Origin of the sequence: Curtobacterium sp. MCLR17_051 (genome assembly GCF_003234395.1) — a bacterium.
GTDB lineage: Bacteria > Actinomycetota > Actinomycetes > Actinomycetales > Microbacteriaceae > Curtobacterium > Curtobacterium flaccumfaciens.
In genome coordinates this window covers 56464-112736 of record NZ_QKTA01000007.1, presented here as the reverse complement: position 1 = coordinate 112736, position 56273 = coordinate 56464, and the positions used below count along the sequence as shown (strand labels likewise).

Genomic DNA, 56273 nt, shown 5'->3' with positions numbered 1-56273 from the left:
GGACGAGTGCCGGCAGGTGGTCGGTTCGGTCGCGGGTGCTGCGGTCGCGTACACGGCCGTCGTCGCCGGAGGCACGGATCGCCACGGTTCGGTCGAGGCCGGCCTGGCCGTCCTGCCGGACTCCGTCACCACGGTGCTCGTGCACGACGCGGCGCGGTGCCTCACGCCCGCGGCACAGTTCTCGCGGGTGTTCGGCGCCGTCGCCGCCGGTGACGGTGCGGGCGTCGTGCCGGCGCTCCCCGTCACGGACACGGTCAAGCGGGTCGACGGTGACGTCGTCGTCGAGACCGTCGACCGTGCGGCGCTCGTCGGGGTGCAGACGCCGCAGGGCTTCCCGCTCGCGGCACTGCGGCAGGCCTACGCGGTGTCGTCGCAGTCCGAGACGGACGACGCCGGGGTGTTCCAGGCCGTCGGGGGCACCGTGCGGTTCGTGCCGGGTGACGCCGACGCCTTCAAGATCACGACGCCGTGGGACCTCGGCCGGGCTGAGTCGATCGTGCGGGCGCGGACAGAAGCTGGTGCTGGTGCTGGTGCTGGTGCTGGTGCGGCGGGTGCGAGCCAGGCCGACGCCGTCGTCGCGGTCCGACTCGGGCTCGGGGTCGACGTGCACGCCTTCGACGACGCCTCGCCCTGCCGCGTGGGGCTGCTCGACTTCCCCGGCGAACCCGGTCTCTCCGGGCACAGCGACGGTGACGCGGTGGCGCACGCGGTGTGCGACGCCCTGCTCTCCGCCGGGGGCCTCGGCGACATCGGCGGACGCTTCGGCACCGCCGACCCGCAGTACGCCGGCGCCACGGGCGACGTGTTCGTGCGCGGCGCGGTCGCGCTGCTCGCCGACGCCGGGCTCGTGCCGGTGTCCGTCACCGTGCAGGTCATCGGCAACCGGCCGCGCATCGGTCGTCGCCGCGACGAGATGCAGGACGCCCTGTCCGCGGTCGTCGGTGCGCCCGTCGCCGTGTCCGGCACGACGACCGACGGGCTCGGGTTCACCGGCCGTGGCGAAGGGCTCGCGGCGATCGCCACGGCACTCGTGCGTCCCTCCTGAAACCGCGGCCCCGTGCCGATTAGGGTTGAGGCGTGACCGTTCGCCTCTACGACTCCCGCGCCGCAGCCGTCGTCGACCTCGTGCCCCTGGTCGACGGACACGTGAGCGTCTACGTCTGTGGCCCGACGGTGCAGTCGTCGCCGCACATCGGGCACCTGCGGTCCGCGCTCGTCTACGACATCTGGCGTCGGTGGCTCACCCACCGTGGGTACCGGGTGACCCTGGTGCGCAACGTCACCGACATCGACGACAAGGTCCTCGACCTGGCTGCAGGCACGGACGAGGAGTGGTTCGCCCGCGCCTACCGGGTCGAGCTCGAGTTCACGGCCGCGTACAACGCCCTCGGCATCCTGCCCCCGACCTACGAGCCCCGCGCCACCGCGAGCGTGCCGCAGATGCACGAGATCATCCAGCGCCTCATCGACCGCGGGCACGCCTACGCCGCCGACGACGGCTCGGGTGACGTCTACTTCGACACCGGCAGCTGGGCCGACTACGGGGTGCTCACCCGGCAGCGGCGCGAGGACATGGTCGAGGCCGCCGACGCCGATCCGCGTGGCAAGCGCGACGCCCGTGACTTCGCGCTCTGGAAGGGTGCGAAGCCCGGCGAGCCGTCGACGGCCAACTGGGACTCCCCGTGGGGCGCCGGCCGTCCGGGCTGGCACATCGAGTGCTCGGCGATGTCGCGCCGGTACCTCGGCCCGGCGTTCGACATCCACGGCGGCGGGCTCGACCTGCGCTTCCCGCACCACGAGAACGAGCTGGCGCAGTCCACGGCCGCCGGGGACCCGTTCGCGTCCTACTGGCTGCACAACGGCCTGGTGACCGTCGAGGGCCAGAAGATGTCGAAGTCGCTCGGCAACTCGATCTTCGCGGCGGACTTCCTCGGATCCGCCCGTCCCGCCGTCGTGCGCTACTTCCTCGGTGCCGCCCACTACCGCTCGTCGATCGACCACCACGAGGGGTCCCTGACCGAGGCCGAGGCGGCGTACGACCGCATCGCCGGGTTCCTCGAGCGCGCCGAGACCCGGCTCGAGGGTGTCCACCTCGCCGACGCCCCGGCCGTGCCCGAGGCCTTCGCCGCGGCCATGGACGACGACCTCTCCGTGCCCCAGGCCCTGGCCGTGCTGCACGAGACCGTGCGCACCGGCAACGCCGCCCTGGACGCCGACGATGCGGAAACGCTCGGGACCGCGTACCATCAGGTGGCTGCGATGGTGGAGGTGCTCGGCATCGACCCGCGAGCCGCCCACTGGTCGGGCGGCGGCCACGACACCTCGGCAGGCCCGCTCGCCGCCCTCGTCGAACGCCTCGTGCAGGAGCGCGCGGACGCCAGGGCAGCACGGGACTTCACCGCGGCCGACCGCGTGCGCGACGACCTCGCCGCCGCGGGCATCACGATCGAGGACACGCCGTCCGGAACACGCTGGAGCATCGCCTGAACACGGCAGTGCCGAACAGGAGCTACGCATGAAGAACGTCTCGGGAAGCAAGAAGGGTCGGCCCGGCGCCGTCCGCACCGGTCGCAAGGGCAACAAGCAGGTCGGCTCCGGCGGACAGGGCGCCCAGGCGCTCGAGGGTCGCAAGCCGACCCCGAAGGCCGAGGACCGCCCGTACCACCCCGCCGGCAAGCGCAAGGCCGCGAAGGACCGCTTCGAGGCGGCCAAGGGCCGTCACGGTTCCTCGAGCACCCCGCAGGGTCGCACGGGCCGTCCGCCGGCACGCAAGACCGACGACTCCGAGCTGGTGACCGGGCGCAACTCCGTGCTCGAGGCCCTGCGCACGAAGACCCCGTCGTCGACGCTCTACATCGCGTCGCGCATCGAGGTCGACGACCGCGTGAAGGAGATCCTCGCGCTCGCCAACCACCGTGGCGTGCCGATCATCGAGCTCATGCGTCCCGAGCTCGACCGCATCACCGGACACGACAGCGTGCACCAGGGCGTCGCCCTGAAGGTCCCGGCGTACCAGTACGCCGTGTCCGAGGACATCGTCGAGCAGGCGTTCTCGCGCGACCAGGTCCCGCTGCTCGTCGCGCTCGACGGCATCACGGACCCCCGCAACCTCGGCGCGATCATCCGCTCGACCGCGGCGTTCGGCGGACACGGTGTCATCGTGCCGCAGCGTCGTTCGGTCGGCGTGACGGCATCGGCGTGGAAGACCTCGGCCGGTGCCGCGGCACGCACCCCCGTCGCGATGGCCCCGAACCTCACGCAGACCCTGAAGTCGCTCAAGTCGATGGGCCTGTTCGTCCTCGGCTTGGACGGCGACGGTGACGTGGAGCTCGACGGCCTCGAGCTCGCGGACCGCCCGATCGTGATCGTCGTCGGTTCCGAGGGCAAGGGCCTGTCGCGCCTGGTCACCGAGACCTGCGACGCCATCGTGTCGATCCCGATCTCGAGCGCCACCGAGTCCCTGAACGCCGGCATCGCCGCGAGCGTCACCCTGTGGGAGGTCGCGCGGCGCCGTCGCACCGCGTAGCCCCAGCACTTCGTGAGCAGGAATGGTCGCCTCCCCGAGCGGGAGGCGACCATTCCTGCTCACGGTGGCAGGCGGGGTCGGGCGTGACGGCCTGGAGGGCCGGTGCCGGTCTCCGGGACCCGCGCCGGGCCTCCAGGCGGTCGCGTTGCCGACCCCCGAACGGTCAGGACACGTCGGCTGGTGCCCGCCGTGTGGTCACGAGTCGTCGCTGCGCGACGCCGCAGACGACGGTCTGCGACCGGTCGGCGCCCACCCGGCGGGGTGTCGTGACCGAGCGGAGACCGCGTCAGACCGTGGCGCGCCAGTCGTCGACGTCGTCGGACTCGTCGGACTCGTCGGCGTCGTCGTCGTCCAGCACCGGGATCGGCACGGTGATCGACGAGGTCGGCGGATTGATGAGCAGGCGCTCGTCGCGACGGTGTCGGAGCACGTCGTTGATGTAGGCGGTCGTGGCCTCGGGCAGCGAGACGGAACGCTCCTCTTGCTGGGACATGAACCAGCGGTGCTCGAGCAGCTCGTGGAACACCTCGGCGGGTTCGAGCCGACCGCGCAGGTCACGGGGGATCGAGCGGACGACGGGCTCGAAGACCCGCGAGACCCACTCGTGTGCCACCATCTCCTCGTCGAGTTCGTCACGGCCGTTGCGGGCACGGTACGAGTCGAGGTCGTTGAGCAGGCGCCGGGCCTGGTTCTCGCCGGCGTCGAGCCCGGTGAGGCGCAGCAGTCGGCGCTGGTGGTGCCCGGCGTCGACGACCTTCGGCTGGATCCGGACCTGCGAGCCGCCCTCGGTCGTGTGGATCGAGAGTTCCTCGATGTCGAAGCCGAGCTCGTTCAGGCGCTCCACGCGGTCGTTGATGCGCCAGCGTTCCTTGATGTCGAACTGCTCGGTGCCGGTGAGCTCGGTCCAGAGCGTCCGGTACTGGGCGACGATGCGGTTCGACACGTCCACGGGGTCGGCGTTCTCGTCGAGTCGCCCGCCGGCCTCGAGGTCGAGCAGCTCGCCGGCGATGTTCACGCGGGCGACCTCGAGGTCGTTCTCGCGCTGACCGTTCGACAGCCCGCCGGGGTAGAGCTTGCCGGTCTCGGCGTCGACCAGGTACGCGGCGAAGGCGCCGGCGTCGCGACGGAACAGCGTGTTCGACAGGGACACGTCGCCCCAGTAGAACCCGATGACGTGCAGGCGGACGAGCAGCAGCGCGAGGGCGTCGACCAGACGGGTGGCGGTCTCCGGGCGCAGCGTCTGCGAGTACAGCGCGCGGTAGGGCAGTGAGAACCGCAGGTGGCGGGTCACGAGCACGGGGTGCAGGGGTTCACCGTCGGCGTCGACGCGGTTCGTGATGACCGCGACCGGGTCCACGCACGGCACGTCCATCCGCTGCAGGGTCCGGAGCATCTCGTACTCGGACCGGGCGACCTCTTCGCCGGTCTCCTTCACCGCGGCGACGTACCCGCTCAGGTGCACGAACCGCACGAGGTGCCGCGAGATGCCCTTCGGCAGCGCGACGATCGTGTCGTCGGGCCAGTCGGCGAGCGGCAGGTCCCACGGCAGGTCGAGCAGGCCGGGGTCGACGGTGGCGGCGGTGATGGACATCGAGTCGGGCACGGTGGTTCCTCTGGTGTCGGGGACAGCCGAGAGCCCGCGTCCGCCCTTGTGAGGCGGGCGCGGGCTCTCGGGGGAGTGCGCTGGTTACGCGCTGACGACGGCCTTGTCGTCGAGGCGGTCGCCCGACTCGGTGTCGAAGGCGTGGACGTGGCCCTGCTTCGGCGTGATGACGATCGTGTCACCGATCGACGGGTGCGCACGACCGTCGACACGGGCGACGATGTCGGCGCGCTGGCCGTTCACGTCGGCGTGACCGTAGAGGTAGCCGTCGGCGCCGAGCTCCTCGACGACGTCGACCGTGACGGGCAGGCCCTCGCCGGTCTGCGACACGATGACGTCCTCGGGCCGGATGCCGACCGTGATCTGTGCGGCACGGGCGTTCGACAGGGTGTCGCGGTCGATCGCGTGGTTGAGCGTGCCGAACTTGATGCCGCCCTCGATGACGTCGGCGGGCAGCAGGTTCATGGCCGGCGAACCGATGAAGCCGGCGACGAACACGTTGTTCGGCTTCTCGTACAGGTCGCGCGGGGTGCCGACCTGCTGCAGGATGCCGTCCTTGAGCACCGCGATGCGGTCACCCATGGTGAGGGCCTCGGTCTGGTCGTGCGTGACGTAGACCGTGGTGACGCCGAGACGACGCTGCAGCGACGCGATCTGCGTGCGGGTCTGGACGCGGAGCTTGGCGTCGAGGTTCGACAGCGGCTCGTCCATGAGGAACACCTGCGGCTGACGGACGATCGCACGGCCCATCGCGACGCGCTGACGCTGACCACCGGAGAGCGCCTTCGGCTTGCGCCCCAGGTAGTCCTCGAGGTCGAGGAGCTTGGCGGCTTCCTGCACGCGGGTGGCGCGCTCTTCCTTGCCGACGCCGGCGATCTTGAGCGCGAAGCCCATGTTCTCGGCGACGGTCATGTGCGGGTACAGCGCGTAGTTCTGGAACACCATCGCGATGTCGCGGTCCTTCGGCGGGACGTCCGTGACGTCGCGGTCGCCGATGCGGATCTGACCGGAGTTGACCTCTTCGAGGCCGGCCAGCATGCGGAGCGAGGTGGACTTGCCGCAGCCCGAGGGGCCGACGAGGACGAGGAACTCGCCGTCGGCGACGTCCAGGTCGAGGGAGTCGACCGCGGGACGGTTGCCTCCGGGGTAGAGACGGGTTGCCTTGTCATAGGTGACGGACGCCATGAGCGTTCGGTCCTTCCTTCACCGGCAGGTACGTGCCGGACGATCCGAGTGAAGCGGTGTGCCCGTACGGGCCCCGGACAGTCGCCGTCGACTGTCGAGGTTCATACAACACGAGTTCACCCGGGTGCGCCAGTGTTTTCCCCCTTGGTCGGCGGCTTCCCAGAGCGCCCCACTACAATCGCCGGGTCCGTCCGCCGAGCAGGGGAACGCCGAGCGGACACCGATCAGGAGGACGACGCACCGATGAACAACCGCCCCGAGGGTGCCGCCCGCGCCGCGCGGAACGAGCGCCGTGAAGCCGCCCGCCAGCGAGCCCAGCGTGCCCGGACCCAGCAGAAGCGACGCCAGCGGGGTGTCCGGCTCGGCCTGCAGATCGGGCTTGGGGTCGTGCTCCTCGCCGCCGCGACGATCGTCACGCTCGTGCTGGTCGACTCCGTGAAGCCCGCCGGCCCCGGCCCGTCGACCATGTCGCAGGGCGGCATCACCATCGGGCAGGACCTGAAGCCCGTCGCGGCGTCGGCGTCCGGATCGGCTTCCGCTTCGCCGAGCAGCGCCGCGACCGACGGCGCCGGCACCGTCCGGATCACCCTGTACGTCGACTACCTCTGCCCGGGCTGCGGCCAGTTCGAGCGGGCGAACGGCGACTACATCAAGGACCTCGTCGACTCCGGTGCGGCCACGGTCGACATCCACCCGGTCGCGGTCCTGTCGAACCGCTCGCAGGGCACGAAGTACTCCCTCCGTGCCGCGAACGCCGCCGCCTGCGTCGCCGAGCACTCCCCGAACCAGTTCTACGCGGTGAACCAGGCGCTCTTCGCGAAGCAGCCGGACGAGGGCACCCCTGGTCTGACCGACGCGGAGCTCACCGACGTCGTCACGGGCGTGCAGGGGCTGCAGGAACGGAGCGCCGTCCGGAGCTGCATCGCCGACCAGGACTACGCCAAGTGGGTGGACGAGCAGACGACGGCGGTGTCCGACGGCACGATCCCCGGGTCGACGCTCAAGGAGTTCCCCGGCACGCCGCTCGTGCTCGTGAACGGGCAGCGCTACGAGCTGACCTCCCCGGTCACGAACGACGACTTCCGCACCTTCGTGGTGACGGCCGCCGGGGCGACCGACGCCACCCCGACGCCCACGCCGAGCGCGACCCCGACGCCCACGCCGACCAAGCGCTGACGGCCGGACGAGCGCTGACGTCTGAACGAGCGCTGACGCGCTGCCCACGGACGGGAGGCCCGGTGCCAGCTGGCACCGGGCCTCCCGTGGTTCGACGGTGCGGCTACAGGGCCGAACCCGGGATGCTCAGGGTGTCGCAGCTCGTCGCGCCCTGCTGGTAGCCCCGCAGGAACCAGCGCTGGCGCTGCTCGCTCGACCCGTGCGTGAACGAGTCCGGGTCGACGCGGCCGGTCGCGCGCTCTTGGATGCTGTCGTCGCCCACGGCGCTCGCCGCCGACAGGGCGTCGGTGATCTGGGAGCGGGTGATCGGTTCGAAGAAGGTCTCGCCGTTCGCGTCCTTCGTCGTGGCGGCGTCGCCGACCCAGGCCCCGGCGTAGCAGTCCGCCTGCAGCTCGACGCGGACACTCCCCGACGACGCACCCGTGCCGGAGCGGTCGGTGTTCGCGAACGACCCCTGCAGCTGCTGGATGTGGTGGCCCCACTCGTGTGCGACGACGTACATCTGCGCGAGCGGACCGCCGGACGAGCCGTACTGCGACTGCAGGTCGTCGTAGAACGCGGTGTCCAGGAAGACCGCACGGTCCGGCGGGCAGTAGAACGGGCCGGTCGCGGCCGAGGCCTGCCCGCACGAGGTGTCGGTGGAGTCCTGGAACAGGAAGAACTCCGGTGCCGTGTACGAGATGCCGAGCGATCGCGCCTCGGATGTCCAGTAGGCGTCGAGCGACTCGGCCGCGCCCTCCATCCGGCACTCGACGCGCAGGTTGGCGTCGCGCCCGGTCCGGCACTCGGCGGCGGCGTCGACGGATTCGCCCTCCTGCTGGATCGTCGTCAGGCCGTTGCCGCCGCCGACGATCCCGCTCAGGTCGAAGCCGGTGAACTGCGCGATCAGGAACACCACGATGGCGCCGACGCCCACGGCGCCTCCGCCGATCGCCGTGGTGCGACCCCGCCGCTTGACCTTGCCGCCCCGGAGTTGGGAGTCGTCGTTGAACGTCATGATCCCGAACCTACCGATCAGCACCTCCCGATCAGCGGCCCCGCGTACCGTCGGCGGCGTCGGCCACCCCGACACCTGTCGTACACCTGTCGGACAACCGGAAGGAGCCGCACGATGGCCACTCCCATCAGCACCGTGATGAGCCCCGCCCGCTACGTCCAGGGCAAGGACGCGATCACCCGCGTCGGCGAGTTCATCGCCCCGATCGGCAAGCGGCCCCTGATCGTCGCCGACGACGTGGTCTGGGGCATCGTCGAGACCGCCGTCTCCGAGAGCTTCCGGTCCGCCGACCTGGCCGTGGAGCGTGTCGGGTTCGGCCGCTTCGCCACCCCCGAGGCCGTCGACGAGCTCGTCGAGCAGATCCGCGCGAAGGACGCCGACGTCATCGTGGGGCTCGGCGGTGGCTCCGCGATCGACGCCGCGAAGGCCGCCGGGCACCTCGCCGGCATCCGGTGGGCCAGCGTGCCGACGGCTGCGTCCACCGACGCCCCGACCTCGGCGCTCGCCGTCATCTACACCGCCGAGGGCGAGTTCATCGAGTACCGCTTCTTCCCGCACAACCCGGATCTGGTGCTCATCGACACCCGGCTCGTCGCCAACGCGCCGGTGCAGTTCCTGGTCGCGGGCATCGGGGACGCGCTGGCGACCTGGGTCGAGGCCCGTGCCGCGAAGCGCGCCAACGCCGACACCATGGCCGGCGGCCTGCAGACCCAGACCGGCGTCGCGCTCGCCGAGCTGTCGTGGAAGCTCCTGCACGAGAACGCCCTGCAGGCCATCGAGGCCGTCAAGGCCAAGGTCGTCACCCCGGCGCTCGAGAAGGTCGTCGAGGCGAACACGCTGCTGTCCGGCCTGGGCTTCGAGTCCGGTGGGCTCGCCGCCGCCCACGCGATCCACAACGGGCTGACTGCGGCGCCGCAGGCGCACGGCCTGGCCCACGGGCAGAAGGTGAACATCGGGACGATCGCGCAGCTGGTGCTCGAGGGCGCCCCGGCCGAGGAGATCGAGGACTTCGTCGTCTTCACCACGAAGGTCGGCCTGCCGAACACCCTGACCGAGATCGGCCTGACGGTGGACGACCGTGACGTGCTGCGCGCCGTGGCCGAGGCCGCGACGGTGGAGGGCGAGACCATCCACAACATGCCGTTCCCGGTGACGCCCGAGCTCGTGGTCGACGCCCTGGTCGCCATCGAGGGCATCGCACGCAGCGTCCGCGCCGAGCACGGTCTGCCGGAGCCCGTGCTGTACGAGCACCACTGACGTTCGAGCAGCACTGACGTTCGAGCAGCACTGACGGGCGAGGGATCAGGTGCGGATCAGCGGCTCCATCGTCGCCAGATCCGCACCGATCCCGACGTCGACGAGTTCGATCCGGCCGGCGAGGGTGGCGGCGGGTCCGGTCAACAGGCCGGCCTTCACGCCGCCGAAGGTGACGGTGACGTCGGCGTGCAGGACGTGGTCGTCCGCGACGCCGCCGGTGTCCACGTCGATGCCGCTCGGCACGTCCACCGCGACCACGAACGGCGCACGCTGGTCGCGGGCGAGCTCACGGATGGCGTCCACGACCTCCCGCGCGGGGGACCGAAGTGCGTTCGCGCCGTGCACCCCGATGCCGAGGATGCCGTCGAGCACCAGGTCTGTCTCGAGCGCCGCCTCGGTCGCGACGTCCGCCAGGCGTTCGCCGTCGCTCCGGCCGGCGGCCCGCAGGATGTCCGCCGCCCCGCCCGCGTTCGGTCCCGAGGCGCCGGACGGGCCGTCCAGCAGACGCGCGCCGGCGTCCAGCGCCGCTGCCAGGCCGGCCTCGTGGACACGGGAGCCGACGCGCAGGACCGCCACGTGCCTCCCGGCCGCTGCCAGGCGCGCGCCCGCGAACAGGGCGTCACCGCCGTTGTCGCCGCTGCCGGCGAGCACGAGGACGGATCCCGGCCCGTCGACCGGCCGCACGGCCGGGTCGTCCAGCAGGTCGCCCACGATGCGCGCGAGCCCGTCGGCGGCCCGTTGCATCAGGGGTTCCCCCGCGTCGAGGTGGGGGCGTTCCGCCGCCCGGATCTGATCGCCGCCGTAGCCGTCCATGGCCACCACACTGCCCCGATACGCTTGAGAGGACATGTCACTCGTCCCCGAAGCGCCCCGCCCCCGGTTCGTGATGTCGCCCGACGGGCTGCGACTCGCGACCTACGACTTCGGCGACCCCGACGCCCCGGCCGTCATCGCGGTGCACGGCTTCGCCTCCGGTGCGGTGCTCAACTGGCACGCCTCGGGCTGGACGCGGCACCTGGTCCGTGCCGGGTACCGGGTCGTGGCACTCGACCAGCGCGGGCACGGCGCGAGCGCGAAGCCGCACGACCCGGGTGCCTACTCGATGGACCTGCTCGTCGCCGACGTCACCACGGTCATCGACACGTACCTGCTCGACGACGTCGCGTACCTCGGGTACTCGCTCGGCGCCCGCGTCGGCTGGCACACCGCCGAACGCCTGCCCGGCCGGATCTCGCGCGCGGTGTTCGGCGGGATCCCGGACGCCGACCCCATGCGTCGCGTCCGCGTCGACCAGGCGAAGGCGTACATCGCCGACGGCACCCCCATCGAGGACCGCGTCACCAACGGCTACCTGACGATGGCGGGCAACGTCGAGGGCAACGACCTCGGCGCGCTCGTGGCCATGGTCGAGGGGATGCGGAACAGCATCGAGCCGACCCCGGAGAACGCCCCGGCGCAGCCGCTCCTGATCGCCGCGGGCAGCGAGGACGGCATCCGCGACAGCGCGGTCCGGCTCGCCGAGGCCGCGCCGGACGCCACCTTCTTCGAGATCCCGGGGCGCAACCACTTCAACGCCCCGACCTCGCGGCCGTTCCGCGAAGCAGCGCTGCGGTTCCTGTCCGCCCCGCGCTGAGGGGTACTCGTGGGTCCCCTCGGTCGGGCGGCACCGGGCGTACCGTCCCCGCCATGGACTACAGACTCCTCGGCAACAGCGGGACATCGGTGTCGACGCTGACCCTCGGCACCATGACGTTCGGCAGCGAAGCCGACGAACCCACCTCACACGCCATCCTCGACGCCTTCGTGGCCGCCGGTGGCACGCTCGTCGACACGGCGGACGTCTACTCCGGCAACGAGTCCGAGCGGATCATCGGCCGCTGGCTCGCAGCACACCCCACCGAGGCCGCACAGGTCGTCCTCGCCACCAAGGGCCGGTTCCCGCAGGGCGACGGCCCGAACGACCTCGGCCTGTCCCGACGACACCTGCGCGTGGCCCTCGACGCCTCGCTCGAGCGGCTCGGCGTCGACCACATCGACCTGTACCAGATGCACGCGTGGGACGCCCTGACCCCCATCGACGAGACCCTGCGGTTCCTCGACGACGCCGTGTCCGCCGGCAAGATCGGCTCCTACGGGTTCTCGAACTACCTCGGCTACCAGGTCACCAAGGCCGTCTACGAGGCGAAGGCCCACGGCTGGGCACCGCCCGTCACCCTGCAGCCGCAGTACAACCTGCTCGTCCGCGACATCGAGCACGAGGTCGTGCCCGCCTGCCTCGACGCCGGCATCGGCCTGCTGCCCTGGTCGCCCCTGGCCGGCGGCTGGCTCTCCGGCAAGTACCAGCGCGACGAGGCCCCGTCCGGCGCCACCCGCCTGGGCGAGAACCCGCAGCGCGGCATGGAGGCGTGGGAAGCCCGCAACGGTGACGAGCGCACGTGGGAGGTGCTCGACGCCGTCTCCGAGGTGGCCGACGCCCACGACGCGTCGAAGTCGCAGGTCGCGCTCGCCTGGCTGCTGGCCCGCCCCGCGGTCACGAGCGTGATCCTCGGTGTCCGCACCCTGTCGCAGCTCGAGGACAACCTCGGTGCCGCGGACCTGGTGCTCACCGACGACGAACTCGCCCGACTGACCGACGCCAGCGCTCCCCGCATCGACGACTACCCCTACGGCACGGCCGGCGTCGCGCAGCGGGAGCGGAAGATCACCGGCGGGCGCTGAGCGGACAGGACCCCGGCGCGTTCGTGCACATCGTGCGGATTTCCGCGGATGTGGGGTCAGGGTGTGGACGCGCGGGTCGGTGAGGTGTCATCCTCGTCGCACGACCGGCTGGTTACCGCGTCCAGCGCCCGGAACGCCCCCTGATCCGCGTTCCGTGTGCCGATGCCCCGGGCGAGACTTCGCCCGGGGCATCGCTTCGTCTGGGGCCGGCAGCGGGACTTGAACCCGCAACCCCCGTATTACAAGTACGGTGCGCTACCAATTGCGCCATGCCGGCTGACGCCGCTCATCCTACCGGTGAGGGCGTCCGGGGCTCACTCGCCCGACTTCTCCGAGAAGTTCAGGGAGATCGAGTTCATGCAGTACCGGTCACCCGTGGGGGTGCCGAACCCGTCCGGGAACACGTGGCCCAGGTGCGAACCGCAGTTCGCGCACCGGACCTCGGTGCGGGCCATGCCGAGGGAGTTGTCCTCGATGAGCTGCACGGCGTCCGGGTTCACCGACTCGTAGAACGACGGCCAGCCACAGCCGGAGTCGAACTTCGTGCCGCTCTTGAACAGCTCCGCGTTGCAGGCCGCACAGGTGTAGACGCCGGCACGCTCCTCGTCGAGGAGTTCACCGGTCCACGGTCGTTCGGTCCCCGCCTGGCGGAGGACGGCGTACTGGTCTGGGGAGAGCTCCTCGCGCCACTGGGCGTCGGACTTGTCGACGTTGTATGCCATTGGTTCCTCCTGCTTCCGGCCGGGCTCTTCCGGGCACTCCCGACCACTTCACTAAACTCGCCACGATGTCCGAGCATTCCGTGCACCACGCCCGCTGGACCCGTCTGACGACGGACGAACTGTACGGCATCGTGGTTCTGCGCAACCGCGTGTTCGCGCTCGAGCAGCGGGTCACCGCCGAGGACTTCGACGGCCGTGACCGCGAGCCCGACACCGAGCACTGGTGGTTCGGCACGGACACCGATGCGGTTGGGTACCTGCGGCTCATCCGCCCGGCGGCCGACGAGGTCCACCCCGACGGCGCGGCGCCGCCGGCGTGGGTGATCGGCCGCGTCGCGACCGACCCGGAGCACCGTGGACAGGGGATCGCCGGTCGGCTCGTCGCCGCCGTCCTCGACCAACACGGGCACGACCCGTTCGTCCTGCACGCCCAGGAGTACGTCGCCGCCCTGTACGAGCGGTACGGCTTCGTGCGGTTCGGGGAGCCGTACGACGAGGCCGGCATCCGACACGTCGGCATGCACCGGCCCGGACGCTGATGGACACCCGCGCCCGGTACGACGCGTACGCCGACCGCATCCAGGCGGTCTCGCCGTCGTACGCGGCCTGGGCACGGTCGCTCGACGACTCCCTCGTCGCGCTCCTCGCCGAGGTCCCCGAGCAGCAGCGGCAGCCGGAACTGTTCTTCGCGGTCGCGCGGCAGCTGGGCGCGGACCCGTCGGACCCGGGTGCGCTGCGCGCGCTCGGCATGGAGGCCCGCCCCGCGCTGGTCACGGCCCTCGCCTCCGCCACGGTGCAGGCCAACGACCCGCAGCGGCTCGCCCCGGTCGTTCCGCTGTTCGCGGCGCTCGCCGAACGGTCCGCGCGTCCGCTCGGCCTGGTCGACGCCGGGGCCGCCGCCGGACTGTGCTCGATCCCGGACCGGGTGACCCTGGACTACCGCGTCGGTTCCGGGGCCGCAGTCCTCCGGATGCACACGGCGGTCGCCGAGCCCTCGGTCCGGCTCGTCGCGGACGCAACCGGGGCCGTCCCCACTCCCGCGACCGTCCCGATCAGGGTCGGCGCCCGGGTGGCCCTCGACCCGAACCCGATCGACCTGTCGGTCCCCGGTGCGTTCGACCGGCTGGTCGAGGCCGTCCCGCCCGAGGCGTCGGACCGGACCGCCCTGATGCGGGCGGCGGCGTCCGCGACGCTCACCGTGCCTCCAGTCCGGATCCGGGGCGCGCTGCCCGGCGACCTCGACCGTGCACTGGACGCCCTGCCGGACGACGTCGAACCGGTCGTCCTGACCACCGGGACCCTGGTCTACGTGCCGGGCGCGGACCGGCAGCGGTTCGTCGACGGGATCCGAGCGCGAGGCGTGCACTGGATCGCCCTCGAACGCACCGGGATCCTGCGCGGGGTGGCGGCGACGCTGCCCGACGACGTCGATGCGGCGGATCCGGACTCGTTCGCGACGGTCTCGCTCGACGGGGTCGCGGTGGCCCTCTCCGACCCGTTCGGTCGGCGTGTGCGCTGGTTCCGCGCGCCGAACCTGTGACCGGTGTTCGCGACAGTCCAGCGCCGTGCCAGGGTCCGGATCGACTCCACCCCTACGATGTGCGAGACCCGTTACCCGACCGTGATCGGAACCGCAGTGACCAGCCCCACCGACGAACGCAGCGTCGACGAGCTCAGTGCTGACGAGCTGCGTGCTGACCAGCTCGGTGCTGACCAGCTCAGTGAGCTCGCGAAGCACGTGCTGACGTTCGAGCAGGACCGGGCACGGCACGACCGCACGAAGGAAGCGGAGATCCGGGTGGAGTTCGAGATGTCGGCGGCGCGCTACTACCAGGTGCTGAACCGCGTGATCGACTCGCCCGCGGCACTCGCGTACGACCCGCAGCTCGTCAGCCGGCTGCAGCGGCTCCGTCACGCGCGCACCAGCGCCCGGGCGACGCGCAGCTTCGTCGCGCCCGGTGCGGCTCCCGAAGGACGTGAAGAGGAACGATGAGCACGAGATTCCCCCGAGACCGGTTCGACGACGTCGCCGACGGCCCGCGGGTCGGTGCGCACCGCGGTGCCCAGCGTCGCGGCCGTGGCTGGATCGCCTTCGCCTGGGCGGCGCTCGCCACCGGTGTGCTCGTCGGCATCGGGGTGCTCGTCCTCGCGCTGCTGAACGGCAGCTACTCCTTCAACAGCTCGGATTCCCCCTCGGCCTCCACGTCGGCGTCCGCCACCGCGAAGCCCTCGGCGACGTCCAAGCCGTCCGCGTCCTCGTCGGCTGGTTCGGGCTCCGCAGGGTCGGGGTCGGGCAGCGCTGCGGCCGCGACGCCGGCGCAGCAGGGCACCACCACCGTCGTCGTCCTGAACGGCACGACCACCACGGGCCTCGCCAGCCGGGCGAGTGCGGCGCTGACCGGCGCCGGCTGGCAGGTCGCCTCCACCGGTGACGCCGGCACGACGGGCTCCACGTCGACGATCGTCTACTACCAGCAGGCGTCGCAGGCGGCGGTCGCGCAGGGCATCGCGAAGCAGCTCGGCGTCACGGCCGTGCAGCAGTCGGCAGCGTTCCCGAACGCCGACGTGAGCGTCGTCCTCGGCGCCGACTACACCGGCTGATCGGTCGTTCTGCGGGCCGTCGCGCCGCGTTTTCCGCGCATTGTGTGACGGCCGTGTTTCGAGCACGTTGATTTCTGACGGAATCGACGTGAAACAACGTCACACCTCTTGCCTCATCGGACGGGTTCGGTCAGAGTCCCATGCAGACGACGATCACGTCGTTCCGCACTGCAGTACCAGGGAGCAAGAGATCATGGCCAACGGAACCGTGAAGTGGTTCAACGCTGAAAAGGGCTTCGGCTTCATCACCGTGGATGGAGGGGGCCAGGACGTGTTCGTGCACTACTCGGCCATCGACATGTCGGGTTACAAGGTCCTCGAGGAGGGCCAGGCCGTCGTCTTCGACGTCGGCACCGGGTCGAAGGGCCCGCAGGCAGAGTCCGTCCGCCCCGCCTGAGCAGCACCACTTCCAGAACGCGCCGTCCCGTCAGGGGCGGCGCGTTCGTCGTGTGCGGGGACGGTGACCGGCGCGGGGAGCGCGACCGCGGCGGTGGTGCGGGGTCCACCGGACGCGACGTGTCCTGGGAAGTCGTCACGAGCCTCCCGACTGTGTTGCACTCACACCCGGCGAGTGCCAGAATCGGCGTTGGCACTCGCTCACGCTGAGTGCCAGCACGACCCCCAAGACGACGTCCGGGAGGGACGAAAAACCACATGGCTAAGATCATTGCTTTCGACGAGGAGGCCCGCCGTGGCCTCGAGCGCGGCCTGAACCAGCTGGCCGACGCCGTGAAGGTGACGCTCGGCCCGCGCGGCCGCAACGTCGTCCTCGAGAAGAAGTGGGGCGCCCCCACGATCACGAACGACGGTGTCTCCATCGCCAAGGAGATCGAGCTCGACGACCCGTACGAGAAGATCGGTGCGGAGCTCGTCAAGGAGGTCGCCAAGAAGACCGACGACGTCGCCGGTGACGGTACGACCACCGCGACCGTCCTCGCCCAGGCGCTCGTCCGCGAAGGCCTCCGCAACGTCGCCGCCGGTGCCGACCCCGTGTCGCTCAAGCGCGGCATCGAGAAGGCCGTCGCCGCCGTCTCCGACCAGCTCCTCGCCAACGCGAAGGACATCGAGACCAAGGACCAGATCGCCGCGACCGCGTCGATCTCGGCCGCTGACCCGACCATCGGCGCGCTCATCGCCGAGGCCATCGACAAGGTCGGCAAGGAAGGTGTCGTCACCGTCGAGGAGTCGAACACCTTCGGCACCGAGCTCGAGCTCACCGAGGGCATGCGCTTCGACAAGGGCTACCTGTCGCAGTACTTCGTCACCGACCCCGAGCGTCAGGAAGCCGTCTTCGAGGACGCCTACATCCTGATCGTCAACTCGAAGATCTCGAACATCAAGGACCTCCTGCCGGTCGTCGACAAGGTGATCCAGGCGGGCAAGCAGCTCCTGATCATCGCCGAGGACGTCGACGGCGAGGCCCTGGCCACGCTCGTCGTGAACAAGATCCGCGGCATCTTCAAGTCCGTCGCCGTCAAGGCCCCGGGCTTCGGCGACCGCCGCAAGGCCATGCTGCAGGACATCGCGATCCTCACCGGTGGCCAGGTCATCTCGGAAGAGGTCGGCCTCAAGCTCGAGAACGCGACGCTCGACCTGCTCGGTCGTGCCCGCAAGGTCGTCATCACCAAGGACGAGACCACGATCGTCGAGGGTGCCGGCGACGCCGAGCAGATCGCCGGCCGTGTCCGCCAGATCCGTGCCGAGATCGAGGCGACCGACTCCGACTACGACCGCGAGAAGCTCCAGGAGCGCCTCGCGAAGCTCGCCGGTGGCGTCGCCGTCATCAAGGCGGGTGCCGCGACCGAGGTCGAGCTCAAGGAGCGCAAGCACCGCATCGAGGACGCCGTCCGCAACGCGAAGGCTGCCGTCGAAGAGGGCATCGTCGCCGGTGGTGGCGTCGCCCTCATCCAGGCCGGTGCCGTCGCACTCGAGGCCCTCGAGCTCGAGGGTGACGAGGCGACCGGTGCGAACATCGTCCGCGTGGCCATCGACGCGCCGCTCAAGCAGATCGCGCTGAACGCCGGTCTCGAGCCGGGCGTCGTCGCCGCCAAGGTCCGCGAGCTCGAGTCGGGTTGGGGCCTCAACGCCGCGACCGGCGAGTACGTCGACCTGATCGCCGCCGGCATCATCGACCCCGCCAAGGTCACGCGTTCGGCGCTGCAGAACGCTGCGTCGATCGCCGGTCTGTTCCTGACCACCGAGGTCGTCGTCGCCGAGAAGCCCGAGCGCACCCCCGCTGCTCCGGCTGGCGACCCGACGGGTGGCATGGACTTCTAAGTCCGCCTGACGGAAGGGCCCCGCACGCTGAGCGTGTGGGGCCCTTTTGTGTGTGCGGGTCGGGCCGGTTGGGCCGAGATCGCACGATCTGCCGCTTCGCGGAGGCCGTCCCGGCAGTTTGTGCGACCACGGCGTGCTGGAGACGGCATGTTGCGCGATCAGCATGAAGCGCACAGGAGGCCCGGCACCGGTCGTTCTCCACAGATGCGCTCCCGAGGGGGTCGCGTGGGCAGCCGGGTCGCGACACTCGGGACATGCCGAAGCCTCGTCCGCTCCCTGAGACGCTCGACTCCGCCGGCTTCCTGGTCCGTGACGCCATCGGGTTCGGCGTCGATCCGGGTCGTCTCCGTCGACGTGATCTCGTCCGTCCCGTGCATGGCGTCCGGTCGACCGACGCCACGATGTCGATCGTCGCGGCAGTCGGCCTGGTGCTCCGTCCGGACCAGTACCTGAGCCACACGACGGCCGCCGCGCTGTGGGGAGCACCGCTCCCGCACGGTGCCGAAGTCCCCGTCCACGTCACGACCGACGGAACCGGCCCGGTGATGCGACGTCCACAGGTCAAAGGACACCGTCGCCGGTCCGGAGCTACCAGCTGCGAGCGGCAGGGGATGCGGCTCAGCACTCCAGAGCTTGCGTGGCGGGAGTGCGCCGGTCTGCTCAGCGTGCAGCAACTCGTCGCGGTGGGCGATTTCCTGGTGGGCAAGAGCGGACTCTGCACGATCGACACGCTCGCCAAGAGCATCGTGCCCGGATCTCGGTGGATCGCGGTCGCTCGTGCCGCGATCGCGCGGGTGCGCGTCGGTGCCGAGTCACCGATGGAGACCTGGCTTCGGCTCGCCGTGGTGGACGCGGGCTTCCCCGAGCCGGAACTGCAGGTCGAGGTGACGGATCACCACGGCCGGTTCCTCGGACGCGTGGACATGGCCTGGCCGGAACGTCGGATCGCGTTGGAGTACGACGGCGATCACCACCGCGAGCAGGATGTCTTCCAGTACGACCAGCGGCGTGACAACGGTATGGCGGTCAACGGCTGGCTCGTCCTGCATGCGACGCGGGCTGATGCCGCTCGCCCTGCTGTGCTGTTCGAGCGTCTGCGCCAGGCCTTCGTCTCGCGCTCGTCGTGACGTCGGCGGGTTGTCCCTCCGAAGGGTCCGACGCTTGCTTGCGGCGGTCGCACAACACGCCGTGCGTTCGTCACCCAGGTCGCACGTTGCGCCGTGAGAGCGCGGGATGGGCGGCAGTTAGCGCTACCTCGAGCAGCGGCCCGCGCGGGTCAGGCGGCGAAGTCGCGGGGGAGCAGGGGGAGCCAGACGCGGAAGGTGGCGCCGCCGCCCTCGGTGTCGAAGACCTCGACGGAGCCGTGGTGCGCCGCGACGATGCCGGACACGATGGCGAGCCCGAGGCCCGAACCGCCGGTGTCACGGGCGCGGGAGGTGTCCGCACGCCAGAAGCGCTGGAAGATCTTCTCGCGCAGCTGCGGCGGGATGCCCTCACCGTGGTCGATCACGTCGAGGTGTGCCATGCCGCGCTCGTCGTCCACGCCGATGCCGATCTCGATCGGGTCGTCGTTCGCCGTGAACCGCATGGCGTTGCCCATCAGGTTCGTGACGATCTGGCGGATCTTGTTCTCTTCCGCCAGGACGATCGGCGGGCGCTTCGGCAGCACGACCGTGGGCAGCGGGGTGGTCTCGTCGGTCGGTGCGGCACCGGCGTCGATGTTCATGGCGCGGGTCCGACGGGCCCGCAGACGCGCGATGGTCTGGCGCGAGAACGCGATCGGCCCGGTGGTGTTCGCAGAGGTGGGCGACACAGGCGGTGCTTCGCCGGAGTCCGGAGAGCCGATGGACGACGACGACGCCGATGGGCGCACGGCCTGGGGCACGCTCTCGCCGGTCAGGGAGTCCTCGACGAGGACCTGGATCTCGCGGTCGGGGTTGGAGGCCATCGTGTCGAGCGCCGAGTCACGGGCGATGGCGACGAGGTCGACCGGGCCGAGCTCGAGCGGCTTCGACTCGTCGATGCGGGCGAGTTGCAGCAGGTCCTGCACGAGCAGGCCCATCCGCTGCGCTTCCTTCTCGATGCGCTCCATCGCCTGGGCGACGTCCTCTTCCTTGCGCAGGGCACCCATCCGGTACAGCTCGGCGTACCCGCGCAGGGACACCAGTGGCGTGCGGAGCTCGTGCGAGGCGTCCCCGACGAACCGGCGCATCTGGGCGATGGTGCGCTCGCGGTCCTCGAACGCGGAGTCGATCCGCTCGAGCATGACGTTGAGGGAGCGGTTGAGGCGGCCGACCTCGGTGTTCGGGGTGTCGGCCTCGAGGCGCTGGTTGAAGTCGCCCGCGGCGAACCGTGCGGCGGTGTCCTCGACGTCGCGCAGCGGGTCGAAGGTCGCGGTGACGAGCAGCCGGGTGAGCATGGCGCCGAGCAGGATGACCGAGGCACCGAACCCGAGGAAGATCGCGGTGAACTTGCCGATCGTCTCGTCGGTACCGGCACTGGAGACCGCGATGAGCACGTAGCCGGTCTCGGTGGTGCCGTCGGACTGGTTCTGCAGCGACGCCGGGATGATCTGCGCACGCCACTCGTGGTTGTGCTGGCTGTCGTAGAGCGAGATGCGCTGGTTCGCCTGCGAGGCCTCGACCAGGGTGGCTTCGCGGACGTCGGGCCGGCTCGACGCCTTCGTCTGGCAGATCCGGTCACCGTCGGCGTCGTACGCGGCGACGTAGGCGCTCTGCGACACCACGACGGACAGCTTGCAGTACTGCTCGCCGTCGCTGATGTTCTGGCCCTCGAGCTGCTCGGTCGTCTGCTTGACCGTGTTGTCGAGCTGCTGCATGAGGTAGGTGGACAGCACCGTCATCGTGCCGAGTCCGGCGACGAGCAATCCGAGCGCGACGAGCAGCACCGTGATCCCGGTGATCTTGGTGCGCAGGGAGATCCCGTCCCACCAGTGGTTCATTCGCGTGTGCATGCTGCCCCAACGATAGACAGCGGCCGCCCGGTGAAACCGGACGACCGCCGTGAAGTCGAGCCCCGTGGGACTCCTGCTCCTACGAAGCCTTGGACGCCTTCAGCATGTACCCGAAGCCGCGCTTGGTCTGGATGATCGGCTCGGCGGAGTACTGGTCGAGCTTGCGGCGCAGGTACGAGATGTAGCTCTCGACGATGCCCGCGTCACCGTTGAAGTCGTACTCCCACACGTGGTCGAGGATCTGCGCCTTCGACAGCACGCGGTTCGGGTTGAGCATCAGGTAGCGGAGCAGCTTGAACTCGGTGGGCGAGAGCTCGATCTGGGCGTCGCCGATCGTGACCTCGTGCGTGTCCTGGTCCATCGTGAGCTCGCCGGCGCGGATGATCGCGTCTTCCTCGTCGTTCATGGTGCGACGGAGGATGGCCTTGATGCGGGCGACGATCTCGTCGAGCGAGAACGGCTTGGTGACGTAGTCGTCGCCGCCGACGGTGAGGCCGGTGATCTTGTCCTCGGTGTCGTCCTTCGCCGTCAGGAACAGGATCGGCGAGGTGTAGCCCGAGGAACGCAGGCGCTTGGTCACGCCGAAGCCGTTCATGTCGGGCAGCATCACGTCGAGGATGATGAGGTCTGGCTCTTCTTCCAGCACGGCGGAGATCGCCTGTGCTCCGTTGCCCACCGCACGCACGGCGAAGCCGGCGAAGCGCAACGAGGTCGTCAGGAGGTCGCGGATGTTCGGCTCGTCGTCGACGATCAGGATCTTGGGGCCATCGCTCATGGTCTTATCTTCTGACTGTTCCCTCGGGGTTTCCTGAGAGCGGTTCGTACGTCAGCCCACGGGCGTCTGGACCTGGTCGGCGTCGAGGATCGTGTACGAGTACCCCTGCTCCGCCAGGAACCGCTGCCGGTTCTGCGCGAAGTCCTGGTCGACGGTGTCCCGGGCCACGAGCGTGTAGAACGACGCGGGCAGGCCGTCCTTGTTCGGGCGGAGGAGCCGGCCGAGCCGCTGCGCCTCTTCCTGCCGGGACCCGAACGAGCCGGAGACCTGGATGGCGACGGTCGCGTCGGGCAGGTCGATCGAGAAGTTCGCGACCTTCGAGACGACGAGCACGTCGACCTCGCCGGACCGGAACGCGTCGTACAGCCGCTCCCGTTCGTCGACCGGGGTCGCCCCCGTGATCTCCGCGGCGTCGAGCGACGCGGCGAGTTCGTCGAGCTGGTCGATGTACTGCCCGATCACCAGGATCTGCTCACCGCGGTGCTTCTCGATGAGTTCCCGCACCACGGGGGTCTTGGCCGGGGACGTCGCGGCGAGCCGGTAGCGCTCGTCGTCGCTCGACGCTGCGTACTCCAGGCGGTCCTGGTGCGGCAGGTCGATGCGGACCTCGTAGCAGGAGGCCGGGGAGATGTACCCCTGCGCCTCGATCTCCTTCCACGGGGCGTCGTACCGCTTCGGCCCGATGAGCGAGAAGACGTCGCCCTCGCGGCCGTCCTCGCGCACGAGCGTCGCGGTGAGGCCCAGGCGTCGGCGGGCCTGCAGGTCGGCGGTCAGCTTGAACACCGGCGCGGGCAGCAGGTGCACCTCGTCGTAGACGATGAGCCCCCAGTCGAGGGCGTCGAGGAGCGACAGGTGCGTGTACTCGCCCTTCCGGCGGGCGGTGAGGATCTGGTAGGTCGCGATCGTGACCGGCCGGATCTCCTTGACGCTGCCCGAGTACTCGCCGATGTCCTCCGGCGTCAGGGTCGTGCGCTTGAGGAGCTCGGTGCGCCACTGCCGCGCGGACACGGTGTTCGTCACGAGGATGAGCGTGGTCGCCTTGACCGTCGCCATCGCGCCCGCGCCGACGAGCGTCTTGCCCGCGCCACAGGGCAGCACGACGACGCCGGAGCCCTGGGCGAAGAACGTGTCGACGGCCTGCTCCTGGTACGGCCGCATGTGCCACTCGGCGGTGTCCAGGTCGATCGGGTGCGGCTGGCCCGGGGTGTAGCCCGCCAGGTCCTCCGCCGGCCAGCCGAGCTTCACGAGCTCCTGCTTGATCTGCCCCCGCGCCCACGGCTGCAGCTCGACCTCGGTCGAGGACCGCATGTCACCGAGCAACGGCTTGATGCGCTTCGACCGGATGACCTCGGCCAGCACCGACGGGTCCTCGGCGGTGAGGAGCAGGAGCGGCAGCCGCTCGAGTTCCTCGGTCGGGGAGTTCGCGATCACGGGCGCGTCGGGTCGTTCCTCGCGACGGATCACGAGCCGTCCGTAGCGCGAGACCGTGTCGCGGATGTCGACCGTGACGCTCTGCGGCACGGGGAACTTCGCGAAGCGTTCCAGGGTGTCGATCATCGCCTCGGCGTCGTGGCCCGCGGCGCGCGCGTTCCAGAGTCCGAGGCGGGTGATCCGGTAGGTGTGCACGTGCTCGGGAGCGCGTTCGAGCTCGGCGAAGGCCGCGAGCTCGTGGCGTGCGTCCTCGGCGTCGGGGTGCGCGACCTCGAGGAGCACGGTGCGGTCGCTCTGCACGATCAGCGGTCCGTTCATGACCTGCCAGCCTAGCCGTCGGCACCTGCGTGCGGGTGACCGCGCGGCTCAGGCGTCGCTCTCGACCGACACCACGAGTGACAGCGGCAGGGTGCGCTCGACGTCGACGGCCGTGTCCCGCCCGCGGACGCGTCCGGCCGCGACCGAGGTCGGCACGATCGAGAACGGCCGCTCCGAGCCGTCCGGCATCCGGACGGTCACACGGATCGGCGTGCGTCCGCGCACGGCCAGGTCGATCTGCCGACCGAGCCACTCCTGCTCCGGCTCCGCGTCGCCGCGCTGCGTCGTCAGGCGGAGCCGTTCGACGAGTGCGTGCGCCGACTGCTCCGGCGAGCGTCCGGTGGGGCTGCGCCGGCCGGGAGGCCCGTGGTGCGCCTCGGGGCGGGCTGCGGTCGTCAGGACGGCCGGGTAGCGCTGGTCCTCGAGCGCGGTGTGCACGACGTGCGGCGGGTAGCGCGTGGTCAGCGTCGTCAGGTCGGGCCGCTCCCACGCGAGCTGCCGGAGCTCGGCGTCCACCCCGACGAGGTCGAGCTGGTCGGCGGTGCCGCGGACCTCGGTCCCGACGCCGCCCGGCCCCCGGTCGACGACGATGCTGCCGTCGCGTCCGGCCACCTGGTCGATCAGGTAGGCGAGGGGCTGCGGAATCCCGGTCGCCGACAGTCGTCCGAGCAGGGACAGCAGGTCGTCGCGGGAGTGTCCGGCCCGGAACGCCGCGCGCAGGGTGTCCTCGGAGATGCGGTAGCGCGCCGCGAGGCCCGGTGCCTCGAGCACGGCGACGGTGCGCAGGGCGTCGTCGTCCACCGGCGCGAGCGGCCCCGGTGCGATGACGGTGAGGTCGTGCTGCAGGTAGACCCGCTCGACGGTGCCCGGCAGGTCGTCGGCGGCCTGCTCGGCGTCGCCGTCGAGGAGCGCCCGACCGGTGCTCGTCACGATGCCGTCGACCGCCAAGCCGAGCGACGCAGCGGTGCCGGCGACGTCGAGCAGCAGGGCGTCGAGCCAGCGGGACCCCGCCGGGTACGCCCAGCGCCCGAGCGGTACGAGGTCACGCAGGTCCCCGTCGGCCAGGTCGAGCACCTGGTGCACGGCGGGCGGAAGCGTGTCCGACCACGCGGCCACCAGCGACACCCAGCGCTCCGGCCAGCCGGCGAGCAACCAGGCGTGCCCGGCGTCGGTGACGATCCAGCGTCCGGTGTCGGGGTCGGCGAACCCGATGCCGTCGAGCAGTGCCAGGCGACCGGCGACGAGTTCGGCGTCGGTGCCGATGCGCTCGGCGAGGGTGCGGGCGAGCGGCATGCCGATCCCGCCCTTGACGAGTTCGCGGACCGCGCCGGCGTCGACCGCCCGCAGCAGTTCGGCGAGCACGGTCATCGTCGCGAACGCCTGCTCCGCGCCGGTGGTGCGCGCACGCTCGAGCGCCGCGGCGTCGAGGGCGGGAGCAGCGGGGCGGACCTGCTCCGGGCCTCCAGGATGCTCGTCGAGCGAGGTGAGGTCGGGGTGGGCGGCCACGCGAGCGGCGACCGCGTCGTCGACCGCGCCGTCCTCGTCGGCGAGGCCGAGATCGATCGCGGGGCCGAGCGCGTCGACGGCTCCGCCGTCGCGAAGCGCCAGGATCGTGGCGCGCGGCAGGTGCTCGACGGCGGCGTCCACGGCGTCGTCGCTGCGGAGCGCCTCGGCGAGGTCGAAGAAGTCGGTGATGCGCTGCGGGCCGGTCTCGGCGAGTGCAGCGGTGGGGAGTCGCCTCGCCGCGACGAGGCGCTCGAGCGCCTCGTCCGGCATCGCCCGGAGTCGGGCGGCGAGGTCGGCGGTGGTCGTCATCGTCCGGTGCCAGCGTCCGGGGCGGACGTCAGCGAGCCGTCCGGTTCGCTCGTGCGCGACGTGTCCAGGTGATGCCGAGGAGCGTGAAGACCAGCACCATGGCGATCGGGAAGCCGTAGAGCGGGATCGCCATGACCACCGGCCACGGCATCGCACCCTGGGCGCTGGGCGCGGTGAGCCACATGATGATCATCGCGACGAAGCAGAGCAGGCCGAGGATGATGATCCCACCGATCATGAACGCCAGAGCGCGTTCGGTACGATTGAACGTCACCGGGGGTTCTGCGGAGTCCTGCGGGTTCCCGGTTGATCGGGTCGGCTTGGCCATCGACCCAGGATATCCGACGCACCACGGCCGTACCACGACCTCGAGGAGTCCACGCATGCCCACCGGCAAGGTCAAGTTCTACGACGACGACAAGGGCTTCGGCTTCATCACCGGAGACGACGGCGACCAGGTGTTCCTGCACGCGTCCTCGCTGCCCGACGGCGTCGTGACCGTCAAGGCCGGCACGCGGCTCGAGTACGGCGTCGTCCAGGGCAAGAAGGGGTCGCAGGCGTTGTCCGTGCGGCTGCTCGAGCCCCAGCCGTCGTTGTCGCGGATGACCCGTCGGTCCGCGGACGACATGGCCGTGATCGTCGAGGACCTGGTGAAGGAACTCGACCGGATCAGCGGAGACCTCCGCCACGGCCGCTACCCGAAGAACGGCGATCGCATCGCCGCCATCCTGCGGCACGTCGCAGACCAGTTGGAGGCGTGACCCCATGACCGAGTCCGAGACAGCAGGGGCCGAGACGGCTCCCGACGCAGCGTCGACCGACGTAGTGTCCGTTGACGCAGCGTCCATCAACTACACCGACCTGGCGCGCGAGGCGTTGCTCGAGGTCACCCCGGAGTCGACCGTCGGCGCACCCGTCGGCACCGTGGACGAAGGGGACGGCGTCGTGTCCGTCCTGTTCGCCAACCGCCTGCCCGGGTACCCCGGGTGGCGCTGGACCGTCAGCGTTGCGAAGATCGGCGACGACGAACCCACCGTGCTCGAGGTCGAGCTGATGCCCGGGGACGGCTCGCTCGTCGCGCCCGAGTGGGTGCCGTGGTCCGAGCGACTGGCCGAGTACCGGGCCGCGCAGGAGCACGAGGGCGAGGACGCGGCGGACGAGGACTCGGACGACGAGGACTACGACGACGAGTCGGATGAGGACGACGACGAGGACTCGGACGAGGACGACGACTACGACGACTCGGATGACGACGAGGACGACGACGAGTCGGACGACGACGATGACGACGAGTTCGACGCCGACGAGGACGACCTCGACGAGTCGGACGACGACGACATCGAGGGTGTGGACGTCGATGCGCTCGCCGATGTGAGCGACACCGACACCGAGGACGAGGCCCCGCAGCCGCCCCGTCGTCGCCGTGCCCGCCGCGTGCAGCCGTTCGAGCCCGACGCCGATCTCGAGGTCGACCAGCTCGACGCCGGCGAGGCCGACCCGGGCTTCCACCGCGCCTGACCCACCCGGACCGACGAACGGGCCCGGCACCACCGATCCGGTGGTGCCGGGCCCGTCCTCGTTCCGGCGGGTGTCCCCGCGGTCAGCGCAGGGCGTCGATCGTGAAGTCGATCGCGCGCACGAGCTTCGCGACGTCGTCCGGGTCGATCGCGGTGAACGTCGCGACGCGCAGCTGGTTGCGGCCGAGCTTCCGGTACGGCTCGGTGTCGACGATGCCGTTCGCGCGCAGGGTCGCGGCCACGGCCTTGGCGTCGATCGAGTCGTCGAGGTCGATCGTGGCGACGACCTGGGACCGAGCGGCGGGGTCGGTGACGAACGGGGTCGCGGAGTCGCTGGCCTCGGCCCAGTCGTAGATCGTCGACGACGAGGTCTTCGTTCGGAGGTCTGCCCACGCCAGGCCGCCGGACTCGTTCATCCACCGCACCTGCTCGTCGAGGAGCAGCAGCGTGGAGATCGCCGGGGTGTTCAGGGTCTGGTTCAGGCGCGAGTTGTCGACGGCGTTCTTGAGCGACAGGAACTCCGGGATGTACCGGTCGGAGGCGGCGATGCGCTCGATCCGCTCGATCGCGGCGGGGGAGAGCAGCGCGAGCCACAGGCCGCCGTCCGAGGCGAAGTTCTTCTGCGGGGCGAAGTAGTAGACGTCGGTGGCGCTGACGTCGAACAGGGCACCACCGGCGGCGCTGGTCGCGTCGACGACGGTGAGGGCGCCGGCGTCACCGGTCGCGCGGACGACCGGGGCCATGACGCCCGTCGAGGTCTCGTTGTGCGGGTAGGCGTAGACGTCCACGCCCTCCACCGGCTCAAGGGCAGCGAGGGAGCCACCCGGCGCCTCGACGACGTGCGGCGCCTCGAGCCACGGGGCCGCTGCGGCCTTGGCGAACTTCGACCCGAACTCGCCGAAGGACAGGTTCTCGGCACGGCGCTCGATGAGGCCGAAGGCAGCGGCGTCCCAGAACGCGGTCGAGCCGCCGTTGCCGAGGACGACCTCGTAGCCCTCGGGGATCTGGAACAGGTCTGCGAGGCCGGAGCGGACGCTGCCGACCAGGTCCTTCACGGGCTTCTGGCGGTGCGAGGTGCCGAGGATCGTGGCGCCGCGCGTCACGAGGGACTCGAGCTGGGCGCCGCGGATCTTCGACGGACCGCAGCCGAAGCGACCGTCGGTGGGGAGGAGTTCGGCCGGGATGACGATGTCTGCCATGCACCGATCCTACCGACGCCGATCCGCCTGCCCGAGCCCGTGTACCGGCCGGACGGGGAGGGTTCGACCCACCTGTCCACCGCGTCGGATGACCCTTTCTCACGTGCACCCGGGCGCCGGTCGGTGTTCGTCGGTGCGAACAAGTAGTGTGGTCGGCGCTGGGCCCAGACATGAGAGGCGGACCGTGACCGATCTCGTCGACACCACGGAGATGTACCTTCGCACCATCCTCGACCTCGAGGAAGAGGCGATCGTGCCGCTGCGCGCGCGCATCTCCGAGCGCCTCGGACACTCGGGCCCGACGGTCTCGCAGACCATCGCCCGCATGGAGCGCGACGGCCTGGTCGTCGTCTCCGGCGACCGGCACCTGGAGCTCACCGACGAGGGTCGTTCCCGCGCCACGCACGTGATGCGCAAGCACCGTCTGGCCGAACGCCTGCTGGCCGACGTCATCGGACTCGACTGGGCCTTCGTGCACGACGAGGCCTGCCGGTGGGAGCACGTCATGAGCGAGCAGGTCGAGGTCCGCCTGCTCGAGATGCTCGGCAACCCGACGGAGTCGCCGTACGGCAACCCGATCCCGGGGCTGGCCGAGATCGGTGGCCCCGCGGCCGCCGGGTTCCTCGACGGCGTCCAGAACATCGTCGCCGCGACCGAGGGCACCGACGCCGTCACGACCGGGGTCGTCCGACGCCTGGGCGAGCCCGTGCAGTTCGAACCGGAACTCCTGCACCAGCTCCGCACCGCCGGCGTCATGCCCGGGCGCGTGGCGAGCGTGCAGCGCGCTGGTGCCTACGTCGCGGTCCGCGTCGAGGGCGAGGACTCGGGCATCGAGCTGCCGATCGAGGTCGCGCAGCACGTCTACATCGAACGCGGCTGACCGTTCCTGGTCGTTCCTGAGAGTCTTTACCGTTTCGTTACCTGCGGGGCGTTTGGTCTCGACTCGGTAACGACGCTTCCGTACACTCGTCCGAGTCGCCGCGCTGCCCCTGAGCCGGAGACCCGTGGCAGGACGTCTCGAACCCGTCTCCTGCCTCGATCGGAAACGATGACGAACGGATGGGGTTGCACACCGCCGGACACCCACGGCGGCGTGATGACGAGACGTTGGAGACACACCTCTTGACGCAGACCGGTACCGCCGCGGACGACCAGACGCCCGCGAACCCGACGAACACCGAGAACGCCACCACCGCCCCGCTCACCCGGCGGGCCGTGCGCGAGACCGAGGGCCGCCCGGTCCGCAAGGTCGTGCCGGTGCGCTCCGCCCCGCTGCCCGGTGGTCGTCGTGCCGCGCAGGCCGCGGCAGCCGCGAGCACCGCGAAGGCCAGCTCCTCGTCGCGCAAGCGCAAGTTCCTCGCGCCGGTCGTCCTCACCGTGGCCGCCGGCATGTTCGGCACCGTCGCGGTCGCCCCGGCCTTCGCGGCGACGACCTCGAGCAACTCGACCGCCGCCGCCGACGCCCAGCGTCAGGTCCGGGCCACGCAGAGCCAGGAACTGTCGGTCTCCGACGCCGTGGCGCTCGCCGACACGAGCCGTGACGGCTTCGGCGCGACGTCCACCGCGACGCTCGACGCCGAGAAGGCCGCGAAGCAGGCCGCCGCCGACCAGGCCGCCGCAGCGAAGGAAGCCGCAGAGCAGGCCGAGCAGACCCAGACCGCCCGTGCCGCGACCGCGAAACAGTACTCCTCGTACACCGGGCCCACCGCCGCCGAGTACGCGGCCAGCTCGTCCGCCGCCGACACCCCGTTCTCGCTGCCGGCCGTGGTCGCCACGGGCAAGCAGTACATCGGCACCCCGTACGTCTTCGGTGGCGCGGACCCGTCGGGCTTCGACTGCTCCGGCTTCATCATGTTCGTGTACGCCCAGTACGGCATCAACCTCGCGCACTCCGTGCCGCTGCAGGACCAGGCTGGCACCACGATCCCCGAGTCCGAGGCGCAGCCCGGTGACGTCGTCATCTTCAACAACGAGGCGCACGACGGCTTCTACATGGGGAACGGCATGATCATGGACGCCCCGAAGCCCGGTGGCACCGTGCAGATCCGCCCGATCTGGACCAGCGACTACCACATCGTCCGTTTCGGCATCTAGCGACCACTGCCCCTCCGGCGTGTGAACTTCACCGGAACCGGCCCGCGCACCCTCGTGCCGGGCCGGTTTCTGGGTTAACCTGACGCTGCACCGGTCCGCACCGGCGCGAACAGGAGACCCTCATGTCGATGTTCCGCACGACCCGCACCATGGGTCGGCGCGCGCGTGTCGACATATGGTCGAGCACAGCCTGCGTGCACGAGCACGCCCCTGCATGACGAGAGCACTGCCCATCCGGGTGGTGCTCTTCGTGGTTCCAGGGGTGTGAACAGGTCGTCCTCACCCGTTCGCGTCGTCGGTCCGACGCACCCGCAGCGCCTGGAAGCCGTCCAGGCACGTCGGAAGGGAACCCATGCGCACTCTCGTCCTCAACGCCGGTTACGAGCCCCTCGCGGTGATCTCGTTCCGACGAGCCCTCGTGCTGGTCATGAACCAGAAGGCCGCCATCGTCGCCGCCGACGTCGAACACCCGGTCACCGGGTCGACGTCGAGCTACGACCGTCCGTCCGTCATCATCCTCACCCGCTACGTGCGCATCCCGCACTCCAGGCTCGTGCCGGTGTCCCGTCGCGGTGTGCTGCGTCGGGACGGCAACCACTGTGCCTACTGCGGCCGGCACGCCACCACGATCGACCACGTGCAGCCGCGGTCGCGCGGTGGGCAGGACTCGTGGGAGAACCTCGTCGCCTGCTGCCTGGCCTGCAACAACACCAAGGGCGACCGCACCCCGCAGGAGATGGGGTGGCGCCTCCGGTTCCCGCCGAAGGTGCCGCACGGGTCCTCGTGGGTCGTGCGCGGCATCGAGCGTCCGCAGGCGGAGTGGGACGAGTACCTCGTGGCCGCGTAGCGGCCGTCGGTCCGCACCACCAGACGGACTGGAGGCCCGTGGCGACGCCGCCACGGGCCTCCAGTCCGTCGCCCGGCGCGATCAGTGCCCGACCCGCCCTCGGCAGGTCGCGCCGCGTCCGCCATCCTGGGCTCGACGCCAGCGGCGTCGGTCGGAGCCCCGACCGACGGTCCGGCGGCACGAGGGAAGAGCAACGATGCGCAGCGAGATCTCCGGAACGACCATGCCCGTCCTGACGCTCGCGCTCGACGCGGGTGAACGCATCGTGGCCGAGGGCGGTGACGTGGCCTGGCTGACCCCCGGGTTCGGCATGGACACCTCGACCGCGCACGGGGGCAGCGGCGGGTTCCTCGGCGGGCTGAAGCGTGCGCTCGGCGGTGGGCAGCTGTTCCTCACCGAGTACACGGCGCCGGCCGCGGGTGGACGGGTCACCTTCGCCGCGAGCCTCCCGGGCACGATCCGCGAGATCACGGTGGACCCGGCGGACCAGTTCCTGGTGCAGTCGGGTTCGTACATGGCGAGCACCGCCGACGTCGACGTGTCCGTCGGGTTCCAGAAGCGGCTGGGAGCGGGGATCTTCGGCGGCGCGGGCGTGGTGTTCCAGGCGCTGTCGGGCTCGGGGACGGCCTGGGTGCAGCTCGCCGGCGAACTGACCGAGGTCGAGCTCGCCGCGGGGGAGTCGCTGCTGGTCCACCCGGGGCACCTGGCGATGTACCGCGCGGGCACGTCGGTCGAGTTCGCCACGGTGAAGGGCATCAAGAACAAGGTGTTCGGGGACTCGATGTTCCTCGCCGAGGTGCACGGTCCGGGTCGGATCTGGCTGCAGTCGATGACGCCGGCGGCCCTCGCGGCGGCCATCCAGCCGTACCTGCCGAAGCCGCAGGGCAGCGACCGCGACTGAGCCTGCCACGCCCGGCCGCAGTCGGTCTGGCCGGAGAACGCGGCATCCGGGCATACTTCCCCTGAGACCTGAGGGGGCTTCATGCTCTGGCCGGTGTCTCCCTGACGACGGACAGCCCCGCCCCGCAGCGACACCGACTCGAGAGCAGGACCCGTGACCGACATCCGCAGCACCCGGACCATCCCGCGAGCTATCTGGGTCGGCCTGCTCCTCACCCGGCAGGCTGGTTGGACAGCCGAGGCGTGGACCGCGCCCTCACCGTTCACGGAACGTCGTCGGTGGTGGATGCTCGCCGTCCCGATCGTCCTGGCAGCGAAGCCCGGATCGGCGGATGTCGCATGACGCTCCGGGAAGACACCACGCGGCGTCGACACCGGTGGGTTCCCGCCGATCAACGGTGGTGGGGATTGGACCGGCGGACGGTCCTGCCCGCGGTGATCGTGCTGGCGACCGCCGCGATCATGCACTGGGGTGTGCCCTGGCTGAACGACCAGGTGTCGTTCAGCGAGACGGTCCCGGCGGGCAGCACGATGTCGCTGAAGCAGGACGTCGAGTTCACACCGCCAGCCGGGTGGGGCATCAGTGACGGCGTCCTCACCGGTGATGCCGAGGCGGGCGGCACCTACCCGGCATCTGCGACCGTGTTCGACGGCACGACGTCGATCACGTTCCGGACCGGCACCTTCGAGGGCACGCCGCGCGCACTGCTGCGGCAGATCGAGTCCACCAACGCGGCCACGGGTACCCAGGCCCTCCGATCGACGGTGACCCCGGTCACGACGGCGTCCGGGGTGCGCGGGGTGATCAGCGAGTTCCGTGACGTCCGGAACGACGGTGCCATCGCCGCGTTCGTCGCGGACGGGGTCGGTGTCGAAGTCGTCATCAGCACACCGAACAGCACACCGTCGAGGACGGCCACCGTGATCGGACAGACCCTGTCGTCGATCACCGTCGAAGGAGCCGGATCATGAGGCTGAACCTGTTCCGACGGGATCCCGAGCGCACCACCGGGACGGTCACGGCCTCGTCGGTGCCGACCGAGCTGGAGCAAGCGCGGACGGCGGTCTTCGAACGGTCCGGATGGGGCCTGCGGATGCAGGTGTTCCAACCGCGGAACGCCGCGTTCTGGGTGTTCTGGGCGCTGGTGATCGCCGGCACCTGGAACGCGGTGAAGTTCGTGCAGCCGGCCGCGGCACCGTTCGCCTCGGCGGTCACGACGAACAGCCTGGTCCTGGTCCTGTACGCGGCCCTGTTCTGGTGGGCGACCCGTGCGATGGACCGGTACTCGACCCTGCCGATCAGCCTCGTGGTCCACGCGTTCCTGTGGGGTGCCACCGCGGCGACGTTCTTCATGGCGATCTACGCCAACGACGCGATCCTCGGCCTGTACGGCAAGACCTTCGGGCAACGCTGGGCCGCCGACTGGGCAGCCGGGCTCACCGCGCCGTTCACCGAAGAGGTCTCGAAGGGCATCGGTCTGGTGCTCCTGATCACCCTGGCACCGCGGATCGTCCGGACCACGTTCGACGCGTTCATCCTCGGCGCATTCCTCGGGCTCGGGTTCCAGGTCGTCGAGGACGTGCTCTACGTCGCGCAGACCTCCGGCGTCGACTTCGGCGCGCACCCGTTCCTCGCGGGGGCGGAGACCCTCGTGGTGCGGATGGCGACCGGGGTCGCCGGGCACATCGCGTACTCCGCGATCTTCGCGACGGGGCTGTTCCTGCTCGCCGGCAGTCCCGCCCAGAAACGGCGTGTGGGTCCCGGGATCCTGCTCATGCTGCTCGCCGTGGTCCTGCACGGTCTCTGGGATGATCTCGGCGCGCTGCTCGGCCCGCTGCAGGCATTCAACTTCGTGTTCATCGCGGTCCTGACGGCACTGGTGGTGTTCGTGGTGTTCCGGGTCTTCCGGTTCGCGGTCCGCCCCGAGCAGGAGGACCTCCGCACGGTGCTCGCGCCCGAGGTGGCGGCGGGGCTGCTCTCGACGGACGAACTCGACGCCGTCGTCGGCAGCCGGAAGGCTCGGCGGCGGTTCGTCAAGGCGGCCGGATCCCGGCCGGAGCGCCGACGACGCCGCGTGCTGCTGACGGCGATCCACGACCTCGCCGAAGCGCTCCCACACGTCGACGACCCGGACCACATCGCGTTCACGCGACAGGAGGTCACCCGGGTGCGGAAGGGCGGTTAATGGCCAACCCGCGCCGATGAGGCGAACTGGATGGGTCGTGCGCGGCGCAGCCGAGTTCACCCACCGTCCACGCGGCGTGCACCGGGACGGAACCCCGCCCCACCGCTGACCTGCGACAGTTGCGGCATCCGCGCCGGACCGGCACTCCGCGCCGCCCGAAAGGTCTTCATGCCCCGCTCCGCACACACCGCACTCGACGCTGAGACGGACCACCAGCCGCTGACCGAACGGTACGACGTCGTCGTGGTCGGCGCGGGCATCGTCGGGCTCGGCATGGCCTACGAGGCGCTCCTGCAGGGCGCCCGGGTCGCGGTGGTCGATCGTGCGGGCGCGGTCGTGGGGGCGAGCGTCCGGAACTTCGGCCACGCCTGCGTCACCCCGCAGACCGGGGAGGCAGCCGGGTACGCGCAGGAAGCACGCCGCCGCTGGCTCGCACTCGCGCAGCTCGCCGGGTTCACGGCCCGCGAACGCGGTGCCCACGTCGTCGCCCGTCGTCCCGAGGAGCTGGCGGTGCTCGAGGAGTACCGCGACTCCGGCGCGGACCTGCGGCTGGCCGACGCGGCCGAGATCACAGCGGCGGTGCCGGTCGACCCCGGCTCGGCCCTCGGCGGCGCGCACCTCGCGCACGACCTGCAGGTCGACCCCCGGGAGGCGGCACCCGCGATCGCGCGCTGGCTCGCCGGGCAGGGGGTCACCTTCCACTGGCGCACCCCCGTGCTCGAGGTCACCACCGGCGCCGTCCGCACCGGTCGCGGCATCGTGGAGGGGACCCGGATCGTCGTCTGCACCAACCACGACCTCGACCAGCTCTTCCCGGAGCTCGCCGAGTCGATCGGCCTGGTCCGCTGCCGGCTCCACATGCTGCGTGCGACGATCCCGCTCGCCTTCCCGCTCGCCACACCGCTGCTGACCGGGTGGTCGCTGCTGCGCTACTCGGGGTTCGCCGCGATGCCCGGAGCGGGTGCCCTGCGGGACCGGCTCGCCGCGGACCTGCCCGAGGGGATCCGCTGGGACCTCAACCAGATGTACACGTCGCCGCCGGACGGCAGCATCATCGTCGGGGACACCCACGAGCGCGGGGTCGACGCGCCGCCGTTCCAGGACGAGGACGGCTTCCGGCTGCTCGTCACCGAGACCGAGCGGCTGTTCGGTGCGCCGGTCTCCGTGGTCGACCGGTGGCAGGGCGTCTACGCCTCGGCCCCGGGGCGGGAGTTCCTCATCGACCAGCCGGTCCCCGGGGTCGACGTCGTGACGGTCACCACGGGCATCGGCATGACGACCGGCCTCGGCATCGCGCCGACGGTCCTCGGCTGAGGGAGACCGTCAGTCGCGGAGCATGCCACCACGCCGGCGAACGGTGCGACCCCGGCGGCCTCCGGCACCGGTGAGGCCGTCACGTGGTCGTCACACCTTGGCGGCTGCGTCGACCCTGGCGAGCACCGACGGCAACTCGGTGACCGAGTCGAGGACGTGGGTGTGCTGGACGGTCGCGAAGTCCGCGTCCTGGTGCGTCCCGGTCCGCACGCCCGCCACGACGGAGGCGCCGGCGCGGTGTCCCGTGAGCAGGTCGGCGACGGTGTCTCCGACGACCGCCACGTCACGGACGTCGTCCGTGCCGGTCCGGAGCACGGCGGTGAGCACCATGTCCGGGTACGGGCGCCCGCGTCCGGCGTCGGCGGGCGAGAGCGCGAGGTCGACCAGCGGCCGCCAGCCGAGCAGGTCGAGCACCGCGTCGCGCGTCGCCGGCGAGAACCCGGTGGTCAGCGCGATCCGTCGCCCCGCTGCGCGGAGGGCGACGAGCGTCTCGACGGCGCCGTCCACCGGCCGCACGCCGCGGTCGAGGGTTCGTGCGTAGGCGCGCTCGAAGGCGGTGTTCGCGGCCTCGGCGCGGACACCGTCACCGTCGAACAGTGCCGTGAAGACGGCGATCTTCGACTGGCCCATGGTGTCGACCGCGTACTGCACGGCGCGGTCGTGCTCCGTGCTCCCGCGCTCGAGGCCGACGTCGGTGAGCGCGGTGCGGAAGGCGTCGAGGACGACGCCACCGTCGTCGACGGTGGTTCCTGCCATGTCGAGGCAGACGAGCGAGATCATGGGACTCCTGGGTTCGTGCCGTCACGCCGGGACCGGCGCGGTCCGACCAGCGTCGACGCACCCCGTTGCGGGCAGAGGATGCGCGGGTGTCCGCCAGGTGAACGCCGCCGGGAGGCTCGCCACGGCCCGTGCGGACAGGCAGTCGGTCCGCCAGGGGGAGCGGCTCCGGTCCGCGCTCGCCGATCTGCGTCGGTGGCGCTGAGTAGCGTCGGCCGCATGGGCGAGACACCGCACATCGACGACGCGACCATCGACGACCTGCGCGCGCGGCTGCGCGCCACGCGCTGGCCGGACGCACCCGCCGGGGTCGGCTGGTCGCTCGGCGTGGACCTCGACGTCCTGCGCCCGCTCGTCGAGTACTGGGCCGACGGGTTCGACTTCGACGCGCACCGCGCCGAGCTCGCCGCGCTGCCCTCGCGCCGCGTCGTCGTCGACGGCATCGGCATCCACGTCCTGCACGCCCATGCTCCGCAGCCCGACGCCCTGCCGGTCCTGCTCGCGCACGGCTGGCCGGACTCCGGCTGGCGGTACCGCAAGGTGCTGCCGATGCTCGTCGCCGCCGGGTACGACGTCGTCGTGCCGGACATGCCCGGGTACGGCTTCTCGGATGCGCCGCCCCAGGTGCTCGACGCCCGGCAGGTGGCCGGCATGTGGGCGACGCTGATGACGGACCTGGGGTACGAGCGGTTCGCGGTGTCCGGTGGCGACATCGGCACGCACGTCGCCCGCTACCTGGCGCTCGACCACCCCGACCGGGTCGTCGCCGTGCACCGCATCGACGGCGGTCTCGCCTGGCCGGGGCTGGATGCGTCGACGTTGTCCGCCGCCGAGCGGGAGTTCGTCGCCGCGACCGATCGGTGGCGCACCGCCGAGGGTGCCTACGCGATGCTGCACCGGACGAAGCCGCAGACGGCGGCCGTCGGGCTGAACGACTCACCCGCGGGTCTCGCCGCCTGGATCCTCGAGAAGCTCCGGGCCTGGAGCGACTGCGACGGGGACCTGTGGTCGGTCTACACGCGCGACGAGGTCCTGGCGCTGCTGACCGAGTACTGGGCCACCGCCACGATCGGGTCGGCGATGCGGATGTACCACGCGAACGCGGCGATCCCGGCGGAGCAGCTGGAGCGACGGGTCGAGGTGCCGTCCGGCTTCTCGATCTTCCCCGGCGACATCGTGCGGGCGCCGCGGGAGTGGCTCGAGCGCACCACGAACCTGGTGTTCCACCACGAACTCGACCGCGGCGGGCACTTCGCGCCGTTCGAGCAGCCCGACCTGTTCGTCGACGAACTGCACGCGTTCCTGCAGGGCTTCCGCCGCTAGAGTGGACGGGCCAGCCTCTGTAGCTCAATGGAAGAGCAGTTCCGTCCTAAGGAAACGGTTGGGGGTTCGAGTCCCTCCAGGGGCACCAAAGTACGTCCTCCGGTGCACACAGCGTTGCCTTCTCAACACACTTACACCGTCCGCGATCCGATGGTAGTTAGTAGAGCCCGGATCGGCCGGGCGGTCTGGGAGACCGCAAGTGTTCACAAATCCCCTGTCCAACGCAGTCCTGCAGCTCGAACTCACGCTCGATTCCCTCCGGTCTTTGCGGGAGGCCGAGGCAGCGGCAACCGACGGTGCGGAACTCGCCGAGCTCGCTGAGCACATCCGGTGGTTCGAGAACCAGGAAGTCGGCGACCGGATGTACCTCGAGCGCCTGCGCATTCTTCCGATCGCCTCTGAAGGTCGTGTCCGTGGCCCGGTCTGAGTTGCTGTTTCTTCGACTTGGCTTAGCAACGGAGACATCAGCGCGGCGTGGGTACTGCGCGCATCGGTCACCACCCGCAAGCCACCGCCCCGCGGCAATTGGTGGCCCGACATTGACGTGATCGTTGGTCGGTCTGGGCTGGCCTCAGTGGATTCTCGCTCCAACTCCTGGCGCTCACGGTCTAGACGCTCCGTCTCCGACTCTTGATTGAGGGATGGCACTCGCCTCCGCAAAGTGGCTCGGCTGTTGGTCAGTGGCAGTCGTTGCCCAGCTGAGGCTCGGGCTGTGTCGCTTCTCAGTGGCAGTCATCCTTTCGGATGACGACCGAAGTTGCAGTCCGCAATATCCTCTTTACGTCTACTCAGCTAAATCACAGGGTGGTCTGATTCGGCCGAGGGGCGGCCGATCGACGAAGGGGATGAACGATGAAATCTGAAATGAAGACGGGCTCCAAGAAGGCACTGCTCACTGTGCTGGCCGTGGCGGCTCTTGCCGCGAGCTCGACGCTAGTCGCAAGCCCGGCGCAGGCTGCGACGACGAAGTGTCATCCAGTTGCTCGGCACTACACCGTCAGCGAAGCGAGTGTGAAGTACTCGGTCGGGACCATCGCCATCAATACGAACAACTGCACTTCCGGTAGGAAGATGACCTCTTCGACCGCGTCGATGAAGTGGGATCCAAGTCCGCTAGGTTCTGGGGCCGGATGGCGCTTCGACAACAACACGACTTCCCGCCGTGGGACCGACGCTCAGATGGCAGGGTGGGTGTCGACCGCTGTGATGAAGATCTGTGCACCGACGCAGGTGTCGCCCTTGTGCTCCTTCGGAGAGTCGTTCAAGGTGACTTACACTGGTTACACTGCTGGCTTCGTCGGCCCGCAGGTAGCGCCGGCGTTCAAGTGCACGAACAAGTACTGCAAGCTCCACTTCAAGAGGGCGTAGTTTATGTCAGCTCGACCCCGCAAAGTCAAGCAGTGGCTGCCGTTGGCCGCCCTGATTCTGGGACTGATCGGTAGCGCACTCGGAGAGTTCGCCGGGCAGCCTAACTCCTGGCTCTGGTTCGGAGCCGGCGTGGTAGTAGCTGTCGTCTGGGCCCTGCTCCGCCGACGGCGTTCAGTCGCTCGGTAGTGAGGTCGGAGGGCCTCATCTTCTTGCTCCAGGTGATGATGGGGCCCTCCTTCCTTGGATTCGCTTCCCCTTTGCCTGTGCATCGTGAGTCTGTCGAGGTCGAGGTCGAGGTCGAGGTCTCCGGAATCTCAGCAGCGGCGAAAGGGACCCGTCGGCCATGAGGTCGGCGGGGTACTCGCTCGCAAACGCGGCGATCGCGACGCGTCAGTACTGGCTGCGGCCTGCGGCGTGCCGGTGCGGCGATCCGGGGCGGAGTGTGGCGCGAGTGTATGGGGCCGTGTCGAGCCGGTCGATTTCGACGTTGCTGGGTATTCGTGTTGCTGAGCAGGGCGCCTGCAGGTGTCGTGGAACTCACAACCGCCGGTTCGCTCGAGTGCGTCGCGCTTGGGTAGGCCTGCGTGCTTGGTTGTGGATTAGGCGAGAGGCACTTGTGCTTTGGCGTCGTCACCGCCTGACGTGGTCGGCTGTCCTCGCAGGCACCGAGCTGGATCGGGCGAGGGTCGCTCGCCCTTGTCAGACACGGGAGATCTGATCGCCCTGAGCCGCTCGTCGGCTGCTGCTTCGTTGTCGTCGCTATCGACGATCGTCGCGAGGCCGACGAGTAGCGCTATAAACCTCCCAGCACTTGTGCGGCAAACGGACGATCTTGTTGAGGAAGCGATCCACGAGCCCTGCGCCGCCGCCTGATTCGTCACCTCCGATCGCGCCAGCCACTTGGGCCGGCGGGCCGCCGTGGATGAAGGATCAGGCGTGCATCCACTGCAGCTGGTCGGCGATGCCGCATCTGACGCAGCGTTAGCCGGGGGCGTTTGCCGCGCCAGCGGCCGACCGCGCTCATCGCGCTCGTGGTCCTCGAGCCGCCGGAAGCCCAAGCAGAACTCGGGCCGGCGGAGAAGCGCTGTCGGTTCCGGGTTGTGGCCGCTCAGTTCTCCACAACCGTCGCCCCGGACGGTAGTCGAGCCCGCTGGCCCCGTACGATTGACCCCGTGTCCAAGGTCCTGAGCAGTCTCCCCGTCGGCGAACGAGTCGGCATCGCGTTCTCAGGGGGTCTCGACACCTCCTGCGCCGTTGCCTGGATGCGCGAGAAGGGAGCGATCCCCTGCACGTACACGGCCGACATCGGCCAGTACGACGAGCCGGACATCGACGCCGTCCCGAGCCGCGCCCACGAGTACGGCGCGGAGATCGCCCGACTGGTCGACGCGAAGAGCGCCCTGGTCGAAGAAGGCCTGGTCGCCCTGCAGACCGGCGCGTTCCACATCCGCTCCGGCGGCAAGACGTACTTCAACACGACGCCGCTCGGCCGCGCGGTGACGGGCACGATGCTCGTCCGCGCGATGAAGGAAGACGGCGTCGACATCTGGGGCGACGGCTCCACCTACAAGGGCAACGACATCGAGCGGTTCTACCGCTACGGCCTGATGGCCAACCCGCGCCTGCGCGTCTACAAGCCGTGGCTCGACTCCGAGTTCGTCGAGGAGCTCGGCGGCCGCAAGGAGATGAGCGAGTGGCTCGTCGCCCGCGGGTTCCCGTACCGCGACTCCACTGAGAAGGCGTACTCGACCGACGCGAACATCTGGGGTGCGACGCACGAGGCGAAGAGCCTCGAAGAGCTGTCGAGCGGCCTGGACATCGTCGAGCCGATCATGGGTGTCGCCGCCTGGCGTGACGACGTCGAGGTCGCGACCGAGATCGTCAGCGTCCGGTTCGAAGCCGGTCGACCGGTCGCGATCAACGGCGTCGAGTACACGGACGCGGTGGCCCTGGTCTACGAGGCAAACGCCATCGGTGGCCGCCACGGCCTGGGTGCGTCCGACCAGATCGAGAACCGCATCATCGAAGCGAAGAGCCGCGGCATCTACGAGGCTCCGGGCATGGCGCTGCTGCACATCGCCTACGAGCGCCTGCTCAACGCGATCCACAACGAGGACACGGTGGCCTCGTACCACAACGAGGGTCGCCGTCTCGGTCGCCTGATGTACGAGGGCCGCTGGCTCGACCCCCAGTCCCTCATGCTCCGCGAGTCGCTGCAGCGCTGGGTCGCCTCCGCCGTCACCGGCGAGGTCACGCTGCGCCTGCGTCGCGGCGACGACTACACGATCCTCGACACCACGGGCCCCGCGCTGTCGTACCACCCGGACAAGCTGTCGATGGAGCGCGTCGGCGACGCTGCCTTCGGCCCGGACGACCGCATCGGCCAGCTCACCATGCGCAACCTCGACATCGCGGACTCCCGTTCGCGGCTCGAGCAGTACGCCGCCGCCGGTCTCATCGGTGGTGCGACGGCCGAGCTCGTCGGCGAGCTCGAGGCGGGCGAGGCCGAGGAGATCCTCGGCGGCGCGATCGTCGCCTCCGACGCCGAGGACGCGATGGGTCGTCGCACGGACCTGGCTTCCGAGGGCGCGGCCTTCGACTCCGGCACCGACTGATCGAGCGGATCCGCGCCCTGGGCGCGACCCCCTGATGACGGGAGGCCCGGTGCCAGCTGGCACCGGGCCTCCCGTCCGTTCGTCAGCCGCGAAACGCATCCGCCTCGACGGCGATCGGGCACGACCGTATCGTTGCGGTACCGGGTCAGTCATCAGGGACTCGTCGTCACGATGCTCCTCACGATCTGTGAGGTCTGGCACAGCGGGTCGACCCGGACGGATCCGAGATGCGCATCATCTCGACGAAGGGCTGGTCGCCATGACCGCCACCATCCAGAACGCCTGGCACCGCCATGGCCTCCGCTCGCCCGAAGACCTCGCCGCCCTCGTCGCCGAACGCCTCGAAGGAACCGGCCACCAGCTCGTCAGCGTCAGTGAAGCGCGCTACGAGCCCACCTACGCGGACTTCCTCGGCGAGCAGCTCTGACCCCCAGCGGGCTGCCGCTCGGCCGTCGGTAGAGTCTGCGCATGCGCACAGCTCGAACCACGGCGGCGGCACTGGCGATCGTCGCGGCGGGACTGCTGACGCTCGTCGGCGTCCAGCCCGCGTCGGCCCACTCGGCCCTGACCAGCAGTACCCCGGCGGACGGGGCGGTCGTCACCGAACCGCTCGAGTCCGTCGACCTGACCTTCTCCGAGGCACCGCTCGCCGGCCTCGACGCCGGACTCCGGATCCAGGTGACGGACGCTTCCGGCACCGACGTCGCCACGGGTGACGTGACGGTCTCCGGAACGACCATGCGCCGCGCGGTCGACCTCGACCAGGGCCGCTACACGGTGCTCTGGCGGTACGTGTCGCCGGACGGCCACCCGATCGAGGGCACGCTCGCGTTCGAGTACCGGGCCGCAGCCCCGGCGTCGACCCCGAGCGCGAGCGTCACCCCGACCCCGACGGCGAGCACCGCTCCGACGTCGAGTGCCACCGCGACGGCCACCGGAGCCTCGGACGGTGCTCCGTCCTCGTCGCCGGGCATCGCGCCGGGCGTGTGGATCGGCCTCGGCGCCGGAGCCGTCCTGGTGGCCGGCGCGGTCGTCGTGCTGCTGCTGCGGCGCGGCCGCAGCGCGTAGCGCGTAGCGCGCGCGTCGCCGCGACGCGCGCTTCGTGAGCAGAAGCGGTCGGGTCGCATGCGCGCACCCGACCGTTCCTGCTCACCAAGCGCACGCGGCGCACGGAACGCGACCACGGGACGGACGGGAGGCCCGGTGCCGGACCGGCACCTGGCCTCCCGTCCGCACGTGGTGCGTGACGCCGGGGGCGACGCGCCTCACGCCACGGGAGCGGCCTCCAGCGCGGCGTCGGCGCGTGCCGCGCTGCCCTCGGCCAGGCCTCGGGCGATGCGGCCCCGCGTCGCCAGCCAGAGGACGACCGCGGCGACGAACACGATGCCCTCGGTGACGGTGAGTGCCCAGATGATCCCGGCGAGCCCGAACCACACGTTGCCGGCGATCACGATCGGGATGAACAGCACGCCCTGCGCCATCGACAGCACCATCGCGGGCATGACCATCCCGGTCGCCTGGAACAGCGAGGTGAGCAGCCCCGTGAACCCGTTGACGACGGCGGCGACGAGCTGTGCGGTCAGGATCGTCATGCCGATCGCGAGCACCGAGTGGTCTCCGGAGAAGATCGTGAAGACCTGCTCGCGGAACACGAACACGGTGCCGGAGAAGACGAGCACGATGCCGCCGACGGTCAGGGCCGCAGCGCGCAGGCCGGAACGGAGCCGAGCTGCGTCACCTGCTCCGAACGCGTAGGCGAGCAGCGGCAGCACGCCGATGGTCACGCCCATCACCAGGAACTCCGGCACCTGGGCGATGCGGACCGCGACGCCCATCGCCGCCAGCGGGTCGTCACCGTAGCCGGCGGCGAGGTTGTTGAGGACGAGTGTCGTGACGATGAGGAACGCCGACTGCAGCAGCTCGCCCACGCCGATGCCGAACACGGGCTTCAGGATGTCCGCACGCAGCGTGAACCACTTCGGCGCGAAGCTGACGTTCTCGCTGTTCCGCTGCAGCCAGGTCACCCAGTAGGCGATCGAGACCACGTTGGCCAGGCCCACCGCGAGTGCGGCGCCGCCGACGCCCCAGTGCAGCCCCAGGATGAACAGGACGTCGAACACCAGGTTGCCGACCGTGGACAGGACCAGGCCGATCATGGCCTGCCTCGCGGCGCCTTCCGAGCGGACGATCTGCTCGAGCGCGAAGGACGCGGCGAGGACGGGGACGAACGCGAGCATCACGGCGACGTACTCGCTCGTGGCGGGGACCGCTGCCGCGTCGGCACCGAGGACGGCGACGAGTGGGCGGAGCAGCAGGAGTCCGACGACGCCGAGCACGGCGCCGGTCACGACGGCTCCCCACAGGGCGAACGAGGCGACGTGCTTGATGTCCCGCGCCTTGTCGGGATCGTGTTCCGAGGCGCCGAGCAGCCGGGACATCAACGCGCTGCCGCCGACGCCGAACACCCCGCCCACGGCCATCACGAGGCCGAGCAGCGGCGTGCCGAAGGTGATCGCGGCGAGCAGGGACGTGTCGTGCTGGGCGCCGATGAAGCCCGCGTTGATGACGTTGTACAGGGCGCTGACGACCATCGCGGCGGCCATCGGCACGCACAGGTGCACCAGGGCTCGGGCGATCGGGGCAGCGGAGAGGTACCAGCGGTTCGTCGCCGCAGCGGTGGTGGTGGTGGTGGACATGACGGTTCCCTTCCGGGCATGACGGTGGGCGCGCCGACGGACGCCGGCACGGCAGGGGGGAGCGCGCGACCGATGGGGTCGCGGGATCGCAGGGTCGCGGGTCGGGAAGGCGCGGGATCGCGGGGTCGCGAAGGCGCGCCGGCGGATCCGGCCGGGAGGCGCGTGGTGCGTGGAGCGGGTCGGTGCGGTGGCGCGCGTGGCGCCGGTGGTGCGGTGGTGCGGCTAGCGGGTCGGCGGCGCGAGTTCCGCGGTCACCTTCTGCAGCAGTCGCCGCAGGGTTTCGCGTTCGTCCTCGTCGAGGGGTGCGAGCAGGGAGTCGTCGAGGGCGACCATCGCGTCGGTGAACCCGGCGATGAGGTCGATGCCCGCCTGGGTGGCGTGCACCGTCTTCGTCCGCCCGTTCGTGGCGTCAGGTCGTCGTTCGATCAGGCCACGCCGCTCGAGCCCCTGCAGGAGACTCGAGACGCTGGCCGCGCTGGTCCGGGTGGCCTCGGCGACGTCCCGCTGGATGGCGCCGGGGTGTTCCTGCAGGTACCCGAGCACGAAGGACTGCTCGTGGGTGAGGTCGCGCTCACGGACCCACTCCTCGGCACCCTTGCGCTGTGCCCATCCGATCCACCGCATGAGCTGGAGCGGTGTCGTGAAGTCCGGTGCCTGCATGATCAGGACTCTAACTGTTAGCCATCGAACTGTCAACGAAGGCAGCCCCGGTCATGACCCCACAACGGGGGTGTCGAGCCCTGCCCGGACCCTGATACCTTCCCCAGGAAGCGGCCTCACCAGCCGCCCTCGGCCCGTTCGACGGGCCCCACATCCCCTGGCTCACCACCGGGGGCGGATCAGCGGCGGAGACCCCGTCGGGGGAGGAGGCACCGTGCCACACCACGGACCACCCACCGCGATCCCGGCGCGACGGGTTCGTCGCGCCTGACCAGGACGGGCGCCGGCGGGTACCGGCGTCCGCCTCACCGGGTCCGCGACGCGTTCGGGTCGTCGCGGATCCCCGGGGCGGTGGTGATCGGGTCGCCGCCGCCCCGGGACCTCCCGGTCGATCCGATGGACGTCTTCGGGAACCCGCCGGTCCACGGAGCCGGATCGGCGTGATACTGGGGTGGTGCGTGAACTCCAAGCCGCCATCGCAGCGGACCTCAACGTCCAGCCGACCATCGACCCGGAGCAGGAGGTCGCCCGTCGTGTCGGGTTCCTGCGCGACTACCTGCTGACGACCGGGGCGAAGGGGTACCTCCTCGCCATCAGCGGCGGGCAGGACTCCACCCTGGCCGGCCGCCTGACCCAGCTCGCGGTCGAGTCGCTCCGCGCCGAGGGGCACCCCGCCGAGTTCACGACCGTGCGCATGCCCTACCGCGTGCAGGCCGACGAGGACGACGCCCAGCTCGCCCTGCAGTTCATCGCGGCCGACCCGGGCGTCACCGTGAACATCGAGCACGGGGTCGACGGGGTCATGGAGGACACCGCGGCCTCGGGCGTCGAGCTGAGCGACTTCGTCAAGGGCAACGTCAAGGCGCGCATGCGCATGGTCGCCCAGTACGCGATCGCCGGGCAGCGCGGCCTGCTGGTGGTCGGCACGGACCACGCGGCCGAGGCCGTCACGGGCTTCTTCACCAAGTACGGCGACGGCGGTGTCGACCTCACCCCGCTCACCGGGCTGTCGAAGAGCCAGGGGCGGCAGCTGCTCGAGTACCTCGGCGCACCCGCCCGCCTGTACGAGAAGGCGCCCACCGCCGACCTGCTCGACGAGCTGCCCGGACAGACCGACGAGGCGAACCTCGGACTCACCTACGCCGAGATCGACGCGTACCTGCAGGGCCACGACGTGCCGGTCGAGGTCGCCGAGGCGATCGAGTCGCGCTACCGCGCGACGGAGCACAAGCGCCAGGTGCCGGCGACGCCCTTCGACGACTGGTGGCGTGCGGGCGCGTAGGCGCTGACGCTACCCCGGCCTGGAGGCGCGGTGCAGGTGATCCTGCACCGCGCCTCCAGCCTGTTGTCCCCAACCCTTCCCTGAGCGCTCCGGCTGTCCGCGCGCGCTCCTAGGATGGGAGCCAACGGAACAACAGATGCGGAATCCAGGCTGGCGCCTGGTCCGGAGGGGGAGTCATGGAAGTCCTGTTCGCGCTCGGAGCCGTCCCGCTGATCATCGTGGGGATCATCGTCCTCGCCGTGATCGCGCTGATCTACGCCAAGGTCGTGTACCGCAACGCCGGTGCCGACGAAGCGCTCATCATCACCGGCAAGCGCTCCCGCAAGGTCAAGAACGCCGACGGCACCGAGACCGTCGAGTCCGGCATCAAGGTCGTGCTCGGCGCCGGCGTGCTCGTCCGCCCCTTCTTCGAGAAGGTCGCGAAGCTGTCGCTCAGCTCGCGTGCGATCGACATCAACGTCAACGCGCAGGACTCCCGCGGCGTCACCATCGACGTCGAGGCCGTGGCGCTCGTCAAGGTGGGCGAGGCCGACGCGTCCATCCGGGCGGCAGCGCAGCGGTTCCTCGGCCAGGAGAAGAAGATCGACGACTTCGCGCGCGAGGTCCTGTCCGGCTCGCTCCGTGCCTCGATCGGCGCGACCGACGTCTCGACGATCATCCGGAACCGCGACCAGCTCACCGTCGCGGTCCTCACCGTCGCGCAGGACGCCCTGCACAGCCAGGGTCTCGACGTCGACTCGTTCGAGATCAAGGGCATCTCGGACCGCAACGAGTACATCAGCGACCTCGGTCGTGCCGAGCGTGCACGCGTGCGACTCGAGGCCGAGAACGCCGAGGCCCAGGCCGACCGTGAAGCGCGAGAGGCCCGCGCGACCGCAGACCAGGCGATCGCCGAGGCCGAGAACACCCTGGCCATCCGCCGTGCCGCGCTGCAGCTCGACGCCGACCGTGCGTCCGCCGAAGCCGCTGCCGCCGGCCCGCTCGCCCAGGCGCGTGCGTCCCAGGGCGTCGTCGAGCAGGAGCAGATCACCGCGCAGAAGCGTGCCGAGCTGCGCCGTGCCGAGCTCGAGTCCGAGGTCTCCGCCGTCGCCGAGGCCCAGGCGCGCAAGACCCGCGTCGAGGCCGAAGCCGCTGCTGGGGCCCAGGTCGAGACCGCCCGCGCCCAGGCCGAGGCCCGCCGGATCTCCGCCGAGGCCGTCGCGGCCGAGGCGAAGGCCGAGGCGGACGCCCGCAAGCTCGCCGCCGACGCCTCACGCGCCGAGGGTGAAGCCGCCGCCGACGCGATCCGTGCGAAGGGTCAGGCCGAGGCCGATGCGACCAAGGCGCAGGCCGACGCGCTCGCACAGCACTCCGAGGCCGTCCTGCGGGTCAAGGCCATCGAGACGCTCCCGAGCATCGCCCGCGAACTCGCTGCTCCGATGAGCAACATCGACACGCTCACCGTGGTGTCCTCCGACGGCGCCGGTGCACTGTCGAAGAGCGTCGTCAGCCAGTTCAGCGAGGTCGATGCGCTGCTCGGTGCCACCGCCGGGTTCACCCTGAGCGACATCGTGAAGAGCACCACGACGGGTCAGGCGGCTGCCCGTGCCGTCGTGCGCGAGCAGTCGGTGCCACAGGTCGAACCGGCCGAGTAACCGAGCGGGTCCCTGCAGCGGGCGCGACGGGGGATCAGCCCTCGTCGCGCCCGTTCTCGTTCTGCGGGTCGCGCTGCTGAGCACCGGCGTCCTCACGCTCGTCCGCGAGCCGCTGCTGCCACACGACACTGCGGGCCGCACCCTCGAGCACGTCGTCGACGCTGCGACCGCTCTGGGCGGCGAGGGCACCGCTGAGTCCGGCGGTCAGGGTGCCGCCTGCAGCGGCGAGTCGCTCGACGACCTCCTCCTGCCGCGGGGTCAGGGGCTCGTCGACCAGCTCGTCGATCGTGTCGCGGATGTTCTGCTCGCTCGCGTCCAGTGCCGCCTCGTCGCCGGACTGCAGGGCTGCTGCTTCTCCGACGACGACGAGACCGAGGCGCGCGGCGTCGTCTTCGGGACGCGGGGTGCGGTGCTCATCAGTCATGCGGTGGACCGTACGCTCCGGTGCGCTGCGCTCCCTGGACAGACGCGTCCCCCGCTCGGGCGGGCGCGCTGTCAGGTGGCCCAGCGGCGGAGCAGCCACTCGGCGGCGGCCACGCCCTCGCGCCGCTGGAAGTCGCGGATCGTGGGCATGTTCGGCGGCGCCGGGGGCAGGGCGTGCTCGAAGAACAGCCCGGCGAGCCCGGCCAGCACGGCGTCGATCGTGGTGGCGGACACCCCGGCGAAGACCGGGTGCGTGGCGAGGTGGTGTTCGACGTCGGCGTCCTCACCGCGGACGAGCGTGTCGAGCAGGTAGGTCAGCGGGTCGAGCCAGTGCGCGCCCACGCTCGCCCAGGGCCAGTCGACCACCCAGACGAGCCCGGCGTCGTCGACGAGCAGGTTGTCCGCGCGGCAGTCGGCGTGCACGAGGTGTTCGCCGTCGACGAGTGCCGCTGCCCCGGACGCTGCGCGGGCGATCGCGGGGCCGGCGTCGAGGACGTGCGGCGGGACGACCTCGGCGACGCGGACGGCGTCCGCGTCGTCGGCCAGCATCCGGTCCCAGGCGCCGAACTCACCGCGCAGGTCCTCGGCGATGCGCGGGAGCGTCACCAGTCCACCGGTCGCGGGCGGCAGCGTGTGGAGTGCATCGAGCACGGCCGGCGTGTCCGATCCGTCGATGTGCCGGCCCGGGTGCTGGCCCGCGACGTCGTCGAGCACGAGCGCGACCCAGTCGTCGCCGTCGACCGTGGCGTGCAGCGCGTCGAGCAGCCGTGGCGCCTGCACGGTGGTCGGCAGCTGGGCCATGACCGCGGCCTCGCGGCGGTGCAGCTCGAGGGCTGCCTCGTTGCGCGAGCGCGACACGGTCTTCACGAACGCCCGTCGTCCGGCCGCGGTCGTCACCCGGTCGGCGCTGCCGGGAGACCACCCGCTCGCCTGGGACTCGGCGGTCACGACCGGACCGCCCAGCACCCCCTCCACCTGCTGCCGCAGCGTCGTCGGTACATCGGTCCAGGTGGTTCGCCCCATGCACCGACGTTACCTGAGAACCCGTACACGAACGTGCACGCTCGGCAACTTTGCGTTGGCAGCAAAGGTGCTTGCGGTGTAAAGTTGCAGAGCCTGCAAGGTTGACACCCGTTCGGGGTCCCGACCAGGCCGACGACCACCACGCCACATCCCCTGTGAGGAACTCCGCATGTCCACTGCCACCGCACCCGTCGAGGTGTCGCGCGGACGACAGGACTCCCCGGCCAGCACGCCGGGCAAGCCGATCATGTCGCACCGCCAGATCCTGCTCGTCATCTACGGCCTGATGGCGGGCATGTTCCTGTCGTCGCTCGACCAGACCATCGTCGGCACGGCGATCCGCACGATCGGTGACGACCTGCACGGCCTCGACCAGCAGGCCTGGGTCACGACGGCCTACCTGATCGCGTCGACCATCACCACGCCCATCTACGGCAAGCTCTCCGACGTCTTCGGACGTCGCCCGCTCTACATCTTCGGCATCGCGGTCTTCATCCTCGGATCGCTGCTGTCGACCCTGTCGACGTCGATGACCATGCTCGCCGCCTTCCGCGCGTTCCAGGGCATCGGTGCCGGTGCGCTGATGTCGCTGCCGCTGGCGATCATGGGCGACATCCTCGCGCCCCGTGAGCGTGCGAAGTACCAGGGCTACTTCCTGGCGGTCTTCGGCATCTCGTCCGTGATCGGCCCGCTCATCGGCGGCCTGTTCGCCGGTGCGAGCTCGATCGTCGGCATCACCGGGTGGCGCTGGGTCTTCCTGATCAACGTGCCGATCGGCGTCGCCGCGCTCCTCATGGTGATCGCGTTCCTGCACCTGCCGAAGTTCGGCGAGGCCAAGGCCAAGCCGCGCATCGACTGGTGGGGTGCGACCTCGGTCATCGTCACGCTCGCGCCGCTGCTCCTCGTCGCGGAGCAGGGCCGCACGTGGGGCTGGGGTTCGGCCAGCGCGATCGCCTGCTACGTCATCGGTGCGCTCGGCCTCGTCGCCTTCCTGGTGATCGAGACCCGCATGCAGGACGACGCGATCATCCCGCTCAAGCTCTTCCGCTCGAGCACGTTCTCGATGGCGACCATCCTGGGCTTCCTGGTCGGCTTCGCGATGTTCGGCGCGATGCTCACCATCCCGCTCTACCTGCAGATCGTCACCGGCCTGACGCCGACCGAGTCCGGGTTCGCGACGCTGCCGATGATCGGTGGCCTGATGATCGCCTCGATCGCTTCGGGGCAGATCGTGGCCCGCACCGGCCGCTACCGGATCTTCCCGGTCATCGGCACGGCCCTGGTGTCGCTCGGCTACGTCGTCCTGACGTTCATGACGATCGACAAGCCGCTGTGGTTCCTGATGATCGGCATGTTCCTGATCGGCCTCGGGCTCGGCCAGCTCATGCAGAGCATCACCCTGGCATCGCAGAACTCGGTGGAGCCGCGTGACATGGGTGTGGCGACGTCGTCCGCCACGTTCTTCCGCCAGATCGGTGGCACGCTCGGCACCGCCGTCCTGCTGTCCGTCCTGTTCTCGCTCATGCCGACGAACATCCTGCACGCCACGGCGGACGAGTCGAACCTGAAGCCCGCCCTCAGCGCGGCGCTCGACCCGGAGGTCGCCAGCGCGAAGGCGAACCAGGGCGTCATGGACCAGATCTGGAACCCGATCGTCACCCCGCTCCAGCAGCAGGTGCAGTCCGGACTCGACACCGCCACCGACCAGGTGACCCAGGCCACTGCCGGGGCTCCCGATGCCGTGCAGCAGCAGGCGCTCACCGCCGCCGCCGACAAGGCGCACGCGAGCGTGCAGGACGGCCGGCTCGTCGTCGACTGGTCGGACTCGGGGCAGCGCACCTACTGGGTGGACCAGCTCGCACCGGAGCTGTCGAAGCAGATCGACAAGGGCGCGAACGACTCGAGCGACTCGAACGCCGAGACGAGCGACACGTCGTACCTCAACGGTGCGGACTCGGCCCTGACCCGGCCGTTCATGTCCGGGTTCAACGCCTCGGCCGTGACCGTCTACTGGGTCGGCTTCGCGGTGATCCTGCTCGCGTTCGTCCTGAGCTTCTTCTTCAAGGCGCCGCCGCTCCGCAAGAGCTCGGCCCTGCAGGAGCAGGCGGACGACGCCGGCACCGCCGACGACCTCGAGGCGCAGGCCGTGCGGGCCGCGGACACGATGGGCTCGCCCACCGCCCCGGTCACCGGTTCGATCCCCGTCCAGGGTGGTCGGGCGCAGGTCTGAGCCACGCCGGGTCTCCTCGTCACACGACGCGGAGGCCCGGCGTCGCACGGGCCCGAGAACAGGACGGAGCGCAGCACGTGCACCAGCCCACCACCACCGAGGACCTCGTCGCGAGCGACTGCGGCCTGCGGGAGCGCAAGAAGCAGCAGACCCGGTCGGCCATCCACCGGTCGGCACTCGCCCTGGTCACCGACCACGGGCTCGCCGGGGTGACCGTCGAGCAGATCTGCGCGGACGCCGGGGTCTCCCCGCGGACGTTCTTCAACTACTTCCCGTCGAAGGCCGACGCAGCCCTCGGACTGCCGGCGACGACGGTCCCGGACGCGGCGCGCGCAGCGTTCCTCGGTGCCACGGGTCCGCTCGTGGCCGACCTCTGCGACCTCGTCGCGCACACGGTCACCCTGCCGCAGGACCGCCGGCGCATGAAGGAGCTCGTCCGAGCCCGCCCCGAGATGGTCCCGGCGATGATGCAGTGGATGGCGCACGCGCGGCAGACCGTGCTGGCGGTCGCCGCCGAGCGCGTCGACGAGGACACCGCGCGAACCGCGACCACCCTCGTGATGGCCGCCGTGATCGAGTCCGCCCACCGGTCGGCGGACGGCTCCCGCGACGAGCTCGCTGCGCGGCTGCGCGCGGTCGTCGCCGAGATGGGGCGGCTCGCCACCGCCTGACCAGCGTGACCATCGCGTCGCCCCCGGCGCGGGGCGACCACGGCCTGGAGGCGCGGTGCGGGTCGGACCCGCACCGCGCCTCCAGGCCGTTGTCGCGTCCACACCGTCGATCGCGCAGTCATCGGACGGTTGGGCGACCACTTTCGCCAGAACCGCAAGAACAAGGCTCTTGACGCACGAGACATCGGATGTTTTGATTGCACCGTTCGGTCGACGGAGACCGGACGGCAGGAGACACAGATGAGCCGCATCACCGGTCTGCACGTGCACGACATCCGGTTCCCGACCTCGCGAGAGCACGACGGGTCCGACGCCATGAACCCCGCACCCGACTACTCCGCCGCCTACGTCGAGCTCACCACCGACGCGCTCGACGGTCTGGTCGGCACCGGCTTCGTCTTCACCATCGGCCGCGGCAACGAGGTGCAGGAGTCGGCGATCGCAGCCCTCCGTGGGCACGTCGTCGGCGCCGATGCCGAGGCGGTCCTCGCCGACATGGGCGGCACCTGGCGCGCGATGGTGCACGACTCGCAGCTGCGGTGGCTCGGCCCGGAGAAGGGCGTCATGCACATGGCGATCGGCGCCGTGGTGAACGCCCTGTGGGACCTGCGTGCGAAGCGTGCGGGGCAGCCGCTGTGGGCACTGCTCGCCGACCTGCGCCCCGAGGAGCTCGTCGACCTGGTGGACTTCCGGTACCTGACCGACGCGATCACCCCGGCCGAGGCGCTCGAACTGTTCCGCGCCGCCGAACCGATGCGTGCCGAACGTCGAGCGCGCCTGCAGCGTGAGGGCTACCGTGCCTACACGACGACCCCGGGCTGGCTCGGCTACGACGACGAGAAGCTCGCGCGGCTGTGCCGGGAAGCCGTGGACGACGGGTTCACCCAGATCAAGCTGAAGGTCGGCGGCGACGTTGACGAGGACGTCCGACGGATGGGCATCGCCCGTGCCACCGTCGGCCCGGACGTCCGGATCGCGATCGACGCGAACCAGCGCTGGGACGTCGACGAGGCCGTGGCGTGGATCGACCGGCTCCGCCCCTTCGACGTCGCGTGGGTCGAGGAGCCGACGAGCCCGGACGACATCCTCGCCCACGCCGAGATCGCCCGGCGCATCGCCCCGATCCCGGTCGCGACGGGGGAGCACATGGCGAACCGGGTGATCGCGAAGCAGCTGATCCAGGCCGGGTCGATGTCGGTGCTGCAGATCGACGCCACCCGGGTCGCCGGGGTGAACGAGAACCTGGCGATCCTGCTCCTCGCCGCCAAGCACGGCGTCCGTGTGTGCCCACACGCCGGCGGTGTCGGCCTGTGCGAGGCGGTGCAGCACCTGTCGATGTTCGACGCGGTCGCCCTGACCGGCGACCTCGACACCCGGTGCATCGAGTTCGTCGACCACCTGCACGAGCACTTCGTGACCCCGGTCGACGTCCACGACGGCCGCTACTGGCCGCCGACCGCGCCCGGCGCCGGCACCGAGCTGCGTGCCGACACCCTGACCACCCACGCGTTCCCGGACGGCCCGGTCTGGGCCGAGTCCGATCCCGATCGGGTCCCGGACGCCGTCCGGGTCGCCTGAACACCCCACCGCACACCCCATCACCACGACGAAGTGGAGACACCGATGCAACGACGACGTACCGCCGGGCTGGCGGCAGCAGCAGCTGCCGTGCTCGTGCTCACCGGCTGTTCCGCTGGCAGCAACGCCAGCGACGGCCAGTCGAAGGACTCCCTCACCTGGGCCATGTGGATCGCCGGGAAGGAGGACAAGGCCGCGTGGCAGAAGGTCGCCGACACGGTCAAGACCGACGACGACGTGGACGTCTCGATCCAGGGCTCACCCTTCAACGACTACTGGACCAAGCTCCGCACCCAGCTGTCCACCGGTACCGCACCCTGCATCGTGAGCATCCAGTCGCTCCGCGCCGCGAACTACACGGACGTGCTCGTGCCGATCGACGACATGGCGAAGCAGGCCGACCTCGACCTGGGTGAGTACGACCAGACCGGGCTCGACGGCATGAAGGTCGACGGCAAGCTCTACGGGCTGCCGTACGACACCGGCCCCATGGTCATGTTCTACAACAAGGACATCTTCGAGAAGGCGGGCGTCGACGAGCCGAAGCCGGGCTGGACGGTCGACGAGTTCGAGGACGCCGCGAAGGAGCTCAAGGCCGCGGGCACGCCGATCTGGGGCACGAGCGTGGAGGACATCCCCCTGGAGTCGATGATCCTCGGCTACAACGGCGGTCGGGTCATCGACGAGGACGGCACGCTCGACGCCTCGAACGCGGAGTTCGCCGAGGGGCTCGACTGGATCGGCGGCCTCGTCAAGGACGGCTACGCCACACAGGCGAGCACCGACGGTTCCACCGACGACAACGCGTTCGTGTCTGGTGACGTGGCGATGTACAGCGACGGCCCCTGGTCGATCATCAGCCAGAAGGCCAAGGTCAAGTTCGACCTCGGCATCACGACGATCCCCTCGGGAACGGACGGCCCCAGCTCGTTCGCCGCCGGGTCGGGCTTCGGCATCTCGAAGCAGTGCAAGTACCCCGAGCAGGCGTTCAAGGCCATCACCACGATGACGAACGAGGCCACGCTCACCTCGCTCGCCGAGCAGGGTCGCGCCTTCCCGGCACGCACCGCGGCGCAGCAGGCCTGGTACGACAACGCCGGCATCGACGGGGTCGAGGACGCCCTGAAGACCGGGCTCGAGAACGCCACCCCGTTGCCCGGCAACAAGCAGAGCGACCAGCTCAACCAGCTCTTCGCGCAGTACGCCCTGCAGGCGGTGAACGGACAGACCTCCGGCAAGGAGACGATGTCGTCCATCGCGAGCCAGCTCGGCTCGCAGTGACGGGCGTCACCCCCTGACGGACGGAAGGCGCGGGTGGACCCCGCCCCGCGCCTCCCGGCCTGTCCCATCCCCTGACCAGGACCGCGCGAACGACGAGGAGGTCGTCGCATGACCACCATCCAGGACCCACCCGCCGAGGCGGCGCTGCCCGCCCCCGCGGTCGCGGTCGCGACCGGCGCAGCCCCGCGCCGGAAGGACAGCGGCGCCGATGCCGAGCTCGGCCGCCGCTCCTGGTGGGGCGCCGCCTTCGCCGCTCCGCACTCGATCGGCCTCGTCGTGTTCACGGCGTTCCCGATCCTCGCGTCGCTCGTCGTGAGCTTCATGAACTGGCCGATGCTCGGCGAACGCTCGTGGGCCGGCCTGTCGAACTACGCGCAGCTCTTCTCCGACCCGATCTTCCGCACCGTGACGCTGAACACCGTGCTGTTCGTCGTGCTCTACGTGCCGCTCAACCTGGTCGTGTCCCTCGGACTCGCGGCCTGGCTCACGCCGAAGATCCGCCACCGGCACGTCTTCCGAGTGCTGTTCTTCATCCCGACCATCACGCCGATCGTCGCGAACGTCGTCGTCTGGCGGATGCTGTACCAGCCGGGCGGTGCCATCGACGCGACGCTGCAGTCGACCGTCGGCGTGAACGCCCCGAACTTCCTGGCCGACGACAACTGGGCCATGCTCGCCGTCGTCGCGATGAGCGTCTGGCAGGGGTTCGGCTACAACATGCTGATCTTCTCGGCGGCGCTCGACTCGGTGCCGGAGAACCAGATCGAGGCTGCGCAGCTCGACGGGGCGAACGCCTGGCAGATGTTCTGGCGGATCAAGTTCCCGCTCATCTCGCCGTCGATCTTCTTCGCGACGATGATGACCCTGATCACCTCGTTCCAGGTGTTCGTGCAGCCGTTCGTCCTGACGAAGGGCGGCCCCGGCACCGCGACCGAGACCCTGGTGCAGTACATCTACAACACGGGGTTCCAGACCCAGCAGCTCGGACTCGCATCGGCCGGGGCGTGGGTGCTGTTCGTCATCATCCTCGGCATCACGGCCATCCAGTTCCTCGGACAGAAGCGGTGGGTGCACTATGAGTGAGCTGACCTCGTCCAACCGGACGATCAACCCGCGGGCGCTGCCCCGCGCGCACCGGCAGACCGGCCGGGTGCGCCACGCGGTGGGCTACGTGCTGCTCTGCCTGGTGGCCCTGCTGTTCGTCTCGCCGCTCATCTACATGGTGGCGACGAGTCTGAAGCCGTCGGCCGACGTGTTCACGACCCCGCCGACGCTCTGGG

Annotated in this window: 53 protein-coding genes and 2 tRNA genes (2 of these 55 only partly in view); 38 read left to right on the top strand and 17 right to left on the bottom strand. The window is 70.5% G+C overall.

Annotated features, from left to right (window positions below; all coding sequences use genetic code 11):
• The 3 genes in view from ispD to rlmB are tightly spaced (at most 32 nt apart) and all read left to right on the top strand, a layout consistent with a single transcriptional unit that may run on beyond the window.
• Positions 1-1045, top strand: the 3' portion of a protein-coding gene (gene ispD, locus DEJ06_RS08415; protein WP_111039025.1) for a 2-C-methyl-D-erythritol 4-phosphate cytidylyltransferase. The gene continues 173 nt to the left of window position 1, outside the view; the window shows 1045 of its 1218 coding nt (coding positions 174-1218); the start codon falls outside the window, past its left edge; the stop codon is at positions 1043-1045.
• Positions 1046-1077: 32 nt separating this feature from the next.
• Entirely contained in the window at positions 1078-2487 is a 1410-nt protein-coding gene (gene cysS, locus DEJ06_RS08410; protein ID WP_111039024.1) for a cysteine--tRNA ligase, read from the top strand.
• A gap of 28 nt (positions 2488-2515) precedes the next feature.
• The gene (gene rlmB / locus DEJ06_RS08405; protein ID WP_027466607.1) at positions 2516-3526 is read left to right on the top strand and encodes a 23S rRNA (guanosine(2251)-2'-O)-methyltransferase RlmB; all 1011 of its coding nucleotides are present in this window, start codon (positions 2516-2518) and stop codon (positions 3524-3526) included.
• Between the two features lie 286 nt (positions 3527-3812).
• Here the strand turns inward: rlmB and DEJ06_RS08400 are convergent, their stop codons facing one another.
• Both DEJ06_RS08400 and DEJ06_RS08395 read right to left on the bottom strand, forming a co-directional pair.
• Positions 3813-5129 carry a DUF4032 domain-containing protein gene (locus DEJ06_RS08400; protein ID WP_111024143.1) on the bottom strand — a complete coding sequence of 439 codons (1317 nt, stop codon included), beginning with the start codon at positions 5127-5129 and terminating at the stop codon, positions 3813-3815.
• A gap of 84 nt (positions 5130-5213) precedes the next feature.
• The gene (locus DEJ06_RS08395; protein WP_071404078.1) at positions 5214-6314 is read right to left on the bottom strand and encodes an ABC transporter ATP-binding protein; all 1101 of its coding nucleotides are present in this window, start codon (positions 6312-6314) and stop codon (positions 5214-5216) included.
• Between the two features lie 243 nt (positions 6315-6557).
• On the opposite strand from DEJ06_RS08395, the gene DEJ06_RS08390 reads away from it, so the two are divergent.
• Entirely contained in the window at positions 6558-7490 is a 933-nt protein-coding gene (locus DEJ06_RS08390; RefSeq protein ID WP_111039023.1) for a thioredoxin domain-containing protein, read from the top strand.
• A 103-nt stretch (positions 7491-7593) separates the two neighbouring features.
• Here DEJ06_RS08390 and DEJ06_RS08385 read toward each other — a convergent pair whose 3' ends face one another.
• Complete coding sequence (locus tag DEJ06_RS08385) at positions 7594-8487, bottom strand: neutral zinc metallopeptidase (RefSeq protein WP_111039060.1); 894 nt, start codon at positions 8485-8487, stop codon at positions 7594-7596.
• Positions 8488-8601: 114 nt separating this feature from the next.
• On the opposite strand from DEJ06_RS08385, the gene DEJ06_RS08380 reads away from it, so the two are divergent.
• Positions 8602-9744: a glycerol dehydrogenase gene (locus tag DEJ06_RS08380; RefSeq protein ID WP_111039022.1), complete on the top strand. Its 1143-nt coding sequence runs from the start codon at positions 8602-8604 to the stop codon at positions 9742-9744.
• A 45-nt stretch (positions 9745-9789) separates the two neighbouring features.
• Here DEJ06_RS08380 and DEJ06_RS08375 read toward each other — a convergent pair whose 3' ends face one another.
• A complete protein-coding gene (locus DEJ06_RS08375; RefSeq protein WP_258372458.1) occupies positions 9790-10593 on the bottom strand; it encodes an NAD(P)H-hydrate epimerase in 804 nt (267 codons plus the stop codon).
• Here DEJ06_RS08375 and DEJ06_RS08370 point away from each other — a divergent pair.
• Positions 10592-11377, top strand: coding sequence for an alpha/beta fold hydrolase (locus DEJ06_RS08370; protein WP_111032334.1), 786 nt, complete (start codon positions 10592-10594; stop codon positions 11375-11377). The two genes, DEJ06_RS08375 and DEJ06_RS08370, sit on opposite strands and share 2 nt — an antisense overlap.
• 53 nt (positions 11378-11430) lie before the next feature.
• Positions 11431-12462: an aldo/keto reductase gene (locus tag DEJ06_RS08365; RefSeq protein ID WP_111032335.1), complete on the top strand. Its 1032-nt coding sequence runs from the start codon at positions 11431-11433 to the stop codon at positions 12460-12462.
• Positions 12463-12663: 201 nt separating this feature from the next.
• Here the strand turns inward: DEJ06_RS08365 and DEJ06_RS08360 are convergent.
• Positions 12664-12739 (bottom strand) — tRNA-Thr (locus DEJ06_RS08360).
• A 37-nt stretch (positions 12740-12776) separates the two neighbouring features.
• On the bottom strand, positions 12777-13184 hold the full coding sequence (gene msrB / locus DEJ06_RS08355) for a peptide-methionine (R)-S-oxide reductase MsrB (protein WP_027466599.1): 408 nt from the start codon (positions 13182-13184) through the stop codon (positions 12777-12779).
• A 65-nt stretch (positions 13185-13249) separates the two neighbouring features.
• On the opposite strand from msrB, the gene DEJ06_RS08350 reads away from it, so the two are divergent.
• The 7 genes from DEJ06_RS08350 to DEJ06_RS18040 all read left to right on the top strand — a co-directional run bounded on the left by DEJ06_RS08350 (position 13250) and on the right by DEJ06_RS18040 (position 19189).
• Positions 13250-13723 carry a GNAT family N-acetyltransferase gene (locus DEJ06_RS08350; protein ID WP_111039020.1) on the top strand — a complete coding sequence of 158 codons (474 nt, stop codon included), beginning with the start codon at positions 13250-13252 and terminating at the stop codon, positions 13721-13723.
• On the top strand, positions 13723-14724 hold the full coding sequence (locus DEJ06_RS08345) for a DUF2332 family protein (protein ID WP_111039019.1): 1002 nt from the start codon (positions 13723-13725) through the stop codon (positions 14722-14724). The genes DEJ06_RS08350 and DEJ06_RS08345 overlap by 1 nt, the downstream gene beginning before the upstream one ends.
• A gap of 96 nt (positions 14725-14820) precedes the next feature.
• Positions 14821-15177 (top strand): DUF3263 domain-containing protein, encoded by a 357-nt coding sequence (locus DEJ06_RS08340; RefSeq protein ID WP_258370754.1) that lies wholly within the window; start codon positions 14821-14823, stop codon positions 15175-15177.
• Positions 15174-15785 carry a LytR C-terminal domain-containing protein gene (locus DEJ06_RS08335; protein ID WP_071404071.1) on the top strand — a complete coding sequence of 204 codons (612 nt, stop codon included), beginning with the start codon at positions 15174-15176 and terminating at the stop codon, positions 15783-15785. Before DEJ06_RS08340 ends, DEJ06_RS08335 begins: the two co-directional genes overlap by 4 nt.
• 193 nt (positions 15786-15978) lie before the next feature.
• Complete coding sequence (locus tag DEJ06_RS08330) at positions 15979-16182, top strand: cold-shock protein (RefSeq protein WP_017888049.1); 204 nt, start codon at positions 15979-15981, stop codon at positions 16180-16182.
• Positions 16183-16439: 257 nt separating this feature from the next.
• Positions 16440-18062 (top strand): chaperonin GroEL, encoded by a 1623-nt coding sequence (gene groL, locus DEJ06_RS08325; RefSeq protein ID WP_017888048.1) that lies wholly within the window; start codon positions 16440-16442, stop codon positions 18060-18062.
• 611 nt (positions 18063-18673) lie between these two features.
• Complete coding sequence (locus DEJ06_RS18040; RefSeq protein ID WP_146245819.1) at positions 18674-19189, top strand: endonuclease domain-containing protein; 516 nt, start codon at positions 18674-18676, stop codon at positions 19187-19189.
• Positions 19190-19338: 149 nt separating this feature from the next.
• On the opposite strand, the gene DEJ06_RS08315 is transcribed toward DEJ06_RS18040, so the two are convergent.
• The 5 genes from DEJ06_RS08315 to DEJ06_RS08295 form a co-directional block, all read right to left on the bottom strand.
• The gene (locus DEJ06_RS08315; protein ID WP_110863081.1) at positions 19339-21036 is read right to left on the bottom strand and encodes a cell wall metabolism sensor histidine kinase WalK; all 1698 of its coding nucleotides are present in this window, start codon (positions 21034-21036) and stop codon (positions 19339-19341) included.
• Positions 21037-21115: 79 nt separating this feature from the next.
• A complete protein-coding gene (locus DEJ06_RS08310) occupies positions 21116-21811 on the bottom strand; it encodes a response regulator transcription factor (protein ID WP_017888045.1) in 696 nt (231 codons plus the stop codon).
• 51 nt (positions 21812-21862) lie between these two features.
• The gene (locus tag DEJ06_RS08305) at positions 21863-23560 is read right to left on the bottom strand and encodes a DNA repair helicase XPB (protein ID WP_027466594.1); all 1698 of its coding nucleotides are present in this window, start codon (positions 23558-23560) and stop codon (positions 21863-21865) included.
• A gap of 48 nt (positions 23561-23608) precedes the next feature.
• Positions 23609-25375, bottom strand: a complete 1767-nt coding sequence (locus tag DEJ06_RS08300; protein ID WP_111039016.1) for a helicase-associated domain-containing protein — start codon at positions 25373-25375, stop codon at positions 23609-23611.
• Positions 25376-25403: 28 nt separating this feature from the next.
• Entirely contained in the window at positions 25404-25703 is a 300-nt protein-coding gene (locus DEJ06_RS08295) for a hypothetical protein (RefSeq protein WP_128780559.1), read from the bottom strand.
• Positions 25704-25758: 55 nt separating this feature from the next.
• Between DEJ06_RS08295 and DEJ06_RS08290 the strand changes: the two genes are divergently transcribed.
• Together DEJ06_RS08290 and DEJ06_RS08285 are read left to right on the top strand one after the other, a co-directional pair.
• Positions 25759-26136 carry a cold-shock protein gene (locus tag DEJ06_RS08290; protein WP_017888041.1) on the top strand — a complete coding sequence of 126 codons (378 nt, stop codon included), beginning with the start codon at positions 25759-25761 and terminating at the stop codon, positions 26134-26136.
• A gap of 4 nt (positions 26137-26140) precedes the next feature.
• Entirely contained in the window at positions 26141-26893 is a 753-nt protein-coding gene (locus DEJ06_RS08285; RefSeq protein ID WP_111039015.1) for a DUF3027 domain-containing protein, read from the top strand.
• Between the two features lie 82 nt (positions 26894-26975).
• Here DEJ06_RS08285 and serC read toward each other — a convergent pair whose 3' ends face one another.
• Positions 26976-28091, bottom strand: coding sequence for a phosphoserine transaminase (gene serC, locus DEJ06_RS08280; protein WP_111039014.1), 1116 nt, complete (start codon positions 28089-28091; stop codon positions 26976-26978).
• A 184-nt stretch (positions 28092-28275) separates the two neighbouring features.
• Here serC and DEJ06_RS08275 point away from each other — a divergent pair, with 184 nt between their 5' ends.
• The 8 genes from DEJ06_RS08275 to DEJ06_RS08240 all read left to right on the top strand — a co-directional run bounded on the left by DEJ06_RS08275 (position 28276) and on the right by DEJ06_RS08240 (position 35432).
• On the top strand, positions 28276-28971 hold the full coding sequence (locus tag DEJ06_RS08275; RefSeq protein ID WP_071404062.1) for a metal-dependent transcriptional regulator: 696 nt from the start codon (positions 28276-28278) through the stop codon (positions 28969-28971).
• Positions 28972-29213: 242 nt separating this feature from the next.
• The gene (locus tag DEJ06_RS18675; protein ID WP_111030677.1) at positions 29214-30185 is read left to right on the top strand and encodes a C40 family peptidase; all 972 of its coding nucleotides are present in this window, start codon (positions 29214-29216) and stop codon (positions 30183-30185) included.
• Positions 30186-30537: 352 nt separating this feature from the next.
• The gene (locus tag DEJ06_RS08265; protein ID WP_027466591.1) at positions 30538-31032 is read left to right on the top strand and encodes an HNH endonuclease; all 495 of its coding nucleotides are present in this window, start codon (positions 30538-30540) and stop codon (positions 31030-31032) included.
• A 196-nt stretch (positions 31033-31228) separates the two neighbouring features.
• Complete coding sequence (locus DEJ06_RS08260; protein ID WP_111039012.1) at positions 31229-31933, top strand: AIM24 family protein; 705 nt, start codon at positions 31229-31231, stop codon at positions 31931-31933.
• Positions 31934-32086: 153 nt separating this feature from the next.
• A complete protein-coding gene (locus DEJ06_RS08255; RefSeq protein ID WP_111039011.1) occupies positions 32087-32275 on the top strand; it encodes a hypothetical protein in 189 nt (62 codons plus the stop codon).
• A 65-nt stretch (positions 32276-32340) separates the two neighbouring features.
• On the top strand, positions 32341-32904 hold the full coding sequence (locus tag DEJ06_RS08250; protein ID WP_111039010.1) for a hypothetical protein: 564 nt from the start codon (positions 32341-32343) through the stop codon (positions 32902-32904).
• Positions 32901-34118, top strand: coding sequence for a PrsW family intramembrane metalloprotease (locus tag DEJ06_RS08245; RefSeq protein ID WP_111039009.1), 1218 nt, complete (start codon positions 32901-32903; stop codon positions 34116-34118). Before DEJ06_RS08250 ends, DEJ06_RS08245 begins: the two co-directional genes overlap by 4 nt.
• Before the next feature lie 168 nt (positions 34119-34286).
• On the top strand, positions 34287-35432 hold the full coding sequence (locus tag DEJ06_RS08240) for a TIGR03364 family FAD-dependent oxidoreductase (RefSeq protein ID WP_111039008.1): 1146 nt from the start codon (positions 34287-34289) through the stop codon (positions 35430-35432).
• A gap of 90 nt (positions 35433-35522) precedes the next feature.
• Here the strand turns inward: DEJ06_RS08240 and DEJ06_RS08235 are convergent, their stop codons facing one another.
• Entirely contained in the window at positions 35523-36212 is a 690-nt protein-coding gene (locus DEJ06_RS08235; RefSeq protein ID WP_111039007.1) for an HAD family hydrolase, read from the bottom strand.
• Between the two features lie 216 nt (positions 36213-36428).
• Here DEJ06_RS08235 and DEJ06_RS08230 point away from each other — a divergent pair, with 216 nt between their 5' ends.
• The 6 genes from DEJ06_RS08230 (at position 36429) to DEJ06_RS08210 (ending at position 42583) form a co-directional block, all read left to right on the top strand.
• The gene (locus DEJ06_RS08230; RefSeq protein ID WP_111039006.1) at positions 36429-37532 is read left to right on the top strand and encodes an epoxide hydrolase family protein; all 1104 of its coding nucleotides are present in this window, start codon (positions 36429-36431) and stop codon (positions 37530-37532) included.
• 13 nt (positions 37533-37545) lie between these two features.
• Positions 37546-37620 (top strand) — tRNA-Arg (locus DEJ06_RS08225).
• 776 nt (positions 37621-38396) lie between these two features.
• Complete coding sequence (locus tag DEJ06_RS18035) at positions 38397-38900, top strand: hypothetical protein (RefSeq protein ID WP_146245818.1); 504 nt, start codon at positions 38397-38399, stop codon at positions 38898-38900.
• Between the two features lie 1172 nt (positions 38901-40072).
• A complete protein-coding gene (argG, locus tag DEJ06_RS08215; RefSeq protein ID WP_042540079.1) occupies positions 40073-41515 on the top strand; it encodes an argininosuccinate synthase in 1443 nt (480 codons plus the stop codon).
• A 259-nt stretch (positions 41516-41774) separates the two neighbouring features.
• Positions 41775-41942, top strand: coding sequence for a hypothetical protein (locus tag DEJ06_RS18240; protein WP_155896891.1), 168 nt, complete (start codon positions 41775-41777; stop codon positions 41940-41942).
• A gap of 41 nt (positions 41943-41983) precedes the next feature.
• The gene (locus DEJ06_RS08210; protein ID WP_111039004.1) at positions 41984-42583 is read left to right on the top strand and encodes a copper resistance CopC family protein; all 600 of its coding nucleotides are present in this window, start codon (positions 41984-41986) and stop codon (positions 42581-42583) included.
• A gap of 197 nt (positions 42584-42780) precedes the next feature.
• On the opposite strand, the gene DEJ06_RS08205 is transcribed toward DEJ06_RS08210, so the two are convergent.
• Positions 42781-44211: an MATE family efflux transporter gene (locus tag DEJ06_RS08205; RefSeq protein ID WP_111039003.1), complete on the bottom strand. Its 1431-nt coding sequence runs from the start codon at positions 44209-44211 to the stop codon at positions 42781-42783.
• Positions 44212-44433: 222 nt separating this feature from the next.
• Positions 44434-44871 carry a MarR family winged helix-turn-helix transcriptional regulator gene (locus DEJ06_RS08200; protein ID WP_111030686.1) on the bottom strand — a complete coding sequence of 146 codons (438 nt, stop codon included), beginning with the start codon at positions 44869-44871 and terminating at the stop codon, positions 44434-44436.
• A 454-nt stretch (positions 44872-45325) separates the two neighbouring features.
• On the opposite strand from DEJ06_RS08200, the gene nadE reads away from it, so the two are divergent.
• On the top strand, positions 45326-46153 hold the full coding sequence (gene nadE / locus DEJ06_RS08195) for an ammonia-dependent NAD(+) synthetase (protein WP_111039059.1): 828 nt from the start codon (positions 45326-45328) through the stop codon (positions 46151-46153).
• Positions 46154-46329: 176 nt separating this feature from the next.
• Positions 46330-47787 carry an SPFH domain-containing protein gene (locus DEJ06_RS08190; RefSeq protein ID WP_111030687.1) on the top strand — a complete coding sequence of 486 codons (1458 nt, stop codon included), beginning with the start codon at positions 46330-46332 and terminating at the stop codon, positions 47785-47787.
• A gap of 34 nt (positions 47788-47821) precedes the next feature.
• Here DEJ06_RS08190 and DEJ06_RS08185 read toward each other — a convergent pair whose 3' ends face one another.
• Together DEJ06_RS08185 and DEJ06_RS08180 are read right to left on the bottom strand one after the other, a co-directional pair.
• Complete coding sequence (locus tag DEJ06_RS08185; RefSeq protein ID WP_110863065.1) at positions 47822-48211, bottom strand: hypothetical protein; 390 nt, start codon at positions 48209-48211, stop codon at positions 47822-47824.
• A gap of 71 nt (positions 48212-48282) precedes the next feature.
• The gene (locus DEJ06_RS08180) at positions 48283-49233 is read right to left on the bottom strand and encodes a phosphotransferase family protein (protein WP_111039002.1); all 951 of its coding nucleotides are present in this window, start codon (positions 49231-49233) and stop codon (positions 48283-48285) included.
• A 169-nt stretch (positions 49234-49402) separates the two neighbouring features.
• Between DEJ06_RS08180 and DEJ06_RS08175 the strand changes: the two genes are divergently transcribed.
• The 6 genes from DEJ06_RS08175 to DEJ06_RS08150 all read left to right on the top strand — a co-directional run.
• Complete coding sequence (locus DEJ06_RS08175) at positions 49403-51463, top strand: MDR family MFS transporter (RefSeq protein WP_111039001.1); 2061 nt, start codon at positions 49403-49405, stop codon at positions 51461-51463.
• A 77-nt stretch (positions 51464-51540) separates the two neighbouring features.
• Positions 51541-52134, top strand: a complete 594-nt coding sequence (locus tag DEJ06_RS08170; RefSeq protein WP_111039000.1) for a TetR/AcrR family transcriptional regulator — start codon at positions 51541-51543, stop codon at positions 52132-52134.
• A 240-nt stretch (positions 52135-52374) separates the two neighbouring features.
• Entirely contained in the window at positions 52375-53712 is a 1338-nt protein-coding gene (locus DEJ06_RS08165) for an enolase C-terminal domain-like protein (protein ID WP_111038999.1), read from the top strand.
• A 45-nt stretch (positions 53713-53757) separates the two neighbouring features.
• The gene (locus DEJ06_RS08160; protein WP_258372457.1) at positions 53758-54993 is read left to right on the top strand and encodes a sugar ABC transporter substrate-binding protein; all 1236 of its coding nucleotides are present in this window, start codon (positions 53758-53760) and stop codon (positions 54991-54993) included.
• Positions 54994-55101: 108 nt separating this feature from the next.
• A complete protein-coding gene (locus DEJ06_RS08155) occupies positions 55102-56076 on the top strand; it encodes a carbohydrate ABC transporter permease (protein ID WP_111032368.1) in 975 nt (324 codons plus the stop codon).
• Positions 56069-56273: the 5' end (the start) of a carbohydrate ABC transporter permease gene (locus DEJ06_RS08150; protein WP_111038997.1), read on the top strand. Its footprint extends 686 nt past the window's final position; only the first 205 of its 891 coding nucleotides appear in the window; the start codon lies at positions 56069-56071; the stop codon falls past the right edge of the window. The genes DEJ06_RS08155 and DEJ06_RS08150 overlap by 8 nt, the downstream gene beginning before the upstream one ends.

Excerpts from the sequence above, each read along its gene's own strand:
- DEJ06_RS08390 (WP_111039023.1), top strand. The coding sequence starts at position 6,558 with ATGAACAACCGCCCCGAGGGTGCCGCCCGCGCCGCGCGGAACGAGCGC.
- DEJ06_RS08160 (WP_258372457.1), top strand. The coding sequence starts at position 53,758 with ATGCAACGACGACGTACCGCCGGGCTGGCGGCAGCAGCAGCTGCCGTG.
- DEJ06_RS08230 (WP_111039006.1), top strand. The coding sequence starts at position 36,429 with ATGGGCGAGACACCGCACATCGACGACGCGACCATCGACGACCTGCGC.
- DEJ06_RS08180 (WP_111039002.1), bottom strand. The coding sequence starts at position 49,233 with ATGGGGCGAACCACCTGGACCGATGTACCGACGACGCTGCGGCAGCAG.
- DEJ06_RS08175 (WP_111039001.1), top strand. The coding sequence starts at position 49,403 with ATGTCCACTGCCACCGCACCCGTCGAGGTGTCGCGCGGACGACAGGAC.
- DEJ06_RS18040 (WP_146245819.1), top strand. The coding sequence starts at position 18,674 with ATGCGGCTCAGCACTCCAGAGCTTGCGTGGCGGGAGTGCGCCGGTCTG.
- DEJ06_RS08290 (WP_017888041.1), top strand. The coding sequence starts at position 25,759 with ATGCCCACCGGCAAGGTCAAGTTCTACGACGACGACAAGGGCTTCGGC.
- DEJ06_RS08285 (WP_111039015.1), top strand. The coding sequence starts at position 26,141 with ATGACCGAGTCCGAGACAGCAGGGGCCGAGACGGCTCCCGACGCAGCG.
- DEJ06_RS08335 (WP_071404071.1), top strand. The coding sequence starts at position 15,174 with ATGAGCACGAGATTCCCCCGAGACCGGTTCGACGACGTCGCCGACGGC.
- groL (WP_017888048.1), top strand. The coding sequence starts at position 16,440 with ATGGCTAAGATCATTGCTTTCGACGAGGAGGCCCGCCGTGGCCTCGAG.
- DEJ06_RS08330 (WP_017888049.1), top strand. The coding sequence starts at position 15,979 with ATGGCCAACGGAACCGTGAAGTGGTTCAACGCTGAAAAGGGCTTCGGC.
- DEJ06_RS08245 (WP_111039009.1), top strand. The coding sequence starts at position 32,901 with ATGAGGCTGAACCTGTTCCGACGGGATCCCGAGCGCACCACCGGGACG.
- DEJ06_RS08345 (WP_111039019.1), top strand. The coding sequence starts at position 13,723 with ATGGACACCCGCGCCCGGTACGACGCGTACGCCGACCGCATCCAGGCG.
- DEJ06_RS08350 (WP_111039020.1), top strand. The coding sequence starts at position 13,250 with ATGTCCGAGCATTCCGTGCACCACGCCCGCTGGACCCGTCTGACGACG.
- DEJ06_RS08375 (WP_258372458.1), bottom strand. The coding sequence starts at position 10,593 with ATGTCCTCTCAAGCGTATCGGGGCAGTGTGGTGGCCATGGACGGCTAC.
- DEJ06_RS08305 (WP_027466594.1), bottom strand. The coding sequence starts at position 23,560 with ATGAACGGACCGCTGATCGTGCAGAGCGACCGCACCGTGCTCCTCGAG.
- DEJ06_RS08190 (WP_111030687.1), top strand. The coding sequence starts at position 46,330 with ATGGAAGTCCTGTTCGCGCTCGGAGCCGTCCCGCTGATCATCGTGGGG.
- DEJ06_RS08210 (WP_111039004.1), top strand. The coding sequence starts at position 41,984 with ATGCGCACAGCTCGAACCACGGCGGCGGCACTGGCGATCGTCGCGGCG.
- DEJ06_RS08200 (WP_111030686.1), bottom strand. The coding sequence starts at position 44,871 with ATGCAGGCACCGGACTTCACGACACCGCTCCAGCTCATGCGGTGGATC.
- DEJ06_RS08295 (WP_128780559.1), bottom strand. The coding sequence starts at position 25,703 with ATGGCCAAGCCGACCCGATCAACCGGGAACCCGCAGGACTCCGCAGAA.
- DEJ06_RS08315 (WP_110863081.1), bottom strand. The coding sequence starts at position 21,036 with ATGCACACGCGAATGAACCACTGGTGGGACGGGATCTCCCTGCGCACC.
- rlmB (WP_027466607.1), top strand. The coding sequence starts at position 2,516 with ATGAAGAACGTCTCGGGAAGCAAGAAGGGTCGGCCCGGCGCCGTCCGC.
- DEJ06_RS08155 (WP_111032368.1), top strand. The coding sequence starts at position 55,102 with ATGACCACCATCCAGGACCCACCCGCCGAGGCGGCGCTGCCCGCCCCC.
- DEJ06_RS08165 (WP_111038999.1), top strand. The coding sequence starts at position 52,375 with ATGAGCCGCATCACCGGTCTGCACGTGCACGACATCCGGTTCCCGACC.
- DEJ06_RS08370 (WP_111032334.1), top strand. The coding sequence starts at position 10,592 with ATGTCACTCGTCCCCGAAGCGCCCCGCCCCCGGTTCGTGATGTCGCCC.
- DEJ06_RS08385 (WP_111039060.1), bottom strand. The coding sequence starts at position 8,487 with ATGACGTTCAACGACGACTCCCAACTCCGGGGCGGCAAGGTCAAGCGG.
- DEJ06_RS08365 (WP_111032335.1), top strand. The coding sequence starts at position 11,431 with ATGGACTACAGACTCCTCGGCAACAGCGGGACATCGGTGTCGACGCTG.
- DEJ06_RS08205 (WP_111039003.1), bottom strand. The coding sequence starts at position 44,211 with ATGTCCACCACCACCACCACCGCTGCGGCGACGAACCGCTGGTACCTC.
- DEJ06_RS08265 (WP_027466591.1), top strand. The coding sequence starts at position 30,538 with ATGCGCACTCTCGTCCTCAACGCCGGTTACGAGCCCCTCGCGGTGATC.
- DEJ06_RS08260 (WP_111039012.1), top strand. The coding sequence starts at position 31,229 with ATGCGCAGCGAGATCTCCGGAACGACCATGCCCGTCCTGACGCTCGCG.
- DEJ06_RS18035 (WP_146245818.1), top strand. The coding sequence starts at position 38,397 with ATGAAGACGGGCTCCAAGAAGGCACTGCTCACTGTGCTGGCCGTGGCG.
- DEJ06_RS08185 (WP_110863065.1), bottom strand. The coding sequence starts at position 48,211 with ATGACTGATGAGCACCGCACCCCGCGTCCCGAAGACGACGCCGCGCGC.
- DEJ06_RS08395 (WP_071404078.1), bottom strand. The coding sequence starts at position 6,314 with ATGGCGTCCGTCACCTATGACAAGGCAACCCGTCTCTACCCCGGAGGC.
- DEJ06_RS08310 (WP_017888045.1), bottom strand. The coding sequence starts at position 21,811 with ATGAGCGATGGCCCCAAGATCCTGATCGTCGACGACGAGCCGAACATC.
- DEJ06_RS08235 (WP_111039007.1), bottom strand. The coding sequence starts at position 36,212 with ATGATCTCGCTCGTCTGCCTCGACATGGCAGGAACCACCGTCGACGAC.
- DEJ06_RS08300 (WP_111039016.1), bottom strand. The coding sequence starts at position 25,375 with ATGACGACCACCGCCGACCTCGCCGCCCGACTCCGGGCGATGCCGGAC.
- msrB (WP_027466599.1), bottom strand. The coding sequence starts at position 13,184 with ATGGCATACAACGTCGACAAGTCCGACGCCCAGTGGCGCGAGGAGCTC.
- DEJ06_RS18240 (WP_155896891.1), top strand. The coding sequence starts at position 41,775 with ATGACCGCCACCATCCAGAACGCCTGGCACCGCCATGGCCTCCGCTCG.
- DEJ06_RS08380 (WP_111039022.1), top strand. The coding sequence starts at position 8,602 with ATGGCCACTCCCATCAGCACCGTGATGAGCCCCGCCCGCTACGTCCAG.
- serC (WP_111039014.1), bottom strand. The coding sequence starts at position 28,091 with ATGGCAGACATCGTCATCCCGGCCGAACTCCTCCCCACCGACGGTCGC.
- DEJ06_RS08240 (WP_111039008.1), top strand. The coding sequence starts at position 34,287 with ATGCCCCGCTCCGCACACACCGCACTCGACGCTGAGACGGACCACCAG.